The following is a 57,671-nucleotide window of genomic DNA, read 5'->3' on the forward strand; positions in this document are numbered from 1 at the left end:
AGACCATCAAGAAGGCCGCCGACGAACGCGTTTCGTAATGTCGGAAGCGGGTTTTAGACTGCCCCCTAGCGCGTCTCCTTATTGACGCGACGTAGTCCCGAAATGAGCCGCATGGCAATTGCCATGCGGCTTCTATCCTGTTTGAGAGATGCTCTGTGGATGACGCCGTTTCCCTCCGTTTCGAAGTGCGTTCGGGGCACTATTGCGGTCTGACCGGCAAGACGGATCTTCAAAAGTGTTTAATCGGCAGCGGCTTCGATGCCGATTTGGTCTTTGTCGAGCAGGGACTGGCACCGCATCACCTTCGTGTAACTCTTCTTGGCAAGTCGATCGAACTGGAGGCGCTTGCACCCGGACTCAGTATCGAGGGCAACCGGAATATCGCCGCAGGCCAGTCCGTTGTTGTGCCCCTTCCTGTCGTCCTGCTCGTAGGCGAGATGTCCATTGCTTTGTCCGTGCAGGATGCAGAGCCGCCTGGTTCGACCGGCATACCGCGCCTACCGATCGGTGTGCTCGCCATGGTCATAATCAGCTCACTCGGGATCGGCGCGCTTTCAGGCACGATCTCCTATCTTGGCAATGCAAGTGGATCGAGCCCCAATTCACTTCGGGCTGAAGTCGCGTCCAGAACGATCAGTCACCGCGCTGACAATGAACTTACGGAGGCAGCGGCCCAAGAGCTGCAGGAGGAAGTCGATCGAGCGGGTCTTCTCGACGTCAAGATTGGGTCGGCAAAGGGTGTTGTGACCGCCGAAGGCACCGTCACGTCTGAATCGGTCATCAGCTGGCAGAAGCTTCAGCAATCGTTCGATCGTCGCACCAAGGGTACTCTAACACTGGTGAACGGAGTGCTCATCAAAGAGGAGAAGGCGCCATCCGCAATCGCGGTCGAAGCTGTGTGGCATGGGGTCCAACCATATATTGTCATCGACAGCGAGAAGTATTTTGTCGGCGCCATTTTGGCTGATGGATGGGTGGTCGAACGTATTGAGGACAGCCGTGTGCTGCTGAGCAGGAATGGCCGCATTGCTGCTCTCCAATATTGAAAGCTCGCAGGCCCCATCAAGCAGCACTCTATGGCCAGCCAAACATCCTGTCGCGCTCGGTGCTGACAAGCTGGCTGCGTTGGAAACATTTGCTGCCCAGCCATTTCGCGCCTGCTTGTGGCTCTCATGCAGGGTCACGCGCTGGCCAAGGCTGAGGCGCCTTCGGAGTTCGAAAGCCACGTTTCATGGCGTAACAGCAGAGTAAGTCTCAACCGATTGCAAAGGTGTCTCGATGGCCAACGTCCTGCGTGACTTCATCAAGCGTGCGCCGGCCAGCCCGGATTTAATGGTTGCGTTGATGCTGCTTCTGGCTGTCGCGATGATGGTCATGCCTATCCCGGTCGTGGTGGTCGACGCCCTGATAGGATTCAATATGGGGTTGGCCATACTGCTGATGATGGTTGCCCTGTATGTCAGTACTCCACTTGATTTTTCCTCTTTGCCCGGCGTTATTTTGATTTCCACTGTATTCCGTCTCGCGCTCACGGTCGCAACGACGCGACTGATCCTGGCCGAGGGGGAGGCCGGCAGCATTATTCATACTTTTGGCGATTTCGTCATTTCAGGCAATATCGTGGTGGGTTTCGTCATATTTCTGGTCGTCACCATGGTGCAATTCATGGTCCTCGCGAAGGGTGCCGAACGGGTGGCAGAAGTGGCGGCGCGTTTCACGCTGGATGCTCTGCCGGGCAAGCAAATGGCGGTCGACGCAGAGCTACGCAACGGCCACATCGATGCCAACGAATCCCGCCGGCGGCGCGCCGAATTGGAGAAGGAAAGCCAACTCTATGGCGCGATGGACGGCGCGATGAAATTTGTGAAGGGCGATTCCATCGCCGGGCTGGTGGTTATCTGCATCAACATGCTGGGTGGAATTTCGATCGGCCTGCTCTCCAAGGGCATGTCCTTCGGCGAGGTACTGCATCACTACACTCTGCTGACGATAGGCGATGCATTGATATCGCAGATTCCGGCCCTTCTGCTCTCCATTACTGCGGCGACCATCGTCACCCGTGTGACTGGGACGGCGAGGATCAACCTCGGTACAGAAATGGTCAGTCAGCTCACGGCCAGCACTCGAGCCTTGCGACTGGCGGCCGGCGTCCTGGTTGTAATGGGGTTCGTTCCTGGGTTTCCCCTCCCCGTCTTTCTGATGCTGGCCGCAGTGTTCGCTGCGGTAAGCATTGTCAAGGCTGATGTGCTGGGCGCCGGCACTGCCGATGCGAAAGGTGGAACTGCAGCGGAGCCTAAGCAAGCCGCGCCTGCGAAGGAATTCCCGATCGCATTTTTTCTAGCGCCAGATCTTATGCAGGCGGTCGATCAAGCCGAATTGCAAAAACATATTGGGCGCGTTTCGCTCCTGGTCACAGCCGATCTGGGCATTATCGTTCCTCGCATCCCTGTCTTGGTTGACGAGCAGCTGCCTGAATCGCAATTCCGAATTGATGTCGAGGGCGTGCCAGTCGAACAGGACGCCTTAGATCCAAACCAGATGGCGCTCCGAGCCGATGTAGCGCACGTCGACTCGAGCGGTGTCCCCCTTAGACGTGAGCCGAAAACGGACACACTCCCGGTTGAACATACCCCTGCAAAGGCCCTTACGGGCGCCGGCACGGAGCATAGGGCTCCCGGCGAACTCCTCGCCTTGCGCGTCCATGCAGCGTTGACCCGCTACGCACCGCGATTGGTGGGCATCCAAGAGACCCGACATTTCCTGGGCCGAATGGAGCAGGAATATTCTGAGCTTGTGAAAGAGGTGCTACGCACGACGCCGATTCCTCGGATTGCCGATGTTCTGCGCCGCCTCCTGGAGGAAGGTATCCCAATCCGCCACACCCGTCTCGTGTTGGAGGCATTGGCCGAATGGAGCGAGCGTGAGCAGAACGTTGCCCTGCTGACGGAATATGTCCGTTCTGGTTTGAAGCGACAGATCTGCCACCGCCATGCCAACACGGAGGGCATCGTGTCCGCCCTGGTCGTCGAGCGCGAGAGCGAGGATGTGATGCGTGGCGCGGTTCGAGATTCGGATGCAGGCCCCTATCTCGCACTGGAGGATCGGCAAAGCGAAGCGATGCTATCACAGATACGTCAGGTCCTTTCGAACGCAGAACCGGGTCAAACCCGCCCTATTCTGTTGACGTCGATGGATGTCCGACGTTTCGTCCGCGGCTTTCTGACGCGAAACGGGGTTGATCTCGCCGTGCTGTCTTATCAAGACCTCGCCTCCGACTTTACAATTCGCCCCGCAGGATCCGTCACACTCCCGCACGGATCGAACAGCGGATTGTTAGAGTAGTCCCACCTTTCCTAACTGAACGCCACGCGCCTCCCCGATAACTGAGAGATAACATGAATAGTAATACAGTTTCTCCATCGCCTATGTTTCTGCGCCGGAACTCACTTCTTTTTGCCGTACTCGCCATTCTGCCTTTGGGCGGTTGCGCCAGCTGGCAAAAGCCGGCTCTTTCCGTGCAGGAGACATCTTCCCCCGAGTTGCTCAGCGCCGATCAAATCGATCCGGCTATGCGCGAACGCATTTTGCGCGAAGTTGGTCAGGATGTTCAAGAGCGGGCTTTGCGGGATGAGGTGAAGCAGCACCCGGACAATGTTGATGCGGCGATACGACTTACAAATGCCTTGGTGGGCCAGAAGCGCCCGCACGAAGCGGTTGAGGTGCTCGACAGCGTCTTGGTTGCAGCCCCAGGAAACGTACGTGCATTGAATGCGAAGGGCGTGATTTTGGACATTGAGGGGCGGCATGACGCGGCACAGGCCCTGTATCGGCGAGCTCTCGAAAACGAGCCAGGCAATCAGATGGTGCAGCATAACTTCAATCTGTCGCTTGCCTTTAACGGCAAGTCCAAACAACCAAGGTTAGCACGATCGCAATAGGTGGGCACAGTGCATGCGCAGCCTGTTCCCCGGCTCGAACACGCGCTCGGCTCCCATCATAGATGGCCCCCTGAAGAGAGCCATATCTATGCAAAACAGTTGCTCCAGATCTGGCCGGCAGAGATCGGCAGGAGAGCCGGATGACATCACGCGGCCACCCGCAAGGCCACCCGCCTCGCTTCGTTGCCAGAGCGCCCTCTCCCTCGCCGGTCACCGTCTCGCAATGCGGCGACCTGGCTTAAGGCGGTCGACCGAGCGCCCGATGCAGTAGCCATGAATACGTAACGCAGCGATGGACCCGCCGGATCGTGTCGCGCTTGTGCTGGCCGTCCCTGCCATTACAGCACGGTGATTGTAGCTGGATCCTATTCTAGAGGCATCGATGGTGTGGATGCCTTCGATCCAAACAATCGATTTGTTGAATTCGTCCGCCTGAGGAAATTAGCTGCGGCGATCCGACTTCCGACGCCTGCAGGCGCAAAACCAACAGCGTGAGCGCTGCGGGTCCGGAGGCAGGCTGCAAAGTGCAATCACCAGCGCTGATAAGCGGCAAGTGAAGAATGTATCGCTCGGGCGACTCCTGTGTTGTGCACGGTTGCCCCGCGAGGTGAACTGTAGCAGCTTGGCAGCTCAGCGTTCACGAAAGGAGAAAAGATTTGGGGCCAAGCAAAGACCGGCTTTTTTGATTGTCTTGCTGTATCGCTATGGTGGGGCGGGCGCGACCGCTCCCATAATTCAATACGCTGCCTTTAGCGATGGACGATGACGGGATGCGTCGCCGAGACTTCAATGGTGGAGGAGCAGCGCACCCGTCGATCCATTTGCTTTCAGCGGCAACCGCCACTATGAAGCGACACTTCGCCCAACTGTGTTTCAAGCTGCCCGGAGAAGTTTATGACAGAAGAACCCCACAAGACCGACATCCTCATCGAGCTCACTGCCGATGTTGTATCAGCCTACGTCTCCAACAACCCCGTCCCGGCGGGGGAGCTTCCTGCCCTGATCGCCCAAGTGCACGGGGCTCTAAACGGCACGGCTGGACTCATACCGGCAGAAGAGCCTGTGCCTGTAAAAAAACCTGCTGTCCCGATCAAAAAGTCGATCGAACCGGACTACATCATTAGCCTTGAAGACGGCAAGAAATTCAAATCGCTAAAGCGCCATCTGGCGACGCACTATGGTCTGACCCCAGACGAATATCGCGCCAAATGGGGTCTGCCGTCGGATTATCCCATGGTGGCGCCGAATTACGCCGCTGCGCGCTCCGCCTTGGCCAAGACCATGGGACTCGGCCGCAAACCGAAAGAGCCGGAAGCCCCAGCCACGGCGCCGGCGAAACGGACCCGCAAGAAGGTCGCAGCCTAAATCCGTATCAACAGTCGTTCGGACGCGCAGCAGCCGTTGGCCCAATCTGCGCGGAATCAAAGGGCGGGGATGAGCCCCGCCTTTCCCGTCCAAGAGCCTCATTTCCAGAGTAATTCATGATGGCTCCAGCAATCCCTGCCGCGGCATTAACTTGCATGCTCCGGCCCGGGTTTCGAGCCGTCAATGCGTTCCGGCGATGACGAACCTTGCCAAGGCTTTCCCGGACCGTTAGCCAGCCTTGCTGAGGCTGCCTGCAGAGGACTTTCCCGTGCGGCGATCCTGTTCCACCTCGTAGTTGATCTTCTGGCCCTCATTAAGGGTCGACAGGCCCGCTCGTTCAACAGCGGAAATGTGGACAAAGACATCCTGACCGCCGTTGTCAGGCTGAATAAAACCAAAACCCTTCGTGCTGTTGAACCACTTCACCGTTCCAGTCGCCATATCCATTCCTTTGTAATAAGTCGCAACTTAGGCAGGCCATTCACGCCAGCCTGATTTGTACACGAGACTTTAGGCGCATCAAAATCGGAAAATTGCAAGGCCCACTCGATCGCCTGATCTCCAGCAGCAACTGCAACATATGCGAGGCGCGTGCCAGACGAGGCGTATGCCAGACGTTTCGTCGTGCGCTGTCGCTCGAACGTTGACAGAAACAATGACACACCTTGCAAACTCGGCACATCTTGTGGACGTGCTCGGGTCGCTTCTCGACTGCGATACCCGCTCCTGACCGGGTATCGTCGGCCAAAATGAGGGTTTTTGTCATGTGCCGCCAGACCGAAAGATCAGGCGCGCAGCGACCTGCACATTCAAACCGGAACCCGCGAACCTCGATTAGCTTCTGCCTGCTCCGAAGGGCGGTAGCCTGCTCTGAGGCGGGCCACTGTCGGGTTGAAAACCAACTGTCGGGTTCGGAACCCCAGATTGTCGGCAAGGTACGCGCCGCCCACTGGTTGGCCAAAGGGCACTGGCTCCTGATCCTGCCGCCATGCTCGCCCGATCTCAACCCGATCAAGACAGGTCTGCTCAAAACTCAAGGCGCGGCTGCGGAAGAAGGCGGCCAAAACTTTCGACGCTCTCTGCGGAACTCTCGGCGATATCTGCCAGCTGCTGGAGCCAAATCAAAAACCATTAATTGCGACAGGTGATTTTATGACATTCATTGCGAAGAGGCCAGAATGAACAGCGGAAGAGAGTAGCAGCTCTCTGGTCGCGGCGAGGTGGATCGTCGACACGATCGGCACCTGGCCCGTGCGGGGATCGCACCGCAGCCAGCACCAGAGCCAGACCTTGACCGCTTGCCTTGCTCAGGCGCCACAACAACGAGTGGCTGGAAGCAGATCCACGTGAACTCAGCGATATCGATCAGACGATGCTTACCCTCATGAAAGCCGATCCCGACGCTGTCCAGCGCCGCGAAATCCTGACCAGCATATGGCGCATCGGATGCCACCGCCTGCACACTCACCATCGACATGCCGGAACTCGGAACCAAAGGCCGCAAGCCTCGCCGGCCTCGGCAAAATGGAGCGGCCGCGCCTGGGCGGCCGGGCCAATGTTCGCCAGGCCCTCTACATGCCCGGCCCTTCGCCCTGCGCTTCAACCCCGACCTCAAGGCAAAATACCAGGCGCTAAAGGCGGCAGGCAAACCCGCAAAGGTCATCATCTTGTTGCGAAAGCTCCTCATCCTAGCAAACGCTCTCCTCAAGGCGCAGCGAAAATGGCCCCTAAAACCCTTGACCGAAACGGATACCTTAGCCTTTCAGGTGAGGCGGGCCGAGATAGACCAACCGCGGGTTTAACTTCGCGAGTTTAAGCTGATTATGCCGATGCAACTCTAGCGCCTGCGCGACCGTTTTAGCTTCCATCAACAAGGCGGCAGGGTGGGAGGAAGTACCCTCCCCTGCCGCGAACAAGCTTTGGACAAAGCCCCACCTTGTCCGTAATGTGATCGGGAGGCCGGGGCGCGGCGGTGCTCAGCGGATGTGACGCGCGAGATCTGCGACCCTACCCATCAGCACTTCCATCGGTCCTCGCTGGAAGACGCGCAGCCAAAGCACCGCAAAAGTGCTGATAACCACAACGAAGCCAAAGAGCGTGGACAGGCTCTCGTCTTTGAAAATGTTTATCTTCATAAGATAGGCTATTCCCGCAATGTGCAGCACATAGGCCGTCAAAGACATCGAGCCGACTGCGATTATTGGCCAGACCAGCTTTCGCAGACGCGGGAGCGCATCCACAGCGAGCATGCAAGCCGCCAAGATGATCATTGCGCAACCGGTGCTGCCCACGATCGAAAGCGTCGTTTCGCTATGAGGTGCGGCTATCCATGACGACTTGACTATAAATGACGACTTGGAAGGCTCAAAAGCGCCGTCAACGTCAGACCACCACAAGGAGGTTTCAGTCAAAGCGCGGGAACTCAGCGCGAGCAAGGATCCCCCATGGCCCAACACGGCCAGCGCGACCCCCGCCAGACCAAGGCGCCAATGCGCTGCTAGCGTATTAAGATTAAGGCGCGCGATGGCCATGCCAGCGATGAGGAAAGGAACCCAGGTCACCGCGGGATAGTAGCCGTTGACCATGAGGTTGAAGACCGGGTCGAGGAGGTTGGGGGCAACCGACAGAAGGGAGGAACGGACTTGCGGGAGAACTAATGCCGTAGCGGCAGCGATCAAGCCCAGCTGATATGCGCTGAGCCGATGGAGCGGCAATACCAACAAGAAGCAAATTCCGTAGTATTCTAGGATGACTTCGACCTGGGTACCGAGGCAGCCCAGGATTGAGCCAAGCGCGAGCAAAACAAGGGCACGAATTGCGACTCTGGCGATGGCCTGTCTACCGGCTATCCCCGACTTCGGCGCCTTGCGACCTGTAATCAGGAGGATTGAAAAACCGGCCAATACGGCAAACAGGGCCGACGGCCGCCCATGGGTTAGTTCCATCAGAAACCCGACTAGTCCTCCTTCGCCGGGGTCGGGACCGAGATGGGCGGCATACATCCCGAAGACAGCCAGGCCCCGAGCGAGGTCGATGCCGACCAGCCGATCTACTACCGACCCATTCCTAGCGTCGGCAACCGGTGCCTTCATTACCATGGTAGATTCCCTTGCTGGGTGTGTGGATCGCGGGAGCCGCGATAGGAGAGCCGGTCGGCTGCTGCCGTCGCCTCGTGAAAGGGTTCAAAACATCGCGCCATCTGGCGCATCGAGCCGGCGACAGAGCTGTTCAGCCATTAGCCTGGGGTAAGAACAACAGATCGGCTCACAAAGCCTGTGTCACGGACCTGAAAAGTGGTGTCGCGGAACCGTCGTTTTTTGCATGATGGCTAAGCCGAGAGATCCACTGCACCGACGAGAGACTCAGCGACGTTAGATATCCGATCAGTACGCCGCGGCTCCGCCGGTGACGATCACCCCGGGTGTCAAGGCCAGGGCGTAAACCTGCCATAATCTGTGGTAGTGCGCCCGCGACCAATCCGTTCGACAAAGCTCGGCGCATGGTCGAGCCAATCATATTCTTCCATGTGGCTGTTGCCTGAAAAACCGAAGACGCCGTTCGCTGGTCCAGCTGTTCCAGACCTCGGCCTGCGTCGGTCATTAGAACCGGCGCGCCTGTTTCCCAAATCAATTTGCTGATGCAGCCGCCGGGGGTCACATTGAGCAAAAGTGCCGAGGTCAGGACGGGTTTCATAGGGGCTCTTCGTTTGGCTTTGTTAACGACCCCTTTCTTGCAAGTTGTAGCTGACAGCAGCCTGAAAGCTCCCCAAATAATTCGCTGCCGCCGGTTCAGCCTATTGTCAGCTTCGACCAATAAGATGGGAGCCTTGCCCTCATACCGGAGCTCGGCAGCATGATGCGAATACTGCTCACTGAAGACGATAAGGACCTTGGAAGTGCTATGCACGATCATTTGGTGGCTGGTGGCCACGCGGTCGACTGGGCCAAGAACCTGTCCGAAGCGCGCGATTATGCAGCTGTGGTCGGCTACGACCTTATTTTGCTCGACGTTCACCTGCCGGACGGCAATGGGATCGACTATCTGCGGGAGCTGATCAAGGAACTTGAATCGGCACCGGTCATCATTCTGACAGCCTGCGATCGGATTTCGCATCGCATCGAGGGCTTCAACGCTGGAGCCGACGACTATTTGGTCAAGCCGTTCGATCTGGGGGAACTCTCAGCGCGTATCCATGCAGTGGCACGTCGCCATGGGCATTTTCCGGAGCCGCAATTTTCGGTTGGGACGCTTTCCATACAGGCAGCCGAGCGACGCCTCTTCCGCGACGGGCAGGAGGTCTACCTGACTTGACGCGGATGGGCGGTGCTCGACTACCGTCTGCCCCAGCCCTGCACGGTCGTTTCAAAAGGGAAGATCGTGGACGCGCTTTTCGGCAGACGGCGCTGATTCATACTCTAAAAGAAAATTCGGCTTCCAGTTGCCTTGGCCATGACTGCCCTTCCCGAAAGATGGGTGACAGTTCATTCCGGATAGATGGGTTACACTTTCGGCCCTTTGCAAGGAGAGCAAGGTGCCTTGGAAGGAGTGTAACGTCATGGAAGAGCGGCTGAAGTTCGTCGCCCGGCTGCTGGACGGCGAGAAGATGGCGGTGCTTTGCCGGGAGTTCGATATCTCGCGCAAGACCGGCTACAAGATCCTCACGCGCTACAACGACAGCGGCCTGGAGGGGCTGACGGACCGATCGCGGCGGCCCTATCGCCACGCCAATCAGCTTCCGTTTCAAATCGAGAAGCTGATTGTGCGCCTCAAGCAAGACAAGCCGACATGGGGTGCGCCGAAGATACGCGAGCGGCTGGCCCGGCTGTATCCGGATGTGCACCGGCCCGCGATCTCGACCGTGCATGCCGTGCTCGACCGCCGGCATGGTCGAGCGCCGCAAGCGCAGGCGCAACAGGGCGACGGGGACACCACTTTCAAACGGCTGTCGCCCTAACGATCTTTGGTGTGCCGACTACAAGGGCGAGTTCGGCAGAGAACACGGCCGGGACAGGGGATCACAAACACTTGACCGTTCCAGACCCTGGCAGTGGCGCATCGATTGACCGTTGGCTCTGTTCGTGGGCACCGAAAATAGGGCCTTCTTGGTCCTCGGCAGAGAATATGGCCCGGACGGGGGATAACAAACACTTGACCGTTCCAGACTCTGGCAGTGGCGCATCGATTGACCGTCGACTCTGTTCGCGAGCGCCGAAAATACGGACGACCCCTATGGTCAAAGTGCACTTCTGACCTGCTAGGCACTGTTCGATAACTGGAGGCACCCGCTACGGTGCCCTCGTATTTAAGACACCTGTCAGTTTCAAGCCTGGACATTGACGCGTGGCGCGGCTGCCATTCGTTGACCGCCACGTCGAATTGCCCGCCAACCAGTGTACAGCCGCCGGTGGTCACATTGAGCAAAAGTGCCGAGATCAGGAGGGGTTTCATAAGGCCTCTTCGTTTGGCTTTGTTAACGACCCCTTTCTTGCAATTGTAGCTGACAGCAGCCTGAAAGCCCCCAGATATTCGCTGGCGCCGGTTCAGCCTACTGTCAGCTTCGATCAATAAGGCAGGAGCCTTGCCCTCATACCGGAGCTCGGCAGCCTGATGCGAATACTGCTCATTGAAGACGACGACGACCTTAGAAGTGCTGTGCACGATCATTTGGTGGCTGGTGGCCACGCGGTCGACTGGGCCGAGGGCCTGTCCGGAGCGCGCGGTCATGCAGCTGTGGCCGGCTACGACGTTATTTTGCTCGACGTTCACCTGCCGGACGGCAATGGCATCGACTATCTGCGGGAGCTGATCAAGGGGCTTGATACAACGCCGGTCATCATTCTGACAGCCCGCGATCGGATTTCGCACCGCATCGAGGGGCTCAACGCTGGCGCCGACGACTATTTGGTCAAGCCGTTCGATCTGGGGGAACTCTCGGCACGCATCCGTGCAGTGGCACGTCGCCAAGGGCATTTTCCGGAGCCGCAATTTTCGGTTGGGACGCTTTCCATACAGGCAGCCGAGCGACGCCTCTTCCGCGACGGGCAGGAGGTCCACCTGTCTGGACGCGAATGGGCGGTGCTCGACTGCCTTCTACGCCGGCCCGGTTCGGTCGTTTCAAAGGGGAGGATCGAGCACGCGCTTTATTCATTCAATTCGGAGTTCGAGAGCAACACAGTGGAGGTTTATGTCAGCCGGCTCCGCAAGAAGATCGGCGGGGATAGAATAGCAACCGTGCGTGGCTCCGGATACAGGCTCGTGGTCACATGACGAACTCGAACAGCATGACGAGAAAGCTGATATCGTGGTTAGGCGGGGCAACGCTCCTGGTTTGGATCGCCGCCCCAACCATTGCTGCGTTCATTTTTTGCAATAATGTAAACGAAAGTTCGGATGACTTGCTCCAGGCGAGCGCAGAGTACAGAGAACCAGAGCTGATCAAGGTCTTGAATGGAAAACACGTTGATCAATACAATAACCACTTGCCAACTTATAAAAAGTACTGGACCTATCGTGAGCAGGTTATTAATAAGTACGGGGTAGTGCTTATTTCCGAACCGGAAGAGGGTCAGCAGCCCTTCCCTGATGCTCCCCTGAGTAACGGCTTTTGGGGAAACGCTGATTACCGCGTCTACACAGAGGAGATCCAAGACGGCGTGTATCATCAGTTGGCCGAACCGCTTGATGGCCGCCGTACCACAATCGCGAAGGGCGCACTTTTTGTCTTCCTTCCGACACTCGTGCTCCTGCCCTTTAGCTTAGCTGTTTGGTGGATCGTGATCCGGCGCTCGCTGCGGCCAATCGAGGTACTGCGACAGCAGATCGGATCGCGCGACGGCGGCAATCTGTCACCAATGGACTTGGGCGATTTCCCGGCAGAGTTGGCTCCAATCGCGGCATCCGTCAATCGGCTTCTCGATCGTCTGCGGGCGGCTCTCGAGGCCGAACGCGAGTTCGCCGCAAACAGTGCGCATGAACTGCGCACGCCGATCGCAGGTTCAATCGCTCAGATGCAGAGATTAGTGGCCGAGCTTCCCAATGGGTCGGCCAAAATGCGTGCGCGCGGCATCGAGCAAGCGCTGTCGAGCCTTGGCCGCCTTGTCGAAAAAGTGCTTCAGCTCGCTCAAGCCGAATCGGGGGTTGGCATGGCGGATCACGCGATCGATCTTGTCCGATCGGTTCGGCTGGAAATCGACGACCTGAGGAAAAAGCCGCAATATGCCGGACGCCTGCATCTTAACGTCGACGGCTGCACCACTTTGATGCGCAAAGTGGATGTCGATGCGTTTGGGATCCTCCTTCGTAACCTGATCGAGAATGCGCTGATACATGGACTGCCCACTGTTCCGACAACAGTTTCCGTCCAAACTGATGGAACCATCGCTATTGCAAACGCCGGACCGGTGGTGCCCCTCCCCGACCTCGAAGGGCTTACAAAGCGATTTAGTCGTGGTGCTACTCCTGCTGCGGGCTCAGGCCTTGGTCTACATATCGCTAACATGGTTATCCAGCGGATCGGTGGCAGTCTAGAGCTTGCGTCGCCCGCCCGCGGTCGCAATGATGGTTTCGAGGCGATCATACGAATTCCTCAATGACACCGGTGAATTCGACGACAGTTGGACACAGGGCGGATTGCTGGCAAGGCTGCTGACAGGGCGAACTGTACGGCAGTATGTATACGGCGTAGAAATCGTACTTCACACAACGCATTTCGGCCGCGGCAATCAATGCCGCTATCATCGTCTGAGCAGTTCGATCGAAGCGACACGACATGATCGGCAAAATCGAAGGCTCCGCCTCACCGCTCGCTCGATTTCGCCCGGGGAGAAAAAAGGCCATCCGAGAAAGTGCAAGCCGCCGCGCAAAGGCGACGTGTCCAATTGTCTGGGTGCCCCTGTGCGCCGGCCCGATCGGGTTGGCGGGGTCCAGTAAGGACCCGGACCAACCATTCCATTTAGACGACCGGCAGGTTTTAATCGGCGTCCGGATCGCCGTCCCAAAATGCCCCAAGTATACGGCTAGAAAGGCTGCCAACGATCGAGCTTTGGTCGGAGGCGTGCTTGTCAGCGTCTTGGGTGCTTGACCGGCCTTTGCAATGGCCATCGCCATCGCAAGTATCGTGCGTGGCCAGTGAGACCGCAATTTCATCAGCCTGGAGCCGACCGTATCGGTGCTTTTTTATGATTTAGGGATTTTTCGTTTTCCTCTTGGATCATCACGGGTTTGGAGAGGATCTGGTGTTAAGTGCCATTCGGAGCGCCGGCGAACCGCCCGAAATTAATGTGGTCGAGTGATGAAGCCTCCCGAATGCGTTAAACGAGACCCTTTATGGCGGCCCTGGCTGACAACAGTCTGAAAGCTGCAAGCGGCATGCGAAAATGGGGCGATCCTGAATGACGACAGATGCTATCAACATGAAAGAGGCTCGCCCTGAAAGCTGAGCACGCTTTATGCTCAGGCTGCTGACAAGGCCAAAGCAGCGTAAGTGCGTAGTGAAATCCAAGGTCCACATGGGTCGTCGCGCGTCCCATGCGCCTGGGAAGGCGCCGGCCCGGCCAAGCTTTCCCAGCTCGTCCGCATGATGCTTCGCTGAGCGTCAATGGACGTTGGCGCGAGACCAAGGCGTCGTGCGTTGCAATCCGGACGGTCCAGGGTATCAGGAGTTTCACGGCCTCGGCCCGCTTGGCTGGCCACAGTTGAAGCTCCAACGTACCGGCTGGCACCGGGAAATTGGGCTCTGCGCTGCCTCAACGCTGATGGCACGGTCAATGCTTGCCTACCGATGGGGCCGCCCATGCCGTGATGCTGTCGGTCGACGTTCGCAAACCAGACCCTCGCGAGACCCAGCGAAGGGGCTCGCCGGTACGACGAGGGACCTTACCTCTTTATGCGCGGCATCATTAGCCTTACACGTCGTCCCTCGCGCTCGGGTCTTTGTGGGGCGGATGAAGTCCTGATCGCGGTGGCACTGCTGCATGTTTGCGTAAGACCCATCCAGTCACGATCGCGCTGTCCTTCGATGTCGCGGTGCTGATAGGCGGGCAGATCGGTGTGCGCGGCGCCCGCCAAAGGATCGTCGTCACGCCGGAGGAGGCGAGCGTCATAGCCGGCGCGCCGGCGAAAGGCGCTTTCTGTCGGATGCCCGACAATGTCGGATATCGCAAGTATCAAGGTTGGATCAAACCTTGCGAATCGGGGCTTTCTTACTTGGCACGGGGCATGCTCAGGTATCCGCAAACACCCAATGGATAACGAGCAGACTTCCCATGGCCTCACCATGCCGAAAGTTTCCCGGACGCATCCAAAGATGAGGCTCGCGTCAGGCCCAGCAACACGCTGACGGCTCATGTGGCTCGGCGTCGCGTGCCGATCCACTTTCTCCCAATAGGCGTTCGGGAGACATAGATCCTTCAAAATGAGGAACAGATCACTTTGCCAGGAACGCAGCCCATAACCCCACTCTCCCTACCAGAACTACCAAGCAAGCCCCGCACTCATGGGCTTCGCAGGACGTCCGTTGCGTCCGAGTTGGTCGGCGCGGGGCCGGCTCCGATCCCCGTCGCATGGGAGGACGGCAAGGCGAGGGATTTCGTGCTCGACAACGGCATGGAGGTGGTCGTCATTCCCAACCACCGGGCGCCGATCGTCACCCACATGGTGTGGTACAAGATCGGCAGCGCCGACGAGCCGCCGGGCAAATCCGGCATCGCCCATTTCTTCGAGCATCTGATGTTCAAGGCGACGACCAACCATGCGGGCGGCGAATTCGACCGCGCAGTGTTCGAGATCGGCGGCTCCAACAACGCCTTCACCTCCTCCGACTACACCGCCTTCTATCAGACAGTGGCGCCGTCGGCGCTCGAGCTGATGATGAGCTTCGAGGCCGACCGAATGCGAAACCTCATCCTCACCGACGATGTCGTCAAGACCGAGCGCGACGTGGTCATCGAGGAGCGCCGCTCAAGCACCGACACCAACCCGCAGGACGTGCTCCATGAGGAGATCGACGCGACGCTGTGGCAGAACCAGCCCTATCGCATCCCGATCATCGGCTGGATGCAGGAGATCGAGCAGCTGAACCGCGTCGACGCCACCGCCTTCTATGAAAAATACTACTGGCCCAACAACTCCGTGCTGATCGTGGCCGGCGATGTCGAGCCGGAAACGGTGAAGGTGCTGGCCGAGAAGACCTATGGCAAGGTGGCGCGCGGGCCCGACCTGCCGCCGCGCATCCGGCCGGTTGAGCCCGAGCAGAACACCAGGCGCACCGTCACGCTCTCCGACGCCCGCGTCAGCGTGCCCAGTTTTTCGACGCAGTGGGTGGTGCCGTCTTACCATACCGCCAAGCCGGGCGAGGCCGAAGCGCTCGACCTGCTGTCCGAAATCCTCGGCGGCGGTAACCGCAGCCGGCTTTACCAGGCGCTCGCTGTCCAGCAAGGTATCGCTTCCAGCGCCTGCGCCTATTTCCAGGGCACCATGCTCGACGACACCAGGTTCGCCATCTATGGCGCGCCGCGCGGCGATGCCAAGCTGGCCGATCTCGAAGCGGCGGCCGCTGCCGAAGTCGCTCGCATTGCCAAGGATGGTGTCAGCAGCGAGGAACTGGGCAAGGCCAAGGAGCGCTTTGTGCGCGATATGATCTTTGCCGAAGACGACCAGGACGACCTCGCCTGCATCTACGGCTCGACGCTGGCCACCGGCGGCACCGTGAAAGATGTCGAGGAACGGCCGTCTCGCATCCGCAGGGTTACCGCCGCGCAAATCAAAGCAGTTGCCGCCCGCTATCTCGCGTTCGACCGTTCGACCACGGGCTATCTCTTGCCCAAGACGGAGAATCAAGAGATGACGCTCGGCGCTCAGCCCCATGCTGCGATGAACATCCAGGAGGTGAAGTCCGAAAAGGGCATCATCGCCTGGCTGGTGGAGGACCACACAGTGGAAATCGTCAACATCGGCTTTGCCTTCAACGGCGGCACCACGCAGGACCCGGTCGGGAAGGAGGGGATGGCCAAACTGATGGCCGGCCTGTTCATCGAAGGCGCTGGCCATTACGACAGCGATGCCTTCCAGGTGAAGCTCGACGATGCCGGCGCCGAAATGAGTTTGGACGCGCAAAGCGACGACATCTACGGATCGGTGTGCATGCTTTCCAAAAAGCAGGACGCCGCGTTCGGCCTGCTTCGGCTCGCGCTGAACGCGCCGCGCTTCGACCAGGGGCCGATCGATCGCGTCCGCGCCGAGATTGTCTCCGGCATCGTCGGCAGCGAGCGAGACCCTGGCGCAATCGCTCAGCGCAAATGGCTGCGCGCGATCTACGGCGCGCATCCTTGTTCAAGGCCGGGAGAAGGCACAAAAGAGAGCCTCGCCGGCATCACGCCGTCCGACCTCCTCGCCTTCCACCAGGCCATTTTCGCTCGCGACGGGCTCCATATTGCCGTGGTGGGTGACATTGACGCGAACACGTTGAGGGAAAGGCTTGACCAGCTGTTTGGTGATTTGCCTGAGCAACAAACCCTCGTCCCCGTCTACGATGTCGCGCCGAAACTCGGTCAACTGGTGGAGGAGAACTACGACCTGCCGCAGACTTCGCTAACGTTGGCCTGGCCTGGCGTGAAGCGTAGCGCGCCGAATTTCTACGCCGCCGTGCTGATGAACGACATCCTTGGCGGCTCATACTTGACTTCCCGCCTTTACGAGGAGGTACGCCAAAAACGCGGCCTTGCCTATCACGTCAGCTCTGAACTGACCCTTGACAAGCTTCTGGTTACGACAGAGACACGCTCGGATTGCGCCGCCCAAACGCTGAGCATCGTGCGAGAGGTGGTAAAGCAGATGGCGCAGCAAGGACCGACCGGGGCCGAGCTCAAGGCGGCGAAGAAGCACCTGATCGGCACCTATGCCATTGACCGTCTGGGCTCGACCAGCTCGATTGCAGACCGGCTCCTGGATTTGCAGATTCAAAATGCCGACGTCGACTACAACCAGCGTCGCGCCCGCAGCATCGGTCGGGTGACGCTCAAACAGGTCAAGGCGGCGGCCAAGAAGCTGCTTTCGGCCGAGCCCGCCATTTTGGTGGTCGGCCCGCCGCTGGGCGGCAAGGATGAGTAAAGAAACTCATCTCGCCTTCCTTCTTCCTTGGGGCTTCTCGTGGGAAGAGCGAATATGGAGGCCGGTGGGCCAAGCAGATCATGCAGACCCGCGGAGTCGTTTCGCGGGCCTTGCGCGGCATTGGCGGTCCAGGGGCCTCTCGCCGAAAAGGCGCTCCTCAGCATGCATGCCGCCTTTTGCAGAATACACTCGCACGCCACCAGCAGGCAGCGGGTGGATGAAGCAAACATCCGGCTGCTCAATCCATCAACTGATGAACCGCGGGCACTCAAACTAACGGAACTGTTGTCGTATGTTTGGTCTACCAACTGCTTTGCCGAGGCCCTAGGACGAACCCGCTGGTGCAGAATACACACCGACGGCCTGTCGACCTGGATGTTCGCTGCGTTGAGGAGGAATCCGGTATTGCCCCTGTGCCTGCCGATGATCCGCCGTCTGAAATCCCCGCACCTGTTTGGAGCCATCGACCGCCTGCCGGCACTCGGCAGACCGGTTGGCAATAAGACGTTCGAGGTCGTCAATCCGTCGACCGGCGAAGTTTTGGCAGAGCTTCCCGATATGGGCGTGGAGGAGACACGTGCTGCGGTAGACAAGGCCTATGTTGCGCAGTCGGGATGGGCCGCGTTGACTGCCCGAGAGCGTAGCGACGTTCTTTGGCGATGGCATCAGCTGATCATCGACCATGCAGGCGATCTCGCCGCGATTCTGACCGCGGAAATGGGCAAGCCGCTTGCCGAAGCCGTGTCAGAGGTATCGCATGCGGCGGCGTATCTGCAATGGTATGCCGAGGAGGCCAATCGCGTCTATGGCGAGACGATCTCGGCACCCTCGACAGACCGCCGAATGCTAGTGATCAAGCAGCCCATCGGCGTTGTTGGCACGATCACGCCATGGAATTTCCCGGCCTCCATGGTGGCGCGCAAGATCTCGCCGGCCTTGGCTGCGGGCTGCACGATCGTGCTCAAGCCCGCTGAACAGACGCCGCTCGTGGCTGGCGCAATGTTCGCCCTTGCCCATCAGGCCGGCTTTCCCGATGGCGTGGTCAACCTGATCTATGCGTCCGAAGGTGATCGCGTCGGCCGTGAACTCTGCACCAATTCCAAGATCCGCAAGATCAGCTTCACCGGTTCGACCGAGGTCGGGCGGCTGCTGATGCGTCAGTGCTCTGACCAGATCAAGAAGGTTAGCCTTGAGCTCGGCGGCAACGCACCTTTCATCATCTTCGATGATGCCGACATCGACGCTGCTGTTGACGGTGCGATCCAGGCGAAGTTTCGCAATGCCGGCCAGACCTGCGTTTCGGCGAACCGTATTTACGTCCAATCGAGCGTTCACGATGAGTTCGTCAAGAAATTCGTGGAGAAAGTCCGGCACTTGTCGGTTGGCGACGGATTCGGTGCCGGAGTAGACATCGGACCGCTCGTCGACAGGCATGCTCTGGCCAAGATCGAGTCTCACATCGCAGATGCCATTGCGAAAGGCGGCACAATACGATGTGGGGGCCAACGTATCGGCAAGAATGGCACGTTTTTCGAACCCACGGTCCTCACCGAGATTTCCAGCGTCATGGCAGTCGCGCAAGAGGAGACATTCGGGCCGCTCGCGCCGATCATTCGCTTCAACGATGCGGATCAGGTCGTGCGCGAGGCCAATGACACGATCTACGGCCTCGCCGCATACTTCTATGCCTCAAACCTGAAGCGGGTCTGGCGTGTGGCAGAGGCTCTGGAATATGGCATGGTTGGCATCAACACGGGACGCATGTCCTCGGAGGCGGCACCGTTTGGCGGGATCAAACAATCCGGCATCGGGCGGGAGGGTTCCCGTCATGGCCTCGAGGACTATCTGGAAATGAAATATCTTTGCATGGGCGGGATTTGAAACCTGCTGCACTGTCTCTCCGCCCCACCGGGGGGCGGCCTGCGGCCAATGCCGCCACCTAATTGGAAGTTCCAAACGCCGTTGACCTGAAACACGGATGCCCGGCAGGAGACTGAGCTCGCTGCCGGGCCGGACATGCCTTGGGAGGGCATAAGTCAGCGCTCCTAGGGCCGATGGGCCACTCAGTTCGTGCGCCTTTTGCCGATTGCGTTGCATGTGCCGTGCCAAGCCAAAAAGCATTGATAAACCGCCGATGGATCAGCTTTTGCCCTGTTGCGCATTCTACATTGTGGGGATATGCGACAATGCCCAAGCGGTTGAATCGTCGTGTTGCAGACCCCCAGACGGGTCATGACTGCTGTTCTTAGGACAGTGCGCAGCAAGCCGCTACTCGCTGCACTCCAGGCACACCATTTCCATAATCAAGCGGTGGGTGCTATGTCTGACCGAGCTGTCGACCAGGGAGCGGTGTGAGGCCTCAAATCCCTCCATATTGTTGCACCCGCCGGTCCAACAGGACTGCAGGTCCGGACTCAAAGGATCTTGGCTGCTATGGCGACATTGCGGTGCACGCCGCTTTCCGACCAATGATGTGCGTCCAGGTCGAGGCCGGCCCTAATGAACCACCGCCTTGGCACCCTCGCCCATCTCATTGCGGCATCGACAAGCTAGACCAGAGCGCACCTTGCAAGGCGCCATGCAGTCCTGTCGGCGGGCGAACTGTTGGTGACGGGTACAGCTGCGAGCGAACGTTCATCCACCGACGCACAGCGCGGACTGTCGCTTTTCAAATTAGGAAATCTCTGTAGCCACCATTCATGAGCGCGCGGCCACGCGAGACGGCCCGACGGATGCGGTCGCGCAGATGATCGCGAGGATCCGCCCAGTCGGCATGGACGCGCCGTTGACCGATGAGAACTTCGGCGAGCTCGCGATGAGGTGCTCCGGCGAGCGAACCGTCGAGCGCACGAAGAACGAAGGACAAACGGACGCCGCGCTTTTCCGGCGCAAACAAGCGGGGGGGCAACTGTTGCCCTAGACTGAGAGCATTGAGGCACTCCAGTCCCCTCAGTCGATGCTTTAAAAGCACCGCGGGCCAGATGGCTTGCGTATGCAGGCAAACAGGGTGGAGGATATTCGCGCCCGAGACGGCGAGCTGCAGCGCGTGGTCCGCATTGCGAAGAAGAACATGCTGGCTCTTGTCGGGCGCCAGCAGGACGGTTGCACGACAGGGCAATGCCGAGAGTTCGAACGGCGGTGTCGGCGACGAGGCAGGCAACCGTTCCGCAATGACCGGCAGCACATGGACGCACCAGAGCGGACACCAGAATACGACCGAAGCGCGGCCACAAGACTCCGCGAAACAGAACACCCCAGCGTGACAGGTCGCCGGCCGACGCGACCATATCGAGAAAGGATTGGAGAGACCAAGTCTTGCAATGCTGGCGCGCAGCGGTCAGATCGCGCTGGAACGCTGGATTGCGGCGTAAGAACTCCCAAGCCCACTCCCGCAGCGTCAGGCCAGCGGTGTAGTCGTATGATCTTTCATCCCGCCAATCGGCCTGATCCGCGCCAGTCAGGAGATTCATGACTGACATCCCCTGCCCGCGCCTGCGTGCGTCGAAACATTATGCCACTTCGCAAAGCATCGGCGAAGGCAGCAGACGTCGAAGACCCCGTTTCGTTGAAGCGTCAGCCATCGCCACTGTCGGCGACAGAAGATGTGCCCAAATTGCCACCAGACCGTCGAACTGGCACAGCGACGGCCAGCGCGACCTGGAATTGATCCCGTAACGGTCATCGGCTCCTGCGTCGCGATCCAGACGTCCCTTGAAGGCGCAGTAGCGCGGCAGTGGATCGCACGCTGCTTGTCGGCAAGTTGTCGTAGCGGCGGCGCCATAGGCACGGTCATCGGAGGGTCTCCTGCGGCAAGTTTTCGCCATTGGAGGCCAATCTCCCCGCTAGGGCAGCCTGTGCAGTTGCACAGGTGAAGCGGATCAATCAGGGGGAGCCATGGCGGAAACTGGATGATGGCGGCTTGAGGAGAGCGGCGTATCGAGGCGGGTGATGAAGCCTGCCAGTACCTCTCAAGGAGAGTGATACGCCATGAACGAGACTATCAACACATTGTTCGCCTTCGTCAGCCCGACGAAATCGATGATACCCTGACGGATGTACTTCGCAGCGGCGCGCGCAAATTGCTTGCGCATGCGATCGAGATGGAGGCCGAGGCGTATGCCAAGGCGGTCGACTGCCTGACGAAAGATCAGAATGCGTCGCTGGCGCTCTACGATTTCCCCGCCGAACACTGGGATCATCTGCGAACGTCCAATCCCATCGAAAGCGTCTTTGCAACCGTTCGCTATCGCACGGTTCGCACCAAGGGCTCGCTATCCTCGAAAACCGCCCAGCTGATGGTCTTCAAGCTGTTGGCCGCGGCCAGGAAGTGGCGACGATTGAAAGGACAAAATCAGTTGCCGAAACTCATCGCAGGTGCCAGGTTCCTGGACGGAATCCAGGTCATCGAAACGAAGCCGCAGAGCGCCGCTTGATCAGCCTCGTCGCCCAAATTCCAGCATAGCTCCATCGGAACTGCCAGCCTTCCTTGCCGATCAGGCGCATATCAGCGCTGACGATACCGAGGACGGCGATGGCGATCACCTCCAGGCCGCCGAGTAACGACCCTCAAAACACCGCACTGGTCGAGGCCAGCCTGAACCGGTATCTTGTGCCTGCCCTCGGGAGTCGCTCTATCCACCATGTGATCGACACCGACATTGCTAACATCACCAAGAAGATCGTCGCCGGGGGTCACCCGCAAAGGGCTAACACGGCCTTCTGGTATATGCGGGCATTTTCAACTGGTATCGCAAACCGCCGCAACGGCTCATCGCGGTTTCCCGCGAGGGTTTGGAAAATTAGGTATCCGGCCCCGATCGTCAAGCGCAAGCGAGTGGTGAACGATGCCGAACTGGCGGCTATATGGACGGGCTGTGAGCCCGAACCGGGCGATATCGGCTATTCGTTCGGCTCCATCGTCAAGCTGCTCATGCTGACCGGACAGAGGCGTACGGAAGTTGCCGCGATGCATTGGTCTGAACTCAACCTTGAAGCCGGAACATGAGAACTATCGGGTGACCGCACGAAGAACGAAGAGCCTACGCTTATTCCGCTGTCCACACTGGCGGTGTCGGTCCCCCAGTCGGCACCGAAGACTAATGACACGTTTGTTTTCCCTGCCAGGGTCAACAAAAAAAGCCACTTCTCAGGCTACGCGAAGGGCAAGAAGGCTCGAGACGGCAAGGTCAATGTTGACGGGGTGGCTTTGGAGAACGGGACCCTTCACGATCTGCGCAGGACGCTCGCGACAAATCTCGGCAGGCGGCAGGTATTGCCACACGTCATCGAGCACATAGTGAACACAAGGCGTCGTCCCTGAGACATTGGCGAAATCTACAATCTCTTTAGCAACGTCAAGGAGAGGCGCGAGGTGTTGCAGATGTGGTCAAATCACATCGAATGGCTGATCAAGCAGGCTGCGGATGACGCTCTGGCGGCGTAGCTGCTGGCATGGGCGGAAGATGCGGCGCAACAATCGTCAGAGCCTCATCGAATTGGAGATCATGCTTGACCAGCAAATGCGCGGCCAATGCTTCGATGGCTGACCAGTGATCGAGTACTAGCCGGGCCGTGCGATCTTCGATCCGCCTCCAACGGGGGCGGCGCGGCATCAGGAACCGCAACTCACCATAGATTCGCTTGGCATCCGCGTAGTCGCTGCTCCCGTCATTCCCATCGGACGCATTCATCGCCATATCGCGCGGGTCCAGATAGCCTTCGAATGCGGATTCTGCAAAAGGACCTGCCAGACACGCAACTATCTCTTGGATCGCACAATCGCGTTTCAAATATCGATCCATATCGTCCTCGAAAATCGGCTTTCGCTTCGAGGTGACTCCTTGCGCTGAATAAAAACCCGCGCCTTCGACAACACCACCGCACTCTCCGTCACCGGCGTCGGGGTAAATACTAACACTTGAGAAAGCAGGGAGTTCACGGTCGTCGTCGAACACCTGACGGTGCAAAACGATGGCGGCCACCGCGTGCCCGGCTTCGTGATGCGCCACAAGCGGCAGATATTGGGAGGCTACATTCATGCGGTGCGGCTCTCAGGTCTAGTTTGCTTTTGCGCATAGGACCGCAATTGTCGTGCCAACTGGGAAAATCGTTTCGGGCAATGCGATCGCTCCGATAGCGTTGTGCCTCCTGTCTGACATTGTTGGGAAGTCGACACGCGCCCGTCGCAATGCGGTCGACCTTCCGCGCGAGTTGGGTGACCCGTGAAGGCGGCCGACCAGGACGATGTTGCGCTGATCGGCGACGAAGGCGCCGCCGGGCGAGATCGCGCATCAGGGGGTGACCGGCGTGTCGGCGAAGTCGAAGTCGTCGATGTCCTTGGCCAGCGGCAACTTGGCGACAGCGAACTGGTATTTGATGGAGCGGGCCTGCTTCTCCGATATCTCGGCCTGCAAGAGATCACCGACAATCCTGGGCTCGTGCCGTCGCTTGATGGCGACGCGCCCATGATCTCGTCATAGGCTCTGCGCATTCCGTAGAGCTTCAGCGCTCCCATCAGTTCCAGTACCTCGGTGCGTTCCATGGCTGTTTGTCCTCCTGAGACTGTCATAGCGGGCGCAGTCGGCGACCGCTCGTGAGCTAGCTTCAGCGCCTGGGGAATGGAAAGGATCGTGCCCGGCGCCGGATCGCGGCTGCGGGCCAGGATGTTGAGGATCACCGGCGCCGACGATGCACCGTGCTCGATGGCTTCCTGACAGGCGGCCTCGACCGCGCTCAATCCGTCGGTCAGCACCCAGGTGAGGATCAACACCATCTGCCGGTCGACGTCATCAACCGCCTTGAGCTGCGCCGCACCTTCTCCATTGCCGACCGCAGGACCCAGCTAAGGAACGGCGCGCGCCGTGTGCCAGGGATCGTAGACGACCTCGTTGCGGCCAAAGGAGCGAACGTGTTCTCCCACGACCACGCCATCCTCTGGCGGATGCGATCCGATCGACATAAGCATGGATCTCGACGGGCCGACCGACGGCACTCGACAGCACCGAGTATTTGTTGTTGTCGAAGCGCACCGTGCAGGTCTTCGACACCGACGGGGGAATGCAATGGAAGCCGTCGAAGCGACCGGCAGCCGCTCCCGCTGCGGCTTGGCCGCATTCGCCGACAGCAGCCGGTCCCGCGTCTCACGCCAGGCTCCCATGCGGGGAGGGCTGGTGCTTGCGCTCGTAGCGGAACTCCGTCTGCTCAGAACGCAGGACCTTGCGCACCACCTTGCGCGAGATCTTCAGCTCACGGCAGATCGCCTTGATCGACTTCCCCTGGACCAGCGACAGCCGACGTATCTTTGCAATCGTCTCTAAAACCAACATCCAAAACACAAATGCCTCCGATCAAGCCGGAGGCATCTTGATGACCCCATCGTTAAAGGGTCCCGTTTGGACGAAAATCACCCTTTAAACAGGGTCCCCATTCCACGAAAAATCAATGCACTACCTTCCAAAGCTGCGAGAGATCGCCACCGACCGCTTTGAAGGGCCTTTCGGCGGTCTCGTCAGCGAGGTTGTGGCATGAAGAAACATCAATCCACAGCATTGGGCCGAAGCATGCCACGGGCTCATGCCGCGGGAGAGCGGGAAGATATTCTTGAAAGAAGCGGTCTCCGACATCAATACCGACAGGATGGGCAGCTTTCTCACATCACTTGAGGTCGAGCGTGGCAGTTGCGACCCGCAATGCAAGGCTGGCGGCGATGCATGCCTTTGCGCGGTTCCTGATTTCGGAGCACCCCGAATATTAGGATACGCTGCAACTGGTGGTGACACTTCCCTTCAAGAGAGCGCGTGGGTGGCACCTGTCGAATATCTCGATGAGCCCGGAAATCAAGAGCGTCCTGGCGCGTATCGACCGCCGCACGCCTTCTGGACAGCGGGATTACGCTCTGTTTTCGCTGATGTTCAATACGGATGCACGAGTTCAGGGATCCTGACTCTTCGATTGTGACCTTCGTCTGGTATCGCCCTGTCCCGCCGAGCAAAGCAACGACCGCCCCACACTGCTCACCCGGTTCGGTGTTCGATACTTGCTGCGCACACATGGCTGCGGGCGAAGGAACCACCCTGGCGGAAAAAAGCATCCATCATCGCCCTTTGCGGGACACGACGGCCATCCACCTCGTCAAGGCGGGTGTTGACATCGCCACCATCAGTCGATGGCCAGGCCACTCGGGCTGAACTAACGATGCGCTACGCCCAGGCCGGTATCGATATGAAGCGGCAAGCGCTCGAACAAGTCTTCCCCGACGTGATGTCATCGGCAAAAGATCAGACGATCATCGCTTTGATGGCTGGATGTTTGGCTGGCTGCACCGCTTGTAGACGCTCAGTTATGTGGAGTTGTATCGCGGGAAGTCGCGCGTCTTGGGCTTTTGCGATGTCAGCTCCACATCTCTCCGCAGTGCACGTTGTCACTGTTGAAGAGCCGTTTGTTCAATCTTCGTCCTGGCACGGCAAGGGTTGTCCATATTGTGGGCGTCTTACGCTTGCCGAGCTTGTCCGAAATCCAGCGCCGGATCAGGCGTGAACACTGTTGCGTAGTTCGTCAGCCAGAGCGCGGAGAACGTCGGCGCTTCCTTCCAGCGCCGTAAAAGCGTAGGGATTGAGGAACTGTCGGCCCCAGAACAGATTGCGATCTGTGCCGGATAGCGTAGCTTCCTCGCTAACACGCGGCCAATTCTCCGCAATGCATCGGAGCTGGCCTTCAACAATCGCAAGAGCTTCCGGCGCGCTGAGCAGGAAGTGATGCGCGGCTTCAAGGCAGGACGCTATCCGGCTCATGCGGTTATTGCCGCTGATGAGCATGGCCTGGCTGGCCTCCTGGCCACTGCGGGCCTGCGGACAAATATCGTACGCAGGCGTGAGGGTGAGCTTAGCCCCATCCCAGAATGCCGCATGGTTGCGGGCATGATCGTCGGTGTTGCCGCAAAGTATGTTGAAGACAATGCGGCTGAATAACTCGCGCAGAGTTTCCGACGGCGCGGTGAATCGGTGGCGAATGATCTCCGCCAAATCCTGGTAGCTGGCGTAACGCGCCATCATCTCATCGAGCGCGAGCATCGTCAGCGCTGAGACCATGGATTTGCGTTGCCAGCCGCCCGTGACCTTGATCCGGTCGAATCGCTCGACGAGCAACACGTCGTTGCCTGCGGCGCGAACGAGCGAGACGGATGCCGCTCTGATGCCGCACAAGGCGGCAAGCCGCATGGCTATGAATTCTCCTTTGACGACGCTGTAAAGGTCGGCAGACGAGGAAAATTTCGCGACATGCTTGACGGCGTCATCCTCGATCAGCGCCTTTGGCCTTGCGCCGCCGATCGAGCTGCCGTGATGCAGCGCCTGATCTAATTCGGGGGTGAGCGGAATACCTTTCTCTACCCGCTCCGCCGATTGGACAAGCTCTTCGAGAGTGGCATTGGCCAGTGCGCGCGGCTCGTAATTCGTGGGCGAAAACTGAAAATCGAGCGCGCCGATGCGGTCCGAGCCTGATTCCAGCAGGAACGTCAGTTCTGAAATATCGAGCCGCGCGATTTCATCGCCCTTCACACCGAATTTGCGGTTTAGGATAACCCGTCGTCCCCAGGCATCGGGGGCAGCATCGCGGATGCATCCCGGCATGGTTAGGCCAGGAAGCAAAGGCAATTCGCCTGCCTTCAGGGGCAGTTCCGGGAGATAAAGCGGGATCGCGCTGCCCAGTTCACGAAAGCTCCTGCCATAGTTGAAGCTGACGAGTCCGTCATGGGCATATAGCCGCCCGGCGACAACCGGCGCGGTCTCGCCCGGCAGCCAGACCCAGACATAGGCTTCGTCGTACTTGGGGACCTTAGAACTCATCGACGATCTGCTTGCCGGCCTTGTAGACGTGCTTCGGCAGCAGCGCGATGCGATCGTCAATGCGGCCTGTGAGGGCTGTGATGCCATTGCCGTCGGCATCGAACAGCTTCACACCGACAATGGCAGCAGCTTCGAACATCAGTCCGATTTCGACTTTGGGATCGCCCTTCTCGATGCGCTGCAGGGTGCTGCGTGAAACACCGATTCTCTCGGCTAACTCCTGTGCGGTTAATCGGTGCTGCATCCGGCCCAGCCGGATGGTCTTACCGAAAAGGCCAAGCGCTTCCATCGCGTAGCGCGAATAGGTGCGTTTATGCGCTGCCGTCATTCGGGTCTCCGTGACCTATGCATGATCCATATCACCATCTTTCGACCTTTATATAGGTAATGTCGCAGAGCGACTGCCAAAGTCAAGACTCCGTATCGTATGACTCAATCCCCCTGATTCGACTTTATATGCAGCAAGAGTTCGCATCACGGCTACGTTCGGAAAGCCAGGTAGAATGCGACGAGGGACGCAAGCGTTACACGTCCGAACAAGGAAGGCGAATATTGCCTACGGCTCCTGCACAACCGGCCAGCTCTGCGCGCCTCGGGCGAGGCGGAGATCTGGCGCTGGATCGCGGACAGCCTTGAGACGCCTCGCATGAGTCATTCGATGGGCGGTCCCTGGTGCGAGGCCGAGGCGCTCGACTACTGGCCGACATCCTCGGCGGCGGGACTCGCAGCCGGCTATACCAGCACTTTTCGACCGCATACGCGCCCAGCTTCTCTCCGAAATCATTGCCAATGAGCGCGAACCTCACGCGATCGCCGAGCTGGCCTGGCGGCGCGGAATCTACGGCGTATTCGAGACCGCCCAAGGGAGCCTGACCAGCGTAACGCCCTCCGATCTAAGCGCCTTCCACAAAGCCGCTTTCGCCCGCGACGGGCTGCATGTGGCGGTCGTAGGCGACATAGATGCCAAAGCCCTGAGAGCAAGGCTCGACCAGCTGTTCGGCGATTTGCCTCAGAAACAGGCGCTCGCCCCCGTACCTGATGTCACCCCGAAGCGCCGAGCGGACGCAGGTCGCATACGCCCTCCACCAGACTTCGCTCCAGCTGGCCTTTCCCGCCATTGGACGCAACGACCCGGAATTCTACGCGGGACAGCTGATGAACGATATAGTCGGAGGCTCACGATTTACCTCACGTCTGTTCCAGGAAGTGCGCGAAAAGCGCGGCCTTGCCTACGGTGTCTCGTCCAGCTTGGAAGGCTACCAGCATTCCAACATGCTTGTCGTGACGACGTCGACGCGCGCCGACAGGGCGGCCGAGACGCTCGACCTGATAACACAACCAATCAACGAGCTGGTGGACACAGGCCCAACAGCGGCCGAACTCGAAGCGAGCAAGAAGTATCTGATCGGCGCCTATGCTATCGACAATCTGGGTTCCTCCAGGTCGATTTCCGCCACGCTTGTCGGGTTGCAGCTCGACAAACTCGGCATGGACTACATCCAGCGCCGCCCGGCCCTCATCGAGCAGGTGATCCTCGACCAGGCAGGGCGGCGGCGAAGAAGCTGCTTTCGGCCGGGCGTTGGCCCGTGACAGCGAATAATCCCACGCTCTACAATAGCTGAAGGACTCGCCGAACTACGTGTGGCTGATCCGATTATGGTGTGGCAGAATGAACGCCTTGAGACTGCCTGCGCGCCCTCGCAGACCAGGTTCTCTCCCGTGATTCGATTTCCCGCCCCGAAGAATGCCGTCGTTCCGAGAAAGTATTCTAACTTTTGCGTATACCAAATACGGGAAAGTTAGAAACTCTTGAATATGATGATTATGCTAGCTTTCCCGTATCTCAGGGAACTTTAGAAATGGCCCTTCACCTCGTTGTGAAAACATCGATAAAACCCGCAGCCACTATCAGGCTGAAACGGGCAAGCTCGTCCAGTTAATGCGCGGCATCTATCTCGATGCCGGGGAGGATATCGAGGCCATGATACTCAAGCACGCCATCGCCAAATACCTGTATCCCAACGCTTACCTCTCGGCGGCGAGCGCTGTGCTTCTCGGCCCGACCCGGGATGGCCGCCTGTTCCTGAGCGGGCGACGAATACAGCGCACGCGCTTGCGCTTGCTGGAAATCATTCAGAACGCAGCTCCCGACCACCCATCAGTCGCTCAAGCGGTTGTCGATGATGGAATGGGAGAATTCCGGATCGACGTCTCCTCGATGCGCCAGCGCTTCCTCGAAGCTTTCCGCCTGCGCAGCGAACACGCGGCATCCATCGGCGAGACGATGCGCGAGGCAATCGCGAACCGCCTCATAGAACAATACGGCAGCGCCCAGGGCGCTGCCGACGCGACATGGGCGCTTGCCGGCGCGAACCAGCGGTATCGCGAGGGCGAGCACGCCGAGCGCTTTTTCCTCCGCCCTCCACTGACCACAGAACCCGCACGCAACGAAGCCGCGCTCGATCTGATCGTGGCGTGGCACGGCTAGGTGCAATGTTTGCCCTCGCGCAGCAAGCCGGCTTTTCCTGACGTCGTCGTCAACCTGGGTCTATGCGACCGAAGGTGGTCGCGTGGGGCCGCGAACTCTGCTCCAATGCCAAGGTCCGAAAGATCAGCTTTACAGGCTCCACCGCGGTTGGCCGACTGCTCATGCGCCAGCGCTCGGACCAGATCAAGAAGGTCAGCCTCGAGCTCGGCGGCAATGCGCCCTTCATCGTCTTCGATGACGCGGATATTGACGCTGCGGTTGACGGCGCGATCCAGGCGAAGTTCCGCAATGCCGGCCAGACTTGCGCGTTTCATCGAACCGGCTTTACGTCCAATCGAGCGTTCACGATGAGTTCGTCGAGAAGTTCGTGGAGAAAGTCCGGCACTTATCGGTTGGCGACGGCTTCGCTCCGGGAGTGGACGTCGGACCACTCATCGACATGCATGCTTTGGCCAAGATCGAGTCCCACATCGCAGATGCCGTTGCCAAAGGTGGGATAATTCGATGCGCGGCCGAACATATCGGCAAGGATGGCACCTTTTTCAAACCCACAGTCTTCACCGAGATCTCCAGCATCATGGCGGTTGCGCAAGAGGAGACTTTCGGGCCGTTGGCGCCGATCATCCGCTTCCACGATGCGGATCAGGTCATCTGTGAGGCAAACGACACGATTACGGGCTCGCCGCCTATTTCCATGCCTCGAACCTGAGGCGTGTCTGGCGCGTGGCCGAGGCATTGGATGGCATGATTGGCATCAATACGGGCGTATGTCTTCGGAAGCGGCGCCCTTTGGCGGCTTGAAGCAGTCCGGCATCGGGCGGGAGGGTTCCCGCCACGGGCTCGAAGACTACCTCGGAATGAAGTACCTCTGCATGGGTGGAATCTAAATGACGTCGCCCCGAGTTTCTCCAGTTTTGGGTTCGTTTCCGGCGTGGGTTGTGCGCTGCTGGGCGGGTGAAGCGACGGGCGCTGGCGCGGAACCTTTCGCATAGCGCAGCGCGAGCGACCGTCGCGGGTTGAAGGTGGTGGCGAACTCGGCCGATGTCTGCCAGGCGATTTGGGAGTGCGGCCGCGCGGTGTTGCAGTCGGCGCGCCACAGGCGATAGCGATGCTTGCCATGCGCATGGAATGCCATTCGACCGGTTCTGATCCGCGCAGGAGAGGATGGCGTTCGAGATGAACTCGCTGGCATTGTCACTGACCAGTGATGAGCCGGTTCAATTCCCGGGCAACCAAGTGCCCTCGACCGTGCTGAATAGCGCGCCTTTGCCATACCGGCGGATTAGCGCGGCCGACCTTACTTCGGCATGATGCGAGCAATTTCTGCACCAGGCGCGCGACGTATGCCACTCCCTCAGATCGCCCAGCGATACGTCTGGGCCTGCATGTTTGCTGCCTTCTGCGATGGCTTGCCGACACTTTCGGCTCGCCGGGTGTGATGATCTTCTTCTGCGTCTTTCCCTCTCGGCGATATTGCCGTTCGGCCGTCCCGACCAAGGCCAAACCTCGGGCCGTTTTCCCGTTCCCGGGTAGAGCTTGAACGTCTCGTCGATGATGTCTCTGGCGTGCTGCGAGCTCAACGCCGAGGCGCTTGGCATCGATGCATGGCGCGACATGATTGCGGCGGTGTCGCACGGGTTCGACGGTTTGGGCTTCAGGATCGTGCGGATGGGCCACGCTTTTCTGGCGGCGCGAAACACGGGCAATGCGCGTTCAAAACCTGACAAAGGCAGAAATTTGTCAGGTTCAATCCAACCGCCATCCGGGCACTACGGAGGTTTTTCAAAGCATATTCATGCACTTGCGCGCTGAGCCCGCTGGCATGGACCTTGCAACGCTTGCAGCAGGACGGTATGCAATGGAGCAGACGAGGATGTTCTCTCCCCTGAACCGTGTGCCGTCTCTGAGAGGGAAATAAGCTCGTGCAGAAAATCTCACAACCTTTGACAACGGCTTTGGAGAACAACGTGGTGTTGCAGATCGAGTCCCCGGCTCCTTCGATTCAAGCGGAAACCTGGCTGCGTGGCGAGCCCCTCACCAGCTTCGAGCCTGGCAAAGTGTACATCGTCGAATTTTGGGCAACTTGGTGCGGTTCGTGTGTGGACGGGATGCCCCATCTGATGCAGCTGCAGGAGAAATACAGGGAAAGCGGCGTTGAGATCGTAGGAGTCGCGGCTAGTGAACGCGCTCCAACGGCCGATGAGGCCCGAAGCACGTTGGACGCTTGGTTGACGGAAAAGTTCCCGAATCTGAACTATCGGATCGCATTCGACTCGACAGGCGAAATGGACAAGCTTTGGATGGAGCCCAGCTTTTCTTTCTGGATTCCCACCAGTTTCGTGGTCGACCGAGACGGCTGCATCGCCTTTATTGGTGCACCGACGGAACTCGATGAGGTCTTGCCGAAGGTGCTTAACGGCAGCTGGCGCACCAGCGATAAAGCAAAATCCGCCGATGCGGAGCGGATCGCGGAAGGCGAACCCATAGCGCGCGAACAAGCGCTGAAGAAGCCGATCAATGACAGATATCGGGCGGCGGTGGAGAAAAAGAATTGGAGGACGGCGCTCTCGGCGATCGAAGAAGGCATCGCCTTGATGCCGGACAACCTCGGTTTCCGCCGTTCTCATGTGAATCTGTTGCTTCACAAAATGAAGGACATGCAGGTCGGCTTGCCCGTCATGCGCCAATTCGTTCGCGACGCGATCAACAGAAACTCCGAGAATTGGATGGTTGCGGCGTTAGACGAGCTCTTCTTTCCGAACTATGACCATTCGCACTTTCCGTCTGCTGAGCGCTTGGCGATGGGAAAACAGCTGTCCGAACACATCCTGGCACTGAATCCCCCGGAAAGCGACAAACGTAAGCTCCTGCCCTATCGTTTGGCAGCCCTCTACTATCACGAGAGCGGCAACAAAGATCGGGCGATCGAGTTGATCGAACTGGCACTGAAGTCGCAGGGCGGTCCGGAGCTTATCCGGGACGAAGATGAACAGCGCGAAATATCCCATTTGCTGCAGTTCCTGGCCTACTTCAAGGGTGAGAAGGTTTGTTACGGCGCTCTGTGTGCGGTTCCAAACAATGGCCGATTCGACAGCTGGTATACCGTTTGCGGCTGACCGCCAGCTTATGTGAGGGACAGAACTGGCCGGGCGGACAGCTCTTGATGCGAACGGCGCAAACCCCGCCCGGCTTGCGAAATCACCTGGGCCGCTCTTTTGGACCTAAGTCCGAAGGACTGCGGCCTTGTACGATGCCCGCCTTTGTTTAGGCGGGCTATGAGCTGAGCTACGGGTTTTGCCCGCTACTAACCGTTCGCCAGCCTGGCGCAGGTGCCTCTCAACACCTCCACCACACCAAGGTTTCATGCCGGTAGCGAATTCGATCTTGGCGGCATGGCCATTAAGCACATGGGAGGGCCTCGCTGGCGGCATGCCTGTGATCTGGTACTGCAGCCCACGCTTGCCTCCGCCAGCGGTTCGATGAGGCAGCCTGTCGCACAATTGATATCAGGACTTCAATGCCGGAACACCGGACCCACCCTCAATTCAATAAATGAGGTGTCGCGTACCACGGTTGGCTGCTTGATCCAGGCAATTCAGGCCGCCGTCATCCTCAATGAGGTGACCTCGACCAGAGCCTCGGCCTTGAATGGCATGATGCAGGTGCATGGGATGGCGGCCACCGTCATTTTCGTCGATCCGAACGGAATTTCTTGCAACCGGTTTGCGGCTTTATCCAACACGCAAGGGCCGCGCTGTCGACAGTCTCCCAACGCACCAAAAAGGCAACTGTGCAGAGCAAGCCTTCTATCCATCAATCTCCCTTTTGAAAATCATCATATCTGTGACCAACACTGCGATATTTTTCGCGGCGGAAGGAGCCAGGCACAGTCATTTCCATGCGCAACAGCATTTCTAAGTTTCTCAGCTCGCCGGAACACGTCGGCGGCCGATGTCGCGCTCCGGGGGAGCTCTATTCCTTTTCGAACAACATCAGATTTGTCGCAGAACTGAGTGAATAGGATCTCGTCCACAAATCCATCATCACTCTTCGCATCGGCGATCACTTGAGAAATCTTCTTTCTTCTTTCGGCGCTAAGCTTCTCCAGCCAGCGGCCCGGCGTTTCGAAGCGTCTCCTTATCGCATCCGCCATGGACGCTGCTCGCACTGGCAATTTCTGCATGTCTGAAATGCTGACGAGACCTTCGGTCTGGCGTCAGGAAACAACTAGCCGACACGGCCTTTGGTCGGCGTCTCGGATGAAGTCTAGAATGCTTGCGTCGGCTCCAACCAACGTCTCTTCTGGAGCGGAAACACGCTCAGAGATTTTTCCACTCGGCGGTGTCGCGTCGAAGAAGCGTTCTGCAAAAGAATAGTCCCCCGAAACCGCCGTCATGAACCACAGGGACATAGCTGTGACGAATTGATATTTCGCGTAGTTACATCGGAAACCGACTCGCAAGTCATAAGATGAGCTCTAGTGTCATTATCATTCCAACCGTAAGGCCTCCCTGTAGCGTGCCAATTTCCGGACTTACGTCGGCGAGTTCTTGATAATCGTTTTTTCCGCACGAAACTTAAGGTCCCATAGGAGAAGGCGAGGAAATCAATGCACGGTAGCAACGACGAGCCTGTCTCTCGAGAAATTGTAGAAGCGAGAATCAATTCTGAGTTCCACGTTTGAAGGCCGATTCCCAGTGCAGCGTCTGGACCCGGAGGCGTCTAGGAATCCAACAGCGGCATTCAACCAGAACCGAAATTCACCCACGTCGAAATGCGCAATGTTCGAGCGTATGGTCTCAGCGGCATGCTTTTCATGGACCCGCGCCAGCTTGCAGATTGTCATTGCCAGCATGATTGGCTGGCTGTTAGCCCGCTCCCACAGGAAGTCGTCGTCTAGAAATGCTGCTTCGTCAGCATCCGAAAACTCGAATCCACTACTGTCCCGTACCTCGGCAAGATTTTCATAGGGATGACTGTGGAAATCACCGATGAGCGTCAAGTGTGGTGCCCATCGATCCATCAGTTCGCTCTTCAGGCGGACAGCCTGATTGTTGGGCTTCACGCTGTTCCGTGATCGCTCGGCTGAAATGCTGAGACTCATAAGATCGACATGGAAATGGGTCGTTCCTTTCGAGTCCTCGCGACTGAAGCCCCAAAGATACCCCAGCGTTTCCAGCTTTGTTCGGCGCGGACGACCATCTCCGAGAACATAGGCTTCCAGTGTGGCAAGCGTAATAGTGTGACGAGCTGCATCAGAAAGGGAAATGGTGAAATTCATCGTGCGTTACCTGAAGGTGCCTCCGATTCGTTTCCGATCAACGGCCAGCCACGATCCTCACGGGGGCTTTGCTGGTCCAAATCGCGACATATCCTTGCATTTCAAAATTCGCAAGATTATAGCGATTGCGGAGGTGCGACATGTCGACTCCCACCATCAGCATCCGTTTGAAAGCGCTGCGCAGACAGCGCAACCTCTCGCAGGAGGAGGCCGCGCGTCTGTTCGGCTTCAAGGACCGCCAGACCATTTCCGCCATCGAGACGGGCGAGCGGCGACTTTCGGCCGAGGAACTCGTTCGCGCCGTCGAAATCTTTCGCGTTCCGCTGGACTTTTTCACCGATCCGTTTCTGCTCGTCGGCGAAGGTAAGTTCTCCTGGCGTCAGAACGGCGTCATCGGTCGTGCCCTACTGGGTTACGAAGAAGACGCGGGCCGCGTGATCGCGGCATTCCGTACGCTCGCGCCACAAGTGGGCAGGGAAGCTCCGCTGCTGAGGTGCTCGCTCGGTCTTTCAAAAGAATCCAGCTACGAGGATGCATCGGCTGCGGGCGACCGGTTCGCCGGCGAATATAAGCTAGGAAACGTGCCTGCCGCTCGCCTCGCCGAGGTCATGGAGCGGGATCTCGGAATGCTGGTCCTGATGGTTGATCCGATCGAAGGCGTGTCGGGCGCCGCCTGCCGCCTGCCGGAACTGGATGTCGTGTTGATCAATCGCCGCGAGGTTGCGGGTCGCCGCCATTTCGACCTCGCTCACGAGCTTTTCCACATCCTCACCTGGGACGCGATGCCGCCGGATCATGTCGAAGATGTCGTGCCCAAGAAACGTAGCCGGGTCGAGCAACTCGCCGACAATTTCGCCTCGGCTCTCCTCATGCCTTCAACTGTGCTTGGCAAGGTTGGCGATTGGTCCGAATTGGCAGGCGACGAACTCATCGTACGGCTGAACGCGGTCGCAGATGAATTGAGGGTCACGGCTTCCGCATTGCGCTGGCGGCTGGTCGGCCTTGACTGGATCGACAAGGATATTGGCAGGGGTATCGCCGAAGATCGCCTTCGCAACAACGGCCGTAGCAAGCCCGCCGAAGAGCCGCTGCTTCCGCTGTTCTCCCCGACGTTCGTCGAGGTGATCGGCAAGGCTGTCAATGAGGGTCGTGTGGCGATGAGGCGCGTATTGCACCTGCTCGGCATCTCGATCGACGATCTTGCGGACCTCTTTGCAGTTCACAGCGTGGAAGCGCCATACGAGTTGTAGGCGGGTGAATGCCGCGGCACCGAAGTTCGTTGCTGGTCGATACCAACGTCATCATCGAGTGCTGGCGTGTGTCGGCATGGAAGGCGCTGACGAGCGGGTACCCGGTGGAGACGGTCGAGATGTGTGAGATCGAAACCCAGACAGGGCTCCAGAGGCGGCGGCCCGAACAGCAGATCGAAGCTAATGTTCTGAGAGAGACACTTAAAGCCGTACATCCGGTCAGCGACATTGAACGCGCGAGCGCGCTATTGCGTGACGACCATATGCGCTTTCTGGACGCCGGAGAGCAGATGCTCTGGACACACCATCACGCGCAGCGACGCTTGGCTCCTTTGCGGTCCGGATAAGGCGAGTCTTCGCGTTGGGCTGCGCCTCGGCTTGCGCGACAGACTGGTCTCGTTGGAGCGGCTCCTCGCCGATATCGGCCATCGTCCGAAGGTCCTGTTAAAGATGCCTATACCCAAAAATGGCTCGACCAGACGCTGCGCAGCTTTACCTTGAGAGACCGACACCATGACGAATTCGCTCGAGGTACGAAACAAGCTGATCGACATCCTCCGCCGCGACCTAGTCGGCCCGAATCCTGACCTTGATCAGAATCTCGCACGCGAAGTTTGACCGAGAAGCAATCGCTGGGACGCCGGGGGCTTTATCGTTCCCGCCTACGACGGTGTTGCGCCTGTGATACCTGACGGCGAGGAAACCATCGAAGAAACCGCCGACGACCTTCTCGCCAGTGAGATGCTGGACTCCGCTGTCGAGGGGGAGGTCGAGGAGAAGGATTCGACTGACCAACCACCGCGGGACAGGTTTCTTCCGTCGTCGATAGGGTTGACGGTGGTTCTTCCGCAAACGGTGAGTCAAGTCACGCTGCGCGCAACATGGGGGAACTATAAGACGGAGCCCCCATTGCCCGATGCGCTCCTCATTCCCGAACTGTCGGGAAAGGGCAAGCCAAAGCCAGAAAAGCCCGAGAACCTCCGTTGGGTTCGGGTTCCCGGCGAAGCCGCGATCGTCCTCGACGTCACTCGGAACCAGTCCGGAATCCTGCTGCCGGAAAGCGCTGACTCAGAGGCCGGGCGGCGGCATCGAAGTCGCCGTTGACACCGTGTGCTCCGTCAAAAGACTCCGGAGGGGGCTGAAGAGCGTCTGCGCGTCATCACCGTCTTCTTGGTAAACCGTCGACGGAGCACAAAGGCTCCGTACAAGGACGTGGCCTACGCGTTCCAGACCCGGATCGAGCTCGAATGTGCGGATGGATTTTATCCGCGCAGCGACCTGTCCACCTACCAGTCCGATGATTTCGACCTTAGGCTGGGCGATCTCCATTATCGCGATGTCCGCGAATATGCCGTTGGTCGCAACACATCTGCAGGCTGGCAAGAACGGCTTGACGCGACGAACGATCCGCTCCCCGTGACGCGTGTTTGGACCGATTTCCTTCCGCAGCAGGAGGTGGAACGTGTCGTCCCGGCAAGGAGCGATGGCGTCGAGTTCGGCATGGAGGCTCTCGCTCGGGCTGCCGTTTCCGGAGCCGAAGCGGTCAGTGCAGCCTTGGATTCACTGCCTGAACTTTACGCCGAGTGGCGGCGGAGTCAGGAAGGACTGATGACAGGGCTTGCGCCGAGACGGCTAAAGACGGGCCAGGCGCTTCTGGAAAATGTTGACACCGCCGGCAGCAGGATTCGCGATGGGATAGATCTCCTTAAGCGTGATACGATGGCGCGTGAAGCATTCGGCCTGATGAATACGGCGATGGCGATGGCCAACCGCCGGCGCGAGGCAGAAGAAGCTGCCGGGCGATGTAGACCCGCCAACATGGCGGCCGTTCCAGCTAGCCTTCGTCCTCCTCAATCTCGTTGGCGTGACCGACCGAAACAGTGGTGAGCGCGAGATCGTCGACCTGCTTTTTTTCCGACCGGCGGCGGCAAGACGGAAGCATATCTTGGACTTGCCGCCTATGCGATTGTGCCGAGGCGGCTCCGCGGATCTGGCGTGCTGGGTGCGGGCATCAGCGTCATCATGCGCTACACGTTACGCCTGCTCACGCCGCTGGTCTCGTCTGCGCGCTCGAACTCCTGCGGACCCATGATGACAATGGCCGGAAGACGCTTGGCGAATGGCCGATCGAGATTGGACTCTGGGTGGGCGGCGCAGCCTCACCGAACAATCCAGCCGCGAAATTCTTCCGGCAAGGACGCCGCGACGACCTGGCTGAAGCGGTACCAGAGCAGACCTAAGACGAAACCCCGGTGCCACTGAAGGCATGTCCCTGGTGTGGTGAGCCCTTCAAGCCAGAGAGCTTCCACTTCACGCCCAACAGGACAGCTCCGCAGAATCTAGTGCTCAAATGCGAGAACGCCGAATGCGACTTCACGCGGGATCGACACCTGCCGGTGCTCGTGGTGGACGAGCCAATTTACCGCCGTCTTCCCGCATTTCTCATCGCCACGGTGGACAAATTTGCCTCCCTTCCATGGATTGGCAAGAGCGGCGCATTCTTTGGACACGTAGATCGGCATGATCCGGACAAGGGGTTCTTCGGCGCGTCTGAGCCAGGCGAAGGTCGCCCCTTCGGAAACGGGCATCGGCTCGATCCGCCGGATCTTGTCATCCAGGACGAACTGCACCTGATCTCTGGCCCGCTTGGAACGGCGGCCGCACTCTACGAAACAGCGATCGACCTGCTGTCGTCGCGGCCGGGTCTTCATGGACTCATTCGTCCAAAAATCGTCGCCTCGACCGCGACCGTCCGAAGGGCGGAGAAACAGATCGCAGCCTTGTTCGATCGTTCGGAGACGGCCGTATTTCCGCCACCCGGCATCCACCGTACCGACAGCTTCTTCGCCAGCACTGTGCCATCGGCACGAGAGCCAGCCCGCCTCTACGTCGGTGTGGCGAGTCAGGGTCGCGGGCTTAAACTCCTCTTTCTTCGGAGCATGCAGACCCTGCTGGCAGGCGCGCAGGCATTGACTTCCAGCCCGACGCAAGAAGGGGAAGATGCCGCCGATCCGTATCTGACAGTGCTCACGTATTTCAATGCGCTTCGCGAGCTTGGGGGCGCTCGTCTGCTCGAATTCTGCACGGTGTCACCGACTGGCGCCGGAGTTGACCCGGGATTAGGAGGAGCACTCGTTGTCGGATTCTCGACGATGTCGGACATGTGACACAACGCTTCCAGAGCGATCGCATTGTTCCGAAACGATTTTCCCAGTTGGCACGTCGGTTGCGGTCCTATGCGCAAAAGCACTGCGATGCCGCACCGACTGGAAGAACTCATCAATGATCACGCTTTTCGAACATGTGGGCGCCGCTACCAACACTGAGCGTTCCCGATCAAACGGAAGCCATTCCACTTTCATTCCTCAGGTCGTTCGGACATGAACGCATTTGATGTCCGTCCAACGCTGGATGCTCCCGACGACGATCCCTATCTCTGGCTTGAAAATGTAGAGGGCGAGCGGGCACTTGCCTGGGCCGCCGGCCAGTCGGCAAAGACCCTAAAGCACTTCGGTGGAACGCAGTTCGAGCGCGACCGCGCGGCTCTGACAGCCATTTTCGACAATCGCGACAACCTTCCCCTGATCGCGCGCCATGGTCAGTACCTCCACAATTACTGGCGAGATGCCGGAAATCCACGCGGACTGTGGCGCCGGACCACCCTTGCCGCCTACATGAAGGCGGATCCCCAATGGGAGCTACTGCTCGATCTGGATGCTCTCGCGGCTAGCGACGGAGAGGATTGGATCTGGGACGGCGCGTCCATCGAGCCGGAGAGACGGGAAAGAGCCGTTCTGCGCCTGTCGCGCGGCGGCAGCGACGCGGTCGTGCATCGCGAATTCGACCTGATCTCTCTGAGCTTTGTCGCCGACGGTTTCAATCTCCCCGAGGCCAAAGGCTACGTTAGTTGGCTGGACCCTGACACGCTTCTGCTTTCCAGTGCGCTTGGTAATGGCATGGCCACCCGCTCCGGCTATGCGCGCACCGTGCGACTGTGGAAGCGTGACGCGGATCCCCTCACCACACCGGTAATCTTCGAGGCCGGGTTCGAGAGCCTCAAGGTGTCTGGTCATTCGGACCGCACCGGCCGCAGCGAGCGCCTTTGGTTCATCGAGAAGCCGGCCTTCTTCGAGGAAATCAGCTGGATCGGCGACAGGAGCGGGCCGAGGAGGCAGATCGATCTTCCTCGTGACGCGTCGTGGCGGGTCTTCGGCGACTGGCTGGCGGTAAGGCCGCGCAAGCCGTGGACGGTGGGAGGCACCACCCATCCCGCCGACGCGCTGATCGTCATCTCGCTTTGCTCTTTCCTCGCCGGCGGACGCCGATTTGAGACCCTGTTTCAACCAGGGGAAAGGCGCTCCCTGCAGTCATTCTTCTGGAATGACGGGAAGCTCATTATCTCTTACCTCATCAATCTCGTACCGCGTTTCGAGATGTTCACTCCCGGCCACCAGGAATGGACGCGCCGAGTCCTGGACACTCTGCCCGCCGAAGGGACTGTCCACGTCTGGTCATTCGATGCGGCAGTTCACGAGGCCAATGGAGAGGTCCTGGTCTGTGCTCAGGATCCGATCACGCCGCCGCAGCTCTTGCTATTCGATCTCAATGCCGCGCCGTCTCTCAGCGCTTCAGCAATCCTGAAGCGCAGCCCGGAGAATTTCGATGCATCCGGACTGGTGGTCACGCGCCACGAGGCAGTCTCTATCGATCATGAGCTGATCCCCTATACGCAGGTTGGTCCGGCGAACGGGAACGGAGATGCTCCGATTCACCTTTCCGCTTATGGCGGGTTCGGCGTATCACTCCTGCCCTACTACAACTCCCCGCTGGGCAAGCTGTGGCTCGAGCGCGGCGGCACGTGTGTCGAGGCGAACATCCGCGGCGGCGGCGAGTTCGGCACCCGCTGGCACGAAGCCGGGCGCAGGGAGGGCAAGCGTCTCGCCCATGACGATTTCGCCGCCGTTGCCGCCGACCTCGTGCGAAGGGGCATCACCCTGCCGAGGCGGATTGCCGCCGAGGGTGGCTCAAATGGCGGCCTGCTGATCGCAAACATGCTGACCCGCTATCCTGAGCATTTCGGGGCTCTGTTCTGCACAGCACCGCTTATCGACATGCGTCGCTACACCAAGCTCTTGGCGGGCGCGAGCTGGATCGACGAATATGGCGATCCGGACAAGGTTCACGATTGGGCTTTCCTGAAGGAAATCTCCGCCTATCACGCCGCAGCGCCGGGACAGCCCTATCCGCCTATCCTGATCGCCACCACGAAACGCGACGACCGCGTCCATCCGGGCCATGCGCGCAAGATGGCCGCAAAACTGCAGGCTCTTGGCTATCCCGCTTACTTCTACGAGGCCAGCGCAGGCGGGCACGGCTGCGGCGAGGACAATCGGGAGCAAGCCGCATTCATCAGTCTAGGCACCAATTTTCTCCGCAGCGCAATCGGCTTCAACGATCACCTTCCGGAGACGGCGGAACGCGTTGCAACGCAAGTGGGGCATTTGAGGTCCATCAACAATTCATTCGAGCAGGAGACGAAATAGTGCAGTGCATCCTTTCTGAACATCAAGGAGTGAATCTCATGGCGAGAACGCGAATGGGCGTAGCGCGGGCAACAGCAGCGGCGGTGGCCCTGATCATGGTGGGACAGCAGGCCGTCGCCGCGGAGCCTGCGCAAGCAGAGACCGTCCTGGCGGAGACGGGAGCCTCGGTCACCGAAGCGCCAATCCCTTGGCAGATCCGCCTGCGGGCGTTGGGCGTCGTTACGAAAGATCTGGGCTACGTTGATACGCTTCCCGGCTCCGGTCTTTCGTATTCGGACACGGTGACGCCGGAACTCGATATCTCGTATTTCTTCACCGACAACATCGCCGCCGAACTCATACTCGGTACCACCTATGCCAACATCGCGGGCCAAGGGACGATCGGAGGGTTGGGCAACATCGGCAAAGTTTGGCTGCTGCCGCCGACGCTCACGTTGCAGTACCATTTTACCGATCTCGGCGCGTTCAAACCTTATGTCGGCGCAGGCGTGAACTACACGATCTTCTACAACCAGGACACTGGCAGCGCTGATGCTCTCAAGGTGAAGAACACGTTCGGCACGGCGCTGCAGGTCGGATTCGACTACATGGTGGACCAGCACTGGGGCCTCAACTTCGACGTGAAGAAGCTTTTCCTGAAGCCGGACTTCGACGTCACGGTGGCCGGCGCGAAGCTGACGGGGAAGGCGGAGCTCGATCCCTGGCTGATAGGCGCAGGTGTCACCTACCGCTTTTGAATATCAGAGTGAAGTCTGCTTCCCGACTGCCGGTTTAAATGAAGGGCGCCTCGCGCGCCCTTTTTTACGGTCGACACTGCAGGGCGAGACCTCATGAAGCCGATTGTCGAGAGGGCGGGGCTCTCTTCCGGCGGACCAAGAAGGTGCACTGGCCAGCAGGCCTCGCGCCTGAGATGGAGGGCTTAGAAGCGCTTTGGATCGGGACGGGCTTTGGTATTGTGGGTGGAATGCTTCAGCCAGACTATTTGCCAGCATCGTCTCCCGGACGTTATGTCTGAGCTTCGTGTCAGCGCAAGGCGAACACGCGACTCCTAGATGCCGACACGATGGCTGGTTCAGCCATGCTGCGACAGTTGCCTGTTTTTTCGGTTCCTTTGCTGTTCGCGCGCTAACCGCAACGCTCCATACTAGTCTCGCGTGCCTGTCCCCGTGGGGCGGGCGACAGAAAGCGATTAGGCCCGCTGAAAGAGGCAGACCGCATCCGAAGGACCGTAACCAAGAGAAGGACCTGAAGCGAGAGCGAAGGTTGCGGCAGGCCGCGGCGGGCCTAAAAGGGAATGCCGACCACCCCACGTCCCAGGAAAAGCTGACAAAAACGCAGCGGCCGACTGTCCAATAGGGTGCGCCCGCGCGAGGGCGAGCTAAATGGCAGGGGCTGCCGGGGGACCTAAGAAAAGCGTGGGCTCACAAGCACCCGGCGCGCGCCATCAGGCCGCCAGCTACTTGGAGGGCGGGGGCATCAGGCCTGTTTGTCGGGCCGAACCAGATCCATGTGGCTGACGCCGAGGGCCAATGCCAGTTCATAGATCGTGATAATTGTCGGATTTCTTCGGCCTTTCTCCAAGCCGCTGATGTACTGCTGACTGAACCCGGAAATCTCCGCAAGCTGCTCCTGCGTCAGGCGCTTCCTTTGCCTGATCCTCTGCACATTCCGTCCGACCAACTTGCGCATATCCATGCACGCAAGCCAGCGGATCAGGCGGCTTGAGTTTATCAACTATAATATGTAATCCACATTTAGCAGGCACAGGGCTTCGCGGGTCCATCGGCCGGAGATAGAATTAGCGATGTTGCAGCCCAGATCGAACACGCCGTTCGCCGACGAGGTCCCCTGGTCGGACCGCATCACGCCCTACGACAAGGACCACTTTACAACCTATATGAGGCTCCTGGACGCCTCAGCCGACAACGCCACTGAAGAGGAAATGGCCCATGTGATCCTCGGCATTGATCCGGCACGCGAACCGGAGCGCGCACGGAACGTTCTTCGCAGTCATCTCGACCGTGCAAACTGGGTGGTGACGAGCGGCTACAAGGATTTGTTCGCCAATTGACGAAATGGGCGGTGCGGTCGCTTCGCTTCAAGCAACGAAGTAGCGCAACCACCATGCATCGACGCATCACCACAGCGCGAATGCCGCTCCAAGATGATCGCGAGGACTTCCAGTCGGCGCGGATGGCCCTGCGCTTCGCTGGTCTCATCGTTTTGTCCTCCGCTCGCCAATGGCTGCTTCCCAGGAAGCGGTGCGGCGGCGAGTCATGACAGGAAGGGGCGCGCCGTCTGAGCCGCACCGCATCCGGAGGACCGGATGGACGACCTACTGAAAGCTCACAGCTGGCTAAGGGTTGCGGGACGCCGCGGCGGGCCTAGAAGGATACGGCGCCACCTGCTGGGAAAGGCACAAACAGAGAGAATTGCGAGAGTCTAACGACGCGCTAGGAGGCGCAGCGGAATGGTCGAGACGCCAGAGCCAAGAAAAGCGGGGATCAATCCACCGGCACACGGCACGCGCGGTGAGGGCGCGGGCGCCCACTACGTGCGCAGGCTCAACAGAATCTCACACGGATCAGCATCGAGGGCCGCAGTTACGTCGAGAAACTCAATGATATCGAGACGCCGCTCGCCACCCTCATATTTCGCCACGAAAGATTGCGGACGACCAAGCTTCTCAGCCACCTGCGCCTGCGTCAGCCCTTTGACATTGCGCAGTGAGATCAACTGGGCCAGAAACCGCTGGTGGCGGGGAGATCGAAGAGATTTGGGCATTTAGGTGAACCGGTCAGGTAGAGACCGGCTCAGCGACTAATCCCCGTTTCGGATTATCCCATTTTGGGATATTCTGCCTTGCATCCAGCGATCAACATGCGAGGTTCGCGGCAGACATGAATCGATCACCGGGAACAGATAGGACTCAAAGCTCAACACTGCTCGACGAAGTCCCTTGGTCTGACCGTCTTACCTCCTACGACAGGGCGCACTTTACCATCTATATGAGGCTCCTGGACGCCTCAGCCGATGAGGCGCCCGAAGAGGAAATGGCCCAACTGATCCTCGGCATTGATCCGGCACTTGAACCGGAGCGCGCCAGGAAGGCGCTTCGTAGTCATCTCGACCGTGCGAACTGGATGGTGACGAGCGGCTACAAGGAATTGTTCGCCAGCTGACAAATTCGCAGTGCTCGGTCATAGAAGCAGGCAGTTCCTGTGGCAGCCACGGTCAGGCTGATCGGGACCTGCACTACAGCCCCGGCAAAATGGCCCCAGTGGCGAGCACAATTAAGTTCCCAGGAAATCGGGTTTGGCAACCGAGCGTCTGACGTGATAGAAGGTTCCGCTCTGTCTGGATGGGTATTAGCCCGGAGCAGCACTCCATATCGTGCCGGCGCTCGACGAAGGGTCCACCTCTTCGCTTTCAAGCCGCATAACCGACAGCCATCGCCCTAAGTTAAGGGTTTAGAGATTACCGGCAGGCAGGTATGCAAGCGGGCCATCCTCGGAAACTATATAACCGCACGACTAGCTCGTCAGCGACGAAACACCCGCTCGAGCACCCATAGACTATGAGCACCGGCGCGGACTGGAAGAATACGGCTGCATCGCCCGAGCCGGCGGAACAGAAGATCTTGGCATCCAGTCAACGCTCGATACAAGGCGTGCGATCGAATGGCCCGAGCACAAGGGGATCAGAAAGCTTCTCAGAGAATTGAGGACCCTTCGGACCCCAAAAGGGCTATAGCCTGATTTTGGGTTCGCACGCCTAGCTTCTTCTTGGCATTGTCCAAATGAAAAGCGATCGTGCGTGGCTTGATACCCAAGATGCGGCCGGTCACCCAGGCTGAATTACCCCGCGCTGCCCACCTCAGGCACTCATATTCGCGGGATGTCAGCGAAATCCCATCCACTGTTCGATCGCTCGGCAATTTGCGGCGAACGCAACGATGAAAGCAGGCCGCCATCAGTTGAAGAGCTTGTTCGTACCGCTCAGCGACCCGAAGAAATACTGGACGAGGCTCATCGGCGGCAAAAGTAACCGCAGCGATGCGGCCGCGGAGATCGACAATTGGGATCGTCAAACCGCAGCAGATGCTGAATTGAGCCGCCTCATCGAATAGCTGCTGTTGAGCCGGCGACATTTTATCGCCTCCGAAATTCGATCCCCAGTGAAACGGGCAGCCGCCATTTCGAGCACGCAAGACCACAGGATCGAGTTTCTCATACTGATTTTCCAGATACTGTCTGGTCCAGCGGGGTGGATAGTTTGAAATTAGCCTCGGTTTGCCGGAAGGCCGTGCTGGCAAGGAGAGGTAGGCAAAGAAGATTAGGTCAAGTCGTCCGGCCGCCTCAGCCATGGCATCCCGGAAATCTGCCTCATCGACACTCTGTGACAGTCTTTCTAGGAATGTCTCGAAAACAAGTGGCATGTCCCTCGTCATCGTCGCGCTCGATTCTTCCTCTTTCTGCACGCCTTCCGGCTGCGTCGTGTATGTCCCGACAAACGTGATTGAATCCGCGGGCGTCGCTGGGCTGACCGGGCTCCAGAATGCTGCCACACTTTCGATCTTCGTCGGTCATCCCAATCATGCTGGGCTCACCCGATGGGCGTCTGGCAGACGCCTCATGATCTCAACAGCTCAATCAGAGAATCTCCATGCATTAAATCATGACCGCCCCTGCACCGACCAAACCAGGAGAAATCATCCTGCGCTGACCAAAAGCCATCATTGACCCCAGCTTTTGCAGGAATTTGGGTCGGCATTAGCATAACAATTCGGATAGCCGCTCATCCCCCACCCGGGGCGCCGTGATCCGCAAAGAAGTGTTGCGATGCTTTCTTTTCTTTGATAGGCAAATCGTCTCAACAATATTAAAATGCCTTTCCTTGTGAACGGGGTGGCGTGTGAGTATCGTCCTTTTATATACCTGACGTGATAAAATTCACCGCAATGATTATTCTGCTCTTTGTGATGTGAAGGAAGATAATCATCGGCATTGCCGCACTTTGGAACCGGCGACCGTGGCCCGCTGCAATGATGTAAAGGGCACGTCTAAGCTCAATCTGCATCGGAACGTGCAGATGACCTTTACCAGACCCTCGATTCCGCACGGGCCATAATGATACTGATTACGTGGGTCAAAAAGGGCGCCCTGCCGGCGGGGAGGTACACCCGCAGGGCGCGCCGCACAGAGGTCCTGGTCGTTGGGCAACAGGACAGCGGCGGCAGATCTGATTCGGTTACAAATCGTGACTGAAATAGCCCGGAGCATGCTCAAGATCAGATATCTGGAATTCAACAGTTTTGGGTCTGCTCGGCGCAGTAGCGCGCAGGGACATGCCTGCCTCCGGACTCGCTCCTTCGCGATCGCAAAATCATACGGCACCCTCGGCCTTCAGCGCGCGATAGGTGGTATCGACCGACTTTACCGTCGCGTCGACAATGATGTCGATCTCTTTTCGGGTAATGATCAGGGGGGGGGCATAACCGAGGATGTCGCCATGCGGCATGGCCCGTCCGATGACACCATTCTCAAACAGAGCAGCTGCAGTGCGCACCCCGACCTGAAGGTCGGGTTCGAATGGTATCCTTTGTTTTGGGTCCCGCATCATCTCTACGGCCGACAGGATACCCACTCCGCGAACTTCACCAACGATGGGATGTCCCGCCAGCTCGGCCTTCATCCGGTCTTGCCAATACGGTCCAACATCGCGGACATGCTCCAGAATATTTTTTTCTTTAAGCAGTCGAATATTGGCGAGCGCGGCTGCGGCACAAAGCGTGTGCCCCGAATATGTCCAGCCGTGGCCGAGTGCGCCGTGCTTCTCAGTTCCTTGTTCCAAAACCGACCAGACACGGTCGCCAATGATTGACCCGGAGATGGGGAGGTAGGCGGAACTCAAACCCTTTGCGATGGTCACGAAATCCGGACGCATGTTATACAGGTGGGAACCGAACTTCTCGCCGGTTCGCGCGAAGCCACAGACCACTTCATCCGCGATTAGAAGGATATCGTATTTGTCGAGCACCGCTTGAATGGACGTCCAGTACCCTTTGGGGGGCGGCACAATACCTCCTGTCCCAAGTACCGGCTCTCCGATAAAAGCTGCAACCGTTTCCGGTCCTTCGGCCAGGATCAAGGCTTCAAGCTCATCGGCACAGCGCCGGGAGAACGCTTCCTCGCTCTCCTCGACACGCGCCTGGCGGTAATAGTGCGGCGTGGTTGTATGGCGCACCAAATCCAGAGGCAGGTCGAAGAAATTGTGAAAGAAGGGAAGGCCAGTTAGGCTACCCGTGACCAATCCAGACCCGTGATAGCCGCGATTTCGCGAGATGATCTTTTTCTTTTCGGGCCGGCCAAGAATGTTATTATAGTACCAGACCAGCTTGATGTTGGTTTCGTTGGCATCGGAACCGGAGAGGCCGAAATAGACCCTTCGCATGTTCTGACCGAAATACTCGACCACGGCCTCTGCCAACAGGGCGACCGGCTCCGTACCTTGGCTGGCATAGACGTGCGCGAACGGCAATTCGTGTGCTTGCCTGGCAATGGCCTCGGCGATCTCCGTGCATCCATATCCCATGTTGACGCAGTAGAGTCCTCCGAAACCGTCGAGGCTCCTTCGGCCTTCGGTGTCCCAGATATAGACGCCTTCCGCACCGGCCATAATCCTATTTGGCGTTTCGCCTCGGCTGTGCTTGGCCAAATGCGTAGAAGGATGGAAGACGAAGCTTCTATCCTTCTCCCGGAGTTGCTCGGTTCCCAGATTGCTCAAGCGCATGTCCCTCTCCTCGCGATAAATTGGCGGAGGGCACTCGGCCAGCCACCTGTTTAGCAAATAGCATACCGGAAACGTCCCTCGAGTTTCTCGGGAATGCAGGTTATTGGCCGTGGAATTCGCGGGATCGGCCCGAATTGCCGTGAAAACTAAGGCGTCACCTTCGCCTTAGCCGAGGGTCGGGGGCGCGTCCTGCAAACACGAACAGCTTACGACGCGCATGCGCCCACCATAGTGCCCGATTAGCGGGCGATATTGGGTAGTGTGCTGAGGGTTCTGCAAATTCGCTGAGAGAGGGCGGTCATGGCAGGCTGGTGATGTTCAACGTCACCGATTCCCTGGAAGGAACGCCACCATGACCAAGACAGAAAGTAAGACCGCCAGCGCTGCCGTCAAAGACATTCTGCTTTCGAATCCGGATGGATTGCACGAGGTGATCCGCGCGGTGATGCAGGAGGTGCTCGAGGCCGAGATGGACGAGGCGCTGGGTGCTTCGAAGAGCGAGCGCACGCCGGAGCGTCTCGGCTATCGCTCGGGTTACTATGGCCGCACGCTTGTCACCCGGGTCGGCAAGCTTGAGCTGCGGGTTCCGCAGGACCGGGCGGGCCGCTTCTCGACCGAACTTTTCGAGCGTTACCAGCGTTCCGAGCGGGCCTTGGTGGCGACGCTTGCGGAGATGTATGTGCAGGGCGTGTCGACCCGGAAGGTCAAGGCGATCACCGAAGAGCTGTGCGGCCATGAGTTCTCGGCCTCGTCGATCTCGGCCATCAACAAGCGGCTGGACGAGAGCCAGAAGGTTCGGCCCGGCAAAGACGCGCGGCGAGAGCTCCTTGCCATCGACATCTTGATTCGCAGCCGACCAGCGCCGCCAAGTTCTATCGGTCAGCGTGTTGCCTTTCTTGCGATCGCAGATTCGTGGTTGCAGCGCAGGGCGAGCCGAGCTGCGGCTCGCAGGAGGGGGCAGCCGACAGAATTGCGCGGCCTGAAAAGCTGCCTCCATCAATGCTCGCCGCTCGTGCAGTCTCGAAACGCTGGATCAAGCCTCAACGTCGAACAGCCGCTCCTTTTCCTCGCGAAACCAGCGCCCTCGCGCGACGTGATCGTGCCTGACGATCCGACGCTTCGAGCGGGGCTCCTCAAATAGGTTGCACATGACCTGCAGCTTTCTGCCAAACTCAGCAAATCGGACGTCTTCTTATCATCGCTCGGCAAGCTCGGAACAGGCTGGCGGTCGTTGCTAAGGCTAGTCGCCGCCAGCGGATGGCGAGGATGTTTTGGCGGCTAAGTGCTTTTAGGTGGGCGATTATAAGCCGAGATCGCGATAGGTGCTTTCGCCATAGCTCCTGGCGCCATCGCCACGCTGAGCGTTTGAAAGCCGATGAAATTCGCTCGGCCAATTGGCTAGCGCGTGCTTGATGGCCTTCATCTTGAACGGCACGTGCACAACACATTTGTCCCTGATGATAGGCGGACAGCTCACATCTTGTTGCCGCGAGCCGTTAAGGTTTGCTGCGATTATCGGCAGACCTAGATCAAGAGCCAATTCCATTTCCCAGCGCACGAAGCGAAAAAGGTTTTTCGTCTTCTCACCGATCAGGACAAGTACCTGGCTCGATCCATTCATTCTGTTGCGAAGATTGCGTTTAACATAATCTTCGTCCTGTGCTCGGCCCGTCATATTGTCCAGATCGTGAGCGTTCGCGAATTCAAAACTCACATTCTCGCTGGCGTTCCACCCTTTCATAAAGCGGTATGCCCAAGCGTCTTCATCGCCGTCAAATATTACATAGGTCGGATCGCTGTATGCCATTGTTGTCTCTTAGTTGTTTTGACGAGCAACCCACTGGGTGTGCTCCCGTGAGAAAGCCAGTTCGGCTTCGTTCACCGCGGCGGAGAATGCCTCATCCGAGTTGGCGTCCGTAATAAGGTCGGCAGTCAAGCCGATCTCGTGAGCTGTCAACGTGTAAGCCGATGCCAATTCGTTAAATTTCTTGATCTGGGTCCACCCGATAAGGGAGGCGGCGATGACAATTAGCGGCTCGGTCGGCCAGCCTGGCATCGCGGGGTCAGCGATGCGTACTACGATGAACGAGAATCCCAGAGCGTATGCAAAAATACCAAGGCCCATCCAGACTTTCGCGGACCTCTTGTTCGAGCGCGCCTTCTTCTCGTACCACTTCCGTTGGTCGCAGATTCGTCTCTGCAGATATAGGTCTTTTCGTTCTTTTCGCGGGGAGTCCCTTATCGACATCATCTCGTCCGTTGTTTGGGGCGATGCTGAATCGGTGCCGCTCAACGCGCTACCAAGGTGACGATTGCTATCAAGGATATCTTCCATGAGCTTTCGAAAATCAGCTCTGGCGTCAGCCGCGCGCGCGTCATCGAACGGCTGTGCTCGCATCGCGAAGCGCCAAGTCAATGTCTTCACCGACTCTGCCAGAGCTCGAGCCTGATACCAGACCTGCTCGGGCTTTGTGACCGACCGGAAAATGAGGACTCCCATTGAGCAAAGAAATACCGCAGCATAGACACCGAAATAGGCTTTTGATGACGACAAGTCCAAAGAGAGCACCGACGCTAAAAAAAGAAGAACGTACTCTGCCCGGATCAGGCGCAGAAACGTCGCCTGCTGCTCGTTGGATGCCACGTCGGCGCTATTATAGAGTCCAGGATATTTCATTTTTGAAGCACACCAGTCTATTTTGTGGCGGTAAATTCTTTAAGCCAGGATTTGGCAAACGTGAGGTTAGCAGTCGAGCTTACAGAGCCTATTCTTGAGCGAGGCGCGGTCCCTCTGTTCATAAACAGGAATGCAGGTCCTGTCCCATCAATGTAAGGGTATAGGCCCAAAAATTCTTGCCCGGAGAATGTTTCCGAAGAATTTTTTGCCACGGGCAGAACCGCTACCGCGGTCCGAAACCCATCGAAAAAGCCAAGCTCCCAAGGCATCCATCTGGATCCTGGAGAATTGTTTGAATGCACATAGATAAGCGTCTTTGACTGCCTCATACGGGTTCGCAGCAACTCGGCGGTGGCCGAGGAGACCTTTGTGCGGTCCAGTTGTGAATCTTCGACCCAATCTACGTAAGCAGTGAACCCAAGCTCCTCGAAAATTCGCTTCACACCGAGAATGATCTCTGCGTCCTTGAAAGAATGTGACAGAAAAACGTCGAATGACGATCTGGCTGTAGCTGCGGCCGTCTCTTCCTTTAGAACGATCGATGCGGCTCTATGTCCTCGACTGGCATTCGCAACTCTTTTCAGCTCTGCCTCGGTCAGTAGCACTATTCAAATCCCCCCATGATCTGTTCGCAATCTATGAACTTGACGCCCATTCGATTAAGCGACCCTTGTCTTGTGAAAACTGGCACCATGCTCTCCAGCCGGGTAGCGCAACCTCCACCTTCTCAAAGACCACGTCGGCTGGCAGGAGTGACCGGCCTTGTCACCCACCTACGCGCCCCCGGCACAGCCATGCTCCTCACTTAGAAGGCTGCGGAGACCAGCAATGTCAAACAGGACAGACGATCTCCTAATCTCGATCAGCAACGAACTTAGGACGTAAAAACGCGATGGAGCGATCTCCGAATGTCCGCAGGCGTCGAGGGCCCGGTTGGTCGTCAAGGCCGAGCGGGCCAGCTTGCACTCCCGCTATCCGTCGGCTTGCCAAACCCTCGCTGTAGATTTCGCCCCCTACACGGATGCGCTGACCGCGACTAAGCTCAATCGCCACTGATCGCCAATCCAGGGCGAAAGTTCCCCCCTTGAAGTAGCGGTAGAGGCATTTTTCGGCACTTCGCATCTTAGATATGGACGCCTCCTCAACCAGGCACGATCCGGTTTGGCTTCTCGCCGTAACCGTGCTGGGCAAGTGCGTCCGATGGCTGCTTCGATCCGTCTCCTGGAATGATCGGTTCCAGATTGCTCAAGCGCATCGTCCTTCCTCGCCATCAACTGGCGGATAGCGCTCGGCCACCTTTTTCCAGCAATTAGTATACCGCAAATGTCCCTTGAGTTTCGTCGGAATGGGCGCCTTTTGCCGACGAATCTACGGGATCCGCGCCAAACGCCGTTGAAACTTAAACTTTCGGTTTCACCGTTGCCTCAGTGCGGACAAAGGTATCGGTGAATTGGACTTCACTGGTTTCGTGACGACAAGGCTATAGTATTGATCAATGCCCAAGCCTGCCTGCAGCAGTCCCTCCATGAAATCCTGATAGGCGGCCATAGAAGGAGATGCGACCCGCATCAGATAATCGACGCGCCCCCCAATTGCCCAGCAGTCCAGGATTTCCGGGATCTCTTGGATTGCAGTTTCGAAGTGTCGTTGGTCCTCAAGACGATGGCGATCCAGCACGACTTCTACCATCACAAAGATCATGCCGCCAATGAGGGCAGGACTCAGTCGCGCATAGAATCCCTCAATAATCCCTGCGGCCTTGAGTGCTCGGAGCCGCTCCGAACAGGCCGACGCCGAAAGATGAACTCGTTTTGCAAGCTCACTTTTTGAAATCCGACCGTCTGCCTGAATCTCGGAGAGAATCCGGACGTCCCAACTGTCGAGTTGCACGGGGTCGGGTTTCGACTTCATAACCTGTTGCTCTCAAGCAGCGATGACAGCGCCTTGTGCGCCGATCAATTCTATCCATCTTGAATGACCGAATGTAGTAGTGGAACGCATCCGTTCTCGGTCCGAAATGTGCCAGAATGGGGTACGACAATCAGCTGAGGGAGAGCGATCCGCTGAGAAAAGCTGCAGAAGTACTTTGGCTATCGCCCCGACGCCTAACGGGGCAATGATGCCGCTGGAGAGAATAGTCGGCGGCGGCGAAGACCTCCTAATAAATAGATACCCCATTTTCTTGAATCTCCGCTGCCGTACTTGATAGACGTGCGACAGCATTCGAGCCTCGATCGCGTGGACGGCATACTCAATGCAGTATTCAGTGGCACATTCAGCTATTGGGGTGAATTGAAGGCCTTGCTCGTCCGGCTCGCGGAGGCGCAAGGCACCGCAAATGCCGCTCGTCTCACGGCAATTTGACGCTGGAGTCTGGCCGAAATCGCCCAACGGAAAGACTCAAACGCCAATGTTGCGTGCGATGCTGTCGGCCGCCATACGCTTACGCCACTCAAGAGGCCCGGAATTGTGAATGGAGTTTCCCTCAACATCGACGGCCATGATAACAGGCATGTCCTGCACATCGAATTCATAGATGGCTTCCATGCCCAGGTCTTCAAAGGCAACGATCCGCGCCGCCTTAATCGATTTTGAGATCAGGTACGCAGCGCCACCCACTGCAGCAAGGTATGGCGTTTTGTGTCTTACAATCGAGGCGATGGCCGCCGGTCCCCTCTCCGCTTTGCCCACCATCGCGAAAAGGCCGGTTTCGGCGAGCACCTTGTCCGTAAAATCGTCCAAGCGGCTGGAGGTTGTTGGACCGGCGGGTCCAACGATCTCATTTCTCGCTGCCCGGACGGGACCGACGTAGTAGATCACGCGTCCCCGCAGATCGACTGGAAGCGGCTTGCCGGCATCGATCAGTTCGACCATTCGCTTGTGGGCAGCGTCACGGCCCGTCAGCATCTTTCCAGACAGCAGGAGCGTTTCACCGCAGCGCCACGATGCCGTCTCTTCCTTCGTCAGCGTATCTAAATTGACCCGCCGGACGCCGGCTGGGTTCAATTCGTCGGCTCCGATGTCGGGCCATTCGCGCAAATCGGGCGGCTGGAGGCTGATGGGTCCAGAGCCGTCCAAAGTAAACTTCAGGTGCCGGTTGGCGGCGCATTGCGGGATGAGCGCCACAGGCTTGGACGCTGCATGAGTAGGATAGGTCGCAACCTTGACGTCAACGACTGTCGTCAGACCACCAAGGCCTTGGGCGCCGATACCAAGCGCGTTGATCCGCTCATAAAGCTCAATCCGCAGCCCCTCCTCTGCGCTTGACGCCCCCCTTGCGATCAGTTCCGCCATATCGATGGGCTCGTTCATGGCCTCCTTGGCCAGCAGCATCGCCTTTTCAGCGCTACCACCGATGCCGACAGAGATCAGTCCAGGTGGACACCACCCGCTGCCAAGGGTCGAAACGGTATTGACCACCCAGTCGGAAACGGAGGCGCTGGGATTGAGGGTGGTAAAACGTGCCTTGTTCTCCGACCCGCCGCCTTTTGCGGCGATGGTGACCTCAATCTGGTTACCTTGCACCAGGTCGACATGGACAACTGCCGGCGTGTTGTCGCGGGTGTTGACCCGTCTGGCGAGGGGATCCGCAACGATCGATGCCCGAAGGGGATTGTCCGGATCGAGATAGGCTTGACGTACGCCCTCATTCACAAGATCAGCGAAACTGGCCGTTGACTTAATGCGGGCATCCATGCCGACCTTTGCGAAGACAACCACAACTCCGGTGTCCTGACAAATCGGGCGCCGCCCAAAGGCCGCCATGCGGGAGTTCAGCAGAATCTGACCTATGGCATTCTTCGCCGACGGGCTCTGTTCTCGCGTGTATGCGTGAGAAAGAGACCGGATATAATCTGGAGGATGATAGTACGAGATGTACTGAAGAGCGTCGGCGACGCTTCTTGTGATGTCCTTGCCAGCGATGGTCCGTGTTCTATTTCCCACCGGATTTTATCCAAATGACCCGAGGCCATTCACCATTTTCAGAATCTGGAAGCTTCGCACCCCCTGCTCGCCGCCTTCATATCCATAGCCGCTTTGCTTGACTCCTCCATAAGGGGCATCAGCGGAAACCCCTTTCAGGTAATTCACACTAACAGCGCCCGCAGAAAGACCGCCCACAAGCCTCTGTTGCGTATCGGCCGCGCCAGTAAACAAGTAGGCGGCCAGACCGTACTCCGTGGCGTTGGCTTCATCGATCGCCTCTTCGATCGTATCGAAAGGAGCCACGCTGAGAATTGGTCCGAACGGCTCTTCATGAAGCACTCTCGCTTCCTTCGGTACGCCAGTCAGGATGGTTGGCGGCCAGTAAAACCCCGGTCGGTCAAGGGGGGTGCCACCGGTCTCGATTTGGGCGCCGCCCTCTACCGCATCTTTGGTCAGGCGTTGCATGGCCTCGATTCGCCGCGCGTTTGCCATGGGACCCATCTGCGTTGCAGGGTCATCCGGTGGACCGATCCTGATTTTTCGGACCGCCTCCGTCATCCGGAACAGGAATTCCTCATAGCGGGATCGGGCGACAAGAATCCTGCTGGGCGCATTACAACTCTGGCCCGCGCACTCGAATTTGTATTCCGAAATAGCCGGTATCGCCGTTGCCAGGTCGGCATCTTCGCACACAATAACCGGGGAATGTCCACCGAGCTCAAGGATGCAGCGCTGCAGATTATTCGCGGCCAGTGTGGCCAGCTGTTTCCCAACAGCGGTCGACCCCGTGAACGTCAAGACTTTGACAATTGGCGAACTGAGCAGATGCCGTGATATATGCACAGGAACACCGAACACCAGGTTGACCACGCCTTCCGGTATCCCTGCTTGACGCAAAGATTCCACGATATGGACAGCCACGCTTGGCGTCTCTTCGGCCCCTTTGAGGATCACCGGGCAGCCTGCCGCCAGCGCGGGGGCGAGCTTGCGGGCGATGAGAACGGCTGGATAGTTCCACGGCGTAAAGGCAGCGACGACACCGAGGGCCTCCGGCACGATCATCCTGTTCGGACCCAACGGAATCGGGGTCGACAACTCATCGGCATGCCGGCCATTCCATTCCAGCGTTTCGACTGCGCGCGCGTACTCTCCTGTTGCTTCGGCAATCGTCTTTCCCTGTTCGGACGACAGGTCCCTGGCTGCGGCGCCAGCTTTCTCTGCCAGAATGCTGGCGGCAGAGACGAGTATCTCGCCACGCTCTTTGGCGGGTCGTGAGGACCACGCCTTGCGGCTGCGTTCTGCCGAAGCAAGAGCTTCATCCAAGTCTGAAACCGTAGCCGAGGCCACTGAGGCAAATACCTTCTCCGTCGCCGGGTTGATCACCGGCAAAGTGGCTCGGCTACCACCGGCTCGCCATTTGCCATTAATGAAGAGCTCGTAACTCTTGGCGTCGGACATCGCGGGCTCCACTTGACTGAATTCTTGCATACGAGCGCAGTTTCGATATCGAAACTGCTGAACTCGCTTGAGCCAGTTTCATCGCGATGGTCGCGGCGGGTCAAATATCGAATATTGCCGAAATCCATCTGGAATCCAGATCGGGCTGGTCCTAATGGCCGCAAAAGATCATGCCCAGCTTTAAAGGTTAGTTTGTCAGGTCGCCTCAGGCGCCACCGCTGCCCAGCTCCGGATTTCAATCAATTCTCGAGCGACCTTCGGAATGAGCGTGCGGACTGCGGACACGGCGGCGGAACGCTCATCTTTCGGGTTTACAGCAAGCACAACGGAGCGGGTAATCACCGGATCCACGATCTTGACCGTACGGACCAGACCCTGAGAGGCTTCTTTCTGAACCGCAGACGCGGCGAGAATAGAATGCGCTTTCCCCTCTACGACCATGTTGATGATCGTTGAAAGCGAGTCCACTTCAAACCTGACGTCCAGCGCGCAACCGTGCTGTGCGACGACGTCAGCCACCGAACGCCTGACATTGTTATTGCGCATGGGAACCGCCAGGGGGAATGCATGCAGGTCGGCCAGAGATATCGCATCTTCGAATGGCGGCTCACCCGACGGTACCACCAGACAAAGGTTTTCGCGCGCTATCACCGTCATTCGGCCTACGCTATCCGCAGTGCGGTAGAGTACCGCCAGATTGAAGCGTCCAGCAGCCATCCACTCCTCCAGCGGTCCCGTCATACCCTCGACCATCTTGAGGGAGACCCTGGGCAGTTCGTTTCTCACCGACTCAAGCAGGGGGCCGCTCAGGACGCGGGCAGCTCCAGACGGAATGCCAATCGTCACCTCCCCGGCGGGGGAAGCAGCTGTGTTGGTCAATTCCACCTCGGTAAGTCGAATTTCTTTAAGAATCGCCCGAGCGCGTTCGAGCAGTTTGGCTCCTGACGCCGTCACGCTCACACCGGTCCTGTCGCGTATCAGCAGTTGAGTGCCGAAGGCTTCCTC

General features: G+C 58.5%; 42 protein-coding genes and 11 pseudogenes (2 of these 53 cut by a window edge). 31 read left to right on the forward strand and 22 right to left on the reverse strand.

Annotated elements, in window-relative coordinates; translation table 11 throughout:
* From EOA36_RS37925 to EOA36_RS00285, 5 genes are all read left to right on the forward strand, one after another.
* Positions 1 to 38, forward strand: the end of a protein-coding gene (locus tag EOA36_RS37925; RefSeq protein ID WP_224570034.1) for a nodulation protein NopA. It extends 205 nt beyond the left edge of the window; 38 of the gene's 243 nt are visible here — the last part of the coding sequence; its start codon lies beyond the left edge, outside the window; it ends in the stop codon at positions 36 to 38.
* A 117-nt stretch (positions 39 to 155) separates the two neighbouring features.
* Positions 156 to 1,046: a hypothetical protein gene (locus tag EOA36_RS00270; protein ID WP_024505382.1), complete on the forward strand. Its 891-nt coding sequence runs from the start codon at positions 156 to 158 to the stop codon at positions 1,044 to 1,046.
* A 232-nt stretch (positions 1,047 to 1,278) separates the two neighbouring features.
* Entirely contained in the window at positions 1,279 to 3,342 is a 2,064-nt protein-coding gene (gene sctV / locus EOA36_RS00275) for a type III secretion system export apparatus subunit SctV (RefSeq protein ID WP_024505383.1), read from the forward strand.
* A 53-nt stretch (positions 3,343 to 3,395) separates the two neighbouring features.
* Positions 3,396 to 3,938, forward strand: a complete 543-nt coding sequence (locus EOA36_RS00280; RefSeq protein ID WP_081714429.1) for a tetratricopeptide repeat protein — start codon at positions 3,396 to 3,398, stop codon at positions 3,936 to 3,938.
* A gap of 894 nt (positions 3,939 to 4,832) precedes the next feature.
* On the forward strand, positions 4,833 to 5,303 hold the full coding sequence (locus EOA36_RS00285) for a MucR family transcriptional regulator (RefSeq protein WP_024505385.1): 471 nt from the start codon (positions 4,833 to 4,835) through the stop codon (positions 5,301 to 5,303).
* A 228-nt stretch (positions 5,304 to 5,531) separates the two neighbouring features.
* On the opposite strand, the gene EOA36_RS00290 is transcribed toward EOA36_RS00285, so the two are convergent.
* Entirely contained in the window at positions 5,532 to 5,744 is a 213-nt protein-coding gene (locus EOA36_RS00290) for a cold-shock protein (RefSeq protein ID WP_008874821.1), read from the reverse strand.
* A gap of 524 nt (positions 5,745 to 6,268) precedes the next feature.
* Here EOA36_RS00290 and EOA36_RS37930 point away from each other — a divergent pair.
* A pseudogene (locus EOA36_RS37930) lies at positions 6,269 to 6,485 on the forward strand (transposase); the annotation flags it as partial.
* A gap of 794 nt (positions 6,486 to 7,279) precedes the next feature.
* On the opposite strand, the gene EOA36_RS00295 reads toward EOA36_RS37930, so the two are convergent.
* Positions 7,280 to 8,401: a DUF418 domain-containing protein gene (locus tag EOA36_RS00295; protein ID WP_024505387.1), complete on the reverse strand. Its 1,122-nt coding sequence runs from the start codon at positions 8,399 to 8,401 to the stop codon at positions 7,280 to 7,282.
* 754 nt (positions 8,402 to 9,155) lie between these two features.
* On the opposite strand from EOA36_RS00295, the gene EOA36_RS00300 reads away from it, so the two are divergent.
* The 7 genes and pseudogenes from EOA36_RS00300 (at position 9,156) to EOA36_RS00330 (ending at position 19,289) form a co-directional block, all read left to right on the forward strand.
* Positions 9,156 to 9,614 carry a response regulator transcription factor gene (locus EOA36_RS00300; RefSeq protein ID WP_224570033.1) on the forward strand — a complete coding sequence of 153 codons (459 nt, stop codon included), beginning with the start codon at positions 9,156 to 9,158 and terminating at the stop codon, positions 9,612 to 9,614.
* 244 nt (positions 9,615 to 9,858) lie between these two features.
* Positions 9,859 to 10,291, forward strand: a pseudogene (locus EOA36_RS00305) (helix-turn-helix domain-containing protein); the annotation flags it as partial.
* Between the two features lie 619 nt (positions 10,292 to 10,910).
* Positions 10,911 to 11,570, forward strand: coding sequence for a response regulator transcription factor (locus EOA36_RS00310; protein WP_024505389.1), 660 nt, complete (start codon positions 10,911 to 10,913; stop codon positions 11,568 to 11,570).
* Positions 11,567 to 12,895: a HAMP domain-containing sensor histidine kinase gene (locus EOA36_RS00315; protein ID WP_126063917.1), complete on the forward strand. Its 1,329-nt coding sequence runs from the start codon at positions 11,567 to 11,569 to the stop codon at positions 12,893 to 12,895. Before EOA36_RS00310 ends, EOA36_RS00315 begins: the two co-directional genes overlap by 4 nt.
* Before the next feature lie 1,933 nt (positions 12,896 to 14,828).
* Positions 14,829 to 16,133 (forward strand): annotated as a pseudogene (locus tag EOA36_RS00320) (pitrilysin family protein); the annotation flags it as partial.
* A 549-nt stretch (positions 16,134 to 16,682) separates the two neighbouring features.
* A pseudogene (locus tag EOA36_RS38875) lies at positions 16,683 to 17,408 on the forward strand (pitrilysin family protein); the annotation flags it as partial.
* 405 nt (positions 17,409 to 17,813) lie between these two features.
* A complete protein-coding gene (locus EOA36_RS00330; RefSeq protein WP_126102500.1) occupies positions 17,814 to 19,289 on the forward strand; it encodes an NAD-dependent succinate-semialdehyde dehydrogenase in 1,476 nt (491 codons plus the stop codon).
* 787 nt (positions 19,290 to 20,076) lie between these two features.
* Here EOA36_RS00330 and EOA36_RS00335 read toward each other — a convergent pair.
* Positions 20,077 to 20,592 carry a DUF2285 domain-containing protein gene (locus EOA36_RS00335; RefSeq protein ID WP_245329899.1) on the reverse strand — a complete coding sequence of 172 codons (516 nt, stop codon included), beginning with the start codon at positions 20,590 to 20,592 and terminating at the stop codon, positions 20,077 to 20,079.
* Positions 20,593 to 21,385: 793 nt separating this feature from the next.
* On the opposite strand from EOA36_RS00335, the gene EOA36_RS00340 reads away from it, so the two are divergent.
* Complete coding sequence (locus EOA36_RS00340; RefSeq protein WP_281015810.1) at positions 21,386 to 21,841, forward strand: transposase; 456 nt, start codon at positions 21,386 to 21,388, stop codon at positions 21,839 to 21,841.
* A 98-nt stretch (positions 21,842 to 21,939) separates the two neighbouring features.
* Entirely contained in the window at positions 21,940 to 22,413 is a 474-nt protein-coding gene (locus tag EOA36_RS00345; RefSeq protein WP_126097374.1) for a hypothetical protein, read from the forward strand.
* A gap of 403 nt (positions 22,414 to 22,816) precedes the next feature.
* Here the strand turns inward: EOA36_RS00345 and EOA36_RS00350 are convergent, their stop codons facing one another.
* From EOA36_RS00350 to EOA36_RS00370, 6 genes and pseudogenes are all read right to left on the reverse strand, one after another.
* Entirely contained in the window at positions 22,817 to 23,446 is a 630-nt protein-coding gene (locus EOA36_RS00350; RefSeq protein WP_126097373.1) for a hypothetical protein, read from the reverse strand.
* Between the two features lie 192 nt (positions 23,447 to 23,638).
* Positions 23,639 to 23,949, reverse strand: a pseudogene (locus EOA36_RS37935) (ATP-binding protein); the annotation flags it as partial.
* Between the two features lie 10 nt (positions 23,950 to 23,959).
* Positions 23,960 to 24,493: pseudogene (locus EOA36_RS37940) on the reverse strand (IS21 family transposase); the annotation flags it as partial.
* Between the two features lie 54 nt (positions 24,494 to 24,547).
* Positions 24,548 to 24,733 carry a hypothetical protein gene (locus EOA36_RS37945; protein ID WP_245460175.1) on the reverse strand — a complete coding sequence of 62 codons (186 nt, stop codon included), beginning with the start codon at positions 24,731 to 24,733 and terminating at the stop codon, positions 24,548 to 24,550.
* Between the two features lie 1,200 nt (positions 24,734 to 25,933).
* Positions 25,934 to 27,250, reverse strand: a complete 1,317-nt coding sequence (locus EOA36_RS00365; protein ID WP_126063913.1) for a HipA domain-containing protein — start codon at positions 27,248 to 27,250, stop codon at positions 25,934 to 25,936.
* Positions 27,240 to 27,578, reverse strand: coding sequence for a helix-turn-helix transcriptional regulator (locus EOA36_RS00370; protein ID WP_167498459.1), 339 nt, complete (start codon positions 27,576 to 27,578; stop codon positions 27,240 to 27,242). Before EOA36_RS00370 ends, EOA36_RS00365 begins: the two co-directional genes overlap by 11 nt.
* Positions 27,579 to 28,182: 604 nt before the next feature.
* Here EOA36_RS00370 and EOA36_RS38880 point away from each other — a divergent pair.
* From EOA36_RS38880 to EOA36_RS00385, 4 genes and pseudogenes are all read left to right on the forward strand, one after another.
* A pseudogene (locus EOA36_RS38880) lies at positions 28,183 to 28,239 on the forward strand (hypothetical protein); the annotation flags it as partial.
* A 49-nt stretch (positions 28,240 to 28,288) separates the two neighbouring features.
* Positions 28,289 to 28,840: an insulinase family protein gene (locus tag EOA36_RS38885; RefSeq protein ID WP_335930839.1), complete on the forward strand. Its 552-nt coding sequence runs from the start codon at positions 28,289 to 28,291 to the stop codon at positions 28,838 to 28,840.
* 269 nt (positions 28,841 to 29,109) lie between these two features.
* Positions 29,110 to 29,735: pseudogene (locus EOA36_RS00380) on the forward strand (type II toxin-antitoxin system HipA family toxin); the annotation flags it as partial.
* Positions 29,726 to 30,625 (forward strand): annotated as a pseudogene (locus EOA36_RS00385) (aldehyde dehydrogenase family protein); the annotation flags it as partial. The pseudogenes EOA36_RS00380 and EOA36_RS00385, both read left to right, overlap by 10 nt.
* On the opposite strand, the pseudogene EOA36_RS00390 reads toward EOA36_RS00385, so the two are convergent.
* Positions 30,622 to 30,943: pseudogene (locus EOA36_RS00390) on the reverse strand (hypothetical protein); the annotation flags it as partial. The pseudogenes EOA36_RS00385 and EOA36_RS00390 sit on opposite strands and share 4 nt — an antisense overlap.
* Before the next feature lie 331 nt (positions 30,944 to 31,274).
* Between EOA36_RS00390 and EOA36_RS00400 the strand changes: the two are divergent.
* Both EOA36_RS00400 and EOA36_RS00405 read left to right on the forward strand, forming a co-directional pair.
* Positions 31,275 to 31,550, forward strand: coding sequence for a hypothetical protein (locus EOA36_RS00400; protein ID WP_126097371.1), 276 nt, complete (start codon positions 31,275 to 31,277; stop codon positions 31,548 to 31,550).
* Between the two features lie 110 nt (positions 31,551 to 31,660).
* Positions 31,661 to 32,854, forward strand: coding sequence for a TlpA disulfide reductase family protein (locus tag EOA36_RS00405; protein ID WP_245458614.1), 1,194 nt, complete (start codon positions 31,661 to 31,663; stop codon positions 32,852 to 32,854).
* A 719-nt stretch (positions 32,855 to 33,573) separates the two neighbouring features.
* Here EOA36_RS00405 and EOA36_RS37950 read toward each other — a convergent pair.
* Together EOA36_RS37950 and EOA36_RS00415 are read right to left on the reverse strand one after the other, a co-directional pair.
* The gene (locus EOA36_RS37950; protein WP_245464223.1) at positions 33,574 to 33,921 is read right to left on the reverse strand and encodes a hypothetical protein; all 348 of its coding nucleotides are present in this window, start codon (positions 33,919 to 33,921) and stop codon (positions 33,574 to 33,576) included.
* Positions 33,922 to 34,344: 423 nt separating this feature from the next.
* On the reverse strand, positions 34,345 to 35,019 hold the full coding sequence (locus tag EOA36_RS00415) for a hypothetical protein (protein WP_126097369.1): 675 nt from the start codon (positions 35,017 to 35,019) through the stop codon (positions 34,345 to 34,347).
* Between the two features lie 140 nt (positions 35,020 to 35,159).
* Between EOA36_RS00415 and EOA36_RS00420 the strand changes: the two genes are divergently transcribed.
* The 7 genes from EOA36_RS00420 (at position 35,160) to EOA36_RS00450 (ending at position 42,549) form a co-directional block, all read left to right on the forward strand.
* Positions 35,160 to 36,269, forward strand: coding sequence for an XRE family transcriptional regulator (locus EOA36_RS00420; protein WP_126097368.1), 1,110 nt, complete (start codon positions 35,160 to 35,162; stop codon positions 36,267 to 36,269).
* Positions 36,270 to 36,298: 29 nt separating this feature from the next.
* Positions 36,299 to 36,616 (forward strand): hypothetical protein, encoded by a 318-nt coding sequence (locus EOA36_RS00425; protein ID WP_126097367.1) that lies wholly within the window; start codon positions 36,299 to 36,301, stop codon positions 36,614 to 36,616.
* 334 nt (positions 36,617 to 36,950) lie between these two features.
* Entirely contained in the window at positions 36,951 to 37,373 is a 423-nt protein-coding gene (locus EOA36_RS00430) for a hypothetical protein (protein WP_126097366.1), read from the forward strand.
* A 108-nt stretch (positions 37,374 to 37,481) separates the two neighbouring features.
* Entirely contained in the window at positions 37,482 to 38,156 is a 675-nt protein-coding gene (locus tag EOA36_RS00435) for a hypothetical protein (RefSeq protein ID WP_127275150.1), read from the forward strand.
* Between the two features lie 365 nt (positions 38,157 to 38,521).
* Positions 38,522 to 39,436, forward strand: coding sequence for a hypothetical protein (locus EOA36_RS00440; RefSeq protein WP_126097364.1), 915 nt, complete (start codon positions 38,522 to 38,524; stop codon positions 39,434 to 39,436).
* A 213-nt stretch (positions 39,437 to 39,649) separates the two neighbouring features.
* Positions 39,650 to 41,812: a prolyl oligopeptidase family serine peptidase gene (locus tag EOA36_RS00445; RefSeq protein WP_126097363.1), complete on the forward strand. Its 2,163-nt coding sequence runs from the start codon at positions 39,650 to 39,652 to the stop codon at positions 41,810 to 41,812.
* Positions 41,813 to 41,850: 38 nt separating this feature from the next.
* Positions 41,851 to 42,549 carry an OmpW family protein gene (locus tag EOA36_RS00450; RefSeq protein WP_126097362.1) on the forward strand — a complete coding sequence of 233 codons (699 nt, stop codon included), beginning with the start codon at positions 41,851 to 41,853 and terminating at the stop codon, positions 42,547 to 42,549.
* A 739-nt stretch (positions 42,550 to 43,288) separates the two neighbouring features.
* Here the strand turns inward: EOA36_RS00450 and EOA36_RS00455 are convergent.
* Positions 43,289 to 43,507, reverse strand: coding sequence for a helix-turn-helix transcriptional regulator (locus tag EOA36_RS00455; protein ID WP_029354714.1), 219 nt, complete (start codon positions 43,505 to 43,507; stop codon positions 43,289 to 43,291).
* Between the two features lie 109 nt (positions 43,508 to 43,616).
* Here EOA36_RS00455 and EOA36_RS00460 point away from each other — a divergent pair, with 109 nt between their 5' ends.
* Entirely contained in the window at positions 43,617 to 43,883 is a 267-nt protein-coding gene (locus tag EOA36_RS00460) for a DUF2285 domain-containing protein (RefSeq protein ID WP_126097361.1), read from the forward strand.
* 479 nt (positions 43,884 to 44,362) lie between these two features.
* On the opposite strand, the gene EOA36_RS00465 is transcribed toward EOA36_RS00460, so the two are convergent.
* On the reverse strand, positions 44,363 to 44,596 hold the full coding sequence (locus EOA36_RS00465; protein ID WP_126097360.1) for a helix-turn-helix transcriptional regulator: 234 nt from the start codon (positions 44,594 to 44,596) through the stop codon (positions 44,363 to 44,365).
* Between the two features lie 116 nt (positions 44,597 to 44,712).
* On the opposite strand from EOA36_RS00465, the gene EOA36_RS00470 reads away from it, so the two are divergent.
* Positions 44,713 to 44,994 carry a DUF2285 domain-containing protein gene (locus EOA36_RS00470; RefSeq protein WP_126097359.1) on the forward strand — a complete coding sequence of 94 codons (282 nt, stop codon included), beginning with the start codon at positions 44,713 to 44,715 and terminating at the stop codon, positions 44,992 to 44,994.
* A gap of 530 nt (positions 44,995 to 45,524) precedes the next feature.
* On the opposite strand, the gene EOA36_RS00475 is transcribed toward EOA36_RS00470, so the two are convergent.
* Together EOA36_RS00475 and EOA36_RS00480 are read right to left on the reverse strand one after the other, a co-directional pair.
* Entirely contained in the window at positions 45,525 to 46,262 is a 738-nt protein-coding gene (locus EOA36_RS00475; protein WP_126102498.1) for a LuxR family transcriptional regulator, read from the reverse strand.
* A 935-nt stretch (positions 46,263 to 47,197) separates the two neighbouring features.
* The gene (locus EOA36_RS00480; RefSeq protein WP_063169303.1) at positions 47,198 to 48,604 is read right to left on the reverse strand and encodes an aminotransferase; all 1,407 of its coding nucleotides are present in this window, start codon (positions 48,602 to 48,604) and stop codon (positions 47,198 to 47,200) included.
* A 352-nt stretch (positions 48,605 to 48,956) separates the two neighbouring features.
* Between EOA36_RS00480 and EOA36_RS00485 the strand changes: the two are divergent.
* Positions 48,957 to 49,391: pseudogene (locus tag EOA36_RS00485) on the forward strand (transposase); the annotation flags it as partial.
* Between the two features lie 513 nt (positions 49,392 to 49,904).
* On the opposite strand, the gene EOA36_RS00490 reads toward EOA36_RS00485, so the two are convergent.
* From EOA36_RS00490 to EOA36_RS00520, 6 genes are all read right to left on the reverse strand, one after another.
* Complete coding sequence (locus tag EOA36_RS00490) at positions 49,905 to 50,411, reverse strand: TIR domain-containing protein (RefSeq protein ID WP_126097358.1); 507 nt, start codon at positions 50,409 to 50,411, stop codon at positions 49,905 to 49,907.
* A gap of 9 nt (positions 50,412 to 50,420) precedes the next feature.
* Complete coding sequence (locus tag EOA36_RS00495) at positions 50,421 to 51,281, reverse strand: DUF4231 domain-containing protein (protein ID WP_095488148.1); 861 nt, start codon at positions 51,279 to 51,281, stop codon at positions 50,421 to 50,423.
* Positions 51,282 to 52,694: 1,413 nt separating this feature from the next.
* Positions 52,695 to 53,192: an Lrp/AsnC family transcriptional regulator gene (locus EOA36_RS00505; RefSeq protein WP_095488146.1), complete on the reverse strand. Its 498-nt coding sequence runs from the start codon at positions 53,190 to 53,192 to the stop codon at positions 52,695 to 52,697.
* A gap of 489 nt (positions 53,193 to 53,681) precedes the next feature.
* A complete protein-coding gene (locus EOA36_RS00510; RefSeq protein WP_126097357.1) occupies positions 53,682 to 55,226 on the reverse strand; it encodes a fumarate hydratase in 1,545 nt (514 codons plus the stop codon).
* Positions 55,227 to 55,232: 6 nt separating this feature from the next.
* Positions 55,233 to 56,666, reverse strand: coding sequence for an NAD-dependent succinate-semialdehyde dehydrogenase (locus EOA36_RS00515; RefSeq protein ID WP_126097356.1), 1,434 nt, complete (start codon positions 56,664 to 56,666; stop codon positions 55,233 to 55,235).
* A 195-nt stretch (positions 56,667 to 56,861) separates the two neighbouring features.
* Positions 56,862 to 57,671: the 3' portion of a LysR family transcriptional regulator gene (locus EOA36_RS00520; RefSeq protein ID WP_126097355.1), read on the reverse strand. Its footprint extends 117 nt past the window's final position; only the last 810 of its 927 coding nucleotides appear in the window; the start codon falls outside the window, past its right edge; its stop codon occupies positions 56,862 to 56,864.

The sequence above is a fragment of the Mesorhizobium sp. M8A.F.Ca.ET.021.01.1.1 genome, assembly GCF_003998025.1.
Taxonomy (GTDB): Bacteria; Pseudomonadota; Alphaproteobacteria; order Rhizobiales; family Rhizobiaceae; genus Mesorhizobium.

Coding starts and splice junctions, on each gene's coding strand:
- sctV (WP_024505383.1), top strand. CDS start 1,279: ATGGCCAACGTCCTGCGTGACTTCATCAAGCGTGCGCCGGCCAGCCCG.
- EOA36_RS00280 (WP_081714429.1), top strand. CDS start 3,396: ATGAATAGTAATACAGTTTCTCCATCGCCTATGTTTCTGCGCCGGAAC.
- EOA36_RS00285 (WP_024505385.1), top strand. CDS start 4,833: ATGACAGAAGAACCCCACAAGACCGACATCCTCATCGAGCTCACTGCC.
- EOA36_RS00290 (WP_008874821.1), bottom strand. CDS start 5,744: ATGGCGACTGGAACGGTGAAGTGGTTCAACAGCACGAAGGGTTTTGGT.
- EOA36_RS00295 (WP_024505387.1), bottom strand. CDS start 8,401: ATGGTAATGAAGGCACCGGTTGCCGACGCTAGGAATGGGTCGGTAGTA.
- EOA36_RS00300 (WP_224570033.1), top strand. CDS start 9,156: ATGATGCGAATACTGCTCACTGAAGACGATAAGGACCTTGGAAGTGCT.
- EOA36_RS00310 (WP_024505389.1), top strand. CDS start 10,911: ATGCGAATACTGCTCATTGAAGACGACGACGACCTTAGAAGTGCTGTG.
- EOA36_RS00315 (WP_126063917.1), top strand. CDS start 11,567: ATGACGAACTCGAACAGCATGACGAGAAAGCTGATATCGTGGTTAGGC.
- EOA36_RS00345 (WP_126097374.1), top strand. CDS start 21,940: ATGGCGATCACCTCCAGGCCGCCGAGTAACGACCCTCAAAACACCGCA.
- EOA36_RS00350 (WP_126097373.1), bottom strand. CDS start 23,446: ATGAATGTAGCCTCCCAATATCTGCCGCTTGTGGCGCATCACGAAGCC.
- EOA36_RS37945 (WP_245460175.1), bottom strand. CDS start 24,733: ATGTTGGTTTTAGAGACGATTGCAAAGATACGTCGGCTGTCGCTGGTC.
- EOA36_RS00365 (WP_126063913.1), bottom strand. CDS start 27,250: ATGAGTTCTAAGGTCCCCAAGTACGACGAAGCCTATGTCTGGGTCTGG.
- EOA36_RS00370 (WP_167498459.1), bottom strand. CDS start 27,578: ATGACGGCAGCGCATAAACGCACCTATTCGCGCTACGCGATGGAAGCG.
- EOA36_RS38885 (WP_335930839.1), top strand. CDS start 28,289: ATGTCACCCCGAAGCGCCGAGCGGACGCAGGTCGCATACGCCCTCCAC.
- EOA36_RS37950 (WP_245464223.1), bottom strand. CDS start 33,921: ATGCAGAAATTGCCAGTGCGAGCAGCGTCCATGGCGGATGCGATAAGG.
- EOA36_RS00415 (WP_126097369.1), bottom strand. CDS start 35,019: ATGAATTTCACCATTTCCCTTTCTGATGCAGCTCGTCACACTATTACG.
- EOA36_RS00420 (WP_126097368.1), top strand. CDS start 35,160: ATGTCGACTCCCACCATCAGCATCCGTTTGAAAGCGCTGCGCAGACAG.
- EOA36_RS00445 (WP_126097363.1), top strand. CDS start 39,650: ATGAACGCATTTGATGTCCGTCCAACGCTGGATGCTCCCGACGACGAT.
- EOA36_RS00450 (WP_126097362.1), top strand. CDS start 41,851: ATGGCGAGAACGCGAATGGGCGTAGCGCGGGCAACAGCAGCGGCGGTG.
- EOA36_RS00455 (WP_029354714.1), bottom strand. CDS start 43,507: ATGGATATGCGCAAGTTGGTCGGACGGAATGTGCAGAGGATCAGGCAA.
- EOA36_RS00460 (WP_126097361.1), top strand. CDS start 43,617: ATGTTGCAGCCCAGATCGAACACGCCGTTCGCCGACGAGGTCCCCTGG.
- EOA36_RS00465 (WP_126097360.1), bottom strand. CDS start 44,596: ATGCCCAAATCTCTTCGATCTCCCCGCCACCAGCGGTTTCTGGCCCAG.
- EOA36_RS00470 (WP_126097359.1), top strand. CDS start 44,713: ATGAATCGATCACCGGGAACAGATAGGACTCAAAGCTCAACACTGCTC.
- EOA36_RS00475 (WP_126102498.1), bottom strand. CDS start 46,262: ATGACGAGGGACATGCCACTTGTTTTCGAGACATTCCTAGAAAGACTG.
- EOA36_RS00480 (WP_063169303.1), bottom strand. CDS start 48,604: ATGCGCTTGAGCAATCTGGGAACCGAGCAACTCCGGGAGAAGGATAGA.
- EOA36_RS00490 (WP_126097358.1), bottom strand. CDS start 50,411: ATGGCATACAGCGATCCGACCTATGTAATATTTGACGGCGATGAAGAC.
- EOA36_RS00495 (WP_095488148.1), bottom strand. CDS start 51,281: ATGAAATATCCTGGACTCTATAATAGCGCCGACGTGGCATCCAACGAG.
- EOA36_RS00505 (WP_095488146.1), bottom strand. CDS start 53,192: ATGAAGTCGAAACCCGACCCCGTGCAACTCGACAGTTGGGACGTCCGG.
- EOA36_RS00515 (WP_126097356.1), bottom strand. CDS start 56,666: ATGTCCGACGCCAAGAGTTACGAGCTCTTCATTAATGGCAAATGGCGA.